Raw genomic sequence first — 51,908 nt, forward strand, 5'->3', positions numbered from 1 at the left:
GCGAGCGTGAACCACCTGATCCCATGCCGAACTCAGCAGTGAAACCGCTTAGCGCCGATGGTAGTGTGGGGTCTCCCCATGCGAGAGTAGGTCATCGTCAGGCACTTATACCGCAAAAAACCCAGCCAAACGGCTGGGTTTTTTGTTGCGCCGCAGAAAATTGCCGAAGAGATCATGAAATAAAAACCCAGCCATATGGCTGGATTTTTGCATTTAAGCACTCAGAGAGCTGGATAATCCATTAACCGGAGAGTGACTCTAGGGCTTCAATGAAGCTATCCATCTCATCGTCGGTGCCGATGGAAATACGCAGGAAGTTGTTGAGTAGATTGGTATTGAAGTGGCGTACCAAAATACCTCGCTCCCGAAGGCCCGCAAACAGCTGCGCACCGGCAAAGTCAGGGTGCTGAGCCAGCAGGAAGTTGGCTTTTGAGGGCAGTACCTCAAAGCCCAGCCCTTCCAGCCGTTGGCGGGTTCGCTCACGGGTAGTAATGACGTTGTCCCGGCAGGCGTTGAAGTGCTGGGTATCTTTCATTGCCTCAATACCGACCACACTGGCTAAGCTATCGACCGGATAGGAGTTAAACGAATCTTTTACCCGCTGTAAGCCTTCGATTAGCTCAGGGGAGCCAATCGCGTAGCCTAGACGTAAGCCCGCCAGACTGCGTGACTTGGAAAAGGTACCGGTGACCAGCAGGTTCGGATAACGCTCGACCAGTGCCACCGTGCTCTCTGCGCCAAAATCGACATAGGCTTCATCGATCAACACCACGCGATCCGCCACACGTTTCAGCAGTGCTTCGATGCTCTCAAGGGAGTGAGCGTGGCCAGTAGGCGCATTGGGGTTGGCAAAAATCACCCCGCTACGTTCGGAATCGTTGGCAAGCGCATCCAGGTCGACTTCCCATTGATTGTTAAGCGGATGCTTGCGCAGTTCCACGCCATACAGGTTGGCATACACCGGGTAGAAGCTGTAAGTAATTGACGGTACATCCAGCGGTGCCCCATGGCAGAAGAACGCCTGGAACGCGAACGCCAGCACTTCGTCAGAACCATTGCCAACAAAGGTTTCTGCTACGCTTACACCATACGTGTCTGCCAAGGTTTCACGCAGGGCCAAGGACGTCGGATCAGGATAGAGACGCAAATGATCAACTGCATAGTTGCGTAGTGCCTCGCTGACACCAGGGGCAGGTGGGTACGGGTTCTCGTTTGTATTGAGTTTGATAACGCGTTCACGGGGCTGCTCGCCTGGCACGTAAGGGGTAAGCTCCCTAACGGCTGGGCTCCAATATTGGCTCATAAGGGTAACCTGATTATCCTAGCGGTAATGGCACCATGGTCGCCTGATGGCCGCTAGAGCGCAAGCATTCCCATGCAGGCTAGGTGAGAACTTACTTCTACGTCAGAGGGGGTGGGCGTCGCACCTTGTAGCGGTTATGCTGTCATAAGCGCGCGAAAGAAATGTATGTCCAACACGATAAGGAGACACCCAATGCAATTCAGGAGTTTGCTAGCCGGTTCGGCTATGTTGGCACTGTTGGCGGGCTGCGCAGCTGGCCCAACGGATCAGCGCGAAGATGCAGGCATGACCGCATCACAGGCTAACTACCAAGGCACTCTGCCTTGCCGTAACTGTGACGGCATTGACCTGGATGTAACGTTGGTGGGAGAAGAGATGAGCGCCCCGGAAGAGCGGACGTTCACGCTGGATGCGACTTACCGTAATCACCCCCAGACACCGCCGGACGAGAACTATGCCGGTAACTGGGAAGTGTTGACCGGTACGCCCTCTGACCCCGATGCGACGGTCTACGAGCTGACGCCGAACGGCGACGGCCAAATCTACTACTTCCAGCGTATCGATGAGCGTACCTTGGAGCTGATCGACCCTGAGCGCCGCCGTTTCGAAAATGGCGAGATGCTGCAGCTACAGCGTCAGTAAGACCTTACGCGACGCTCGAAGGCGGCCACTGGCCGCCTTTTGCATTTCTGAGCACTCTTCTAGCCTTTAGTACGTGACGCAAGAGAAGGAGCAAACAGGCAGTGGCAAAAGCGAAAAGTGCCTTTGTCTGCACCGAATGCGGTGCAGAGTACCGTAAATGGCAGGGCCAGTGTACGAGCTGCCAAGAGTGGAACACGCTAACGGAGGTCAAGCTGGCAAGCGCTCGCCCCGGTAGCGGCACCACTACCGGGCGCGCCGGGTACGCAGGCGATCTATCACGAGATGTAGTCGACCTCAGTAATGTCGATTTAAGCGAGGTGCCAAGGCTGAGCTCCACCTTTGCAGAGTTTGACCGCGTGCTAGGCGGCGGCTTGGTGCCGGGCTCCGCCGTTTTGTTGGGTGGCAACCCAGGGGCTGGTAAATCGACGCTGCTGCTACAAACTGCCTGTAAGCTTGCCCAGCAGCGGCGTATTCTCTACGTCACGGGGGAGGAGTCGCTTTCCCAGGTGGCTATGCGCGCCCACCGCCTGCAGCTACCCACTAACGGGCTGAAGATGCTAGCGGAAACCAGCGTAGAGACCATTCTAGCGGTGGCCGAGCGGGAGAAGCCGGAAATATTGGTCATCGACTCCATTCAGACCATGCACTTGGAAGATATCAGTTCTGCCCCTGGCGGCGTTGCCCAGGTACGCGAATCCGCTGCCGCGCTTACCCGCTTTGCCAAGCAGACTAATACCGTGCTGCTGCTGGTGGGCCACGTCACCAAGGATGGCACCCTTGCGGGTCCCAAAGTGCTAGAGCATATGATTGACGCCTCGCTGCTGCTGGAAGGCGGTGCCGACTCCCGCTTTCGGACGCTGCGTGGGCAGAAGAACCGCTTTGGCGCGGTCAATGAGTTGGGCGTATTCGCCATGCTGGAGCAGGGGCTGAAAGAGGTGAAAAACCCCAGCGCGATATTTCTTTCGCGTCAAGAGGAGCAAGCGCCGGGCAGTCTCGTCATGGTGGTGTGGGAAGGTACGCGACCCATACTGGTAGAAGTACAGGCGTTAGTGGATGAGTCAGCGCTGGGCAATCCCCGCCGTGTGGCTGTGGGGGTCGATCAAAACCGCCTCGCCATGCTATTAGCCGTTCTTAACCGTCACGGCGGACTGTTTACCGGCGATCAGGATGTATTTCTTAACGTGGTGGGCGGTGTCAAAGTGCTGGAAACCAGCGCCGACCTCGCCGTGCTCTTGGCGGTCGTGTCGAGTCTGCAAAACCGCGCTTTACCGAAAGAGCTGGTCGTGTTTGGCGAAGTGGGTTTGTCCGGTGAGATACGCCCGGTACCCAGTGGGCAGGAGCGTATTGCAGAAGCGGCCAAACACGGTTTTCTTCGCGCTATCGTACCGCGTGCCAACGCCCCTAAGCAGGCACCCAAAGGCATGGAAGTGATCCCCGTGGATAAATTGAGCGATGCGCTAGAAGCGCTGTAACTTCGGCTATGCTTATCTAAAAAGGAGAGGGATGATGAGTTCGATTCGATTAACCCAATATAGCCACGGAGCGGGCTGCGGCTGCAAAATCGCCCCGGACGTACTCGATGGCATTCTCGCCAAGGCCGGACCGGCAGCCGGGCATCAGCGGCTGATCGTGGGCAACCAGGGGCGTGAAGACGCCGCCGTATACGATCTCGGCGACGGTCGCAGCATGATTGCCACCACCGACTTTTTCATGCCTATTGTCGATGACCCTTTTGATTTTGGCCGTATTGCCGCGACCAACGCCATTAGCGATGTGTACGCCATGGGTGGCACACCGGTCATGGCACTGGGCATTTTAGGCTGGCCGCTGGATAAACTTGGCCCAGAAATCGCCGGTGATGTGGTGGCGGGTGCCCAGGCCGTTTGCCGTGAACTGGGCATTGCCCTGGCCGGCGGTCACTCCATTGATGCCCCTGAGCCGATGTTTGGTTTAGCAGTGAACGGGCTGGTCGATCTTGAGCACTTAAAACTCAACAGCCAAGCTAAGCCCGGCGACCTGCTGTTTCTCACTAAACCGTTGGGCGTCGGGCTATTAACCACAGCGGAAAAGCGCGGCTTGCTAGAAGCCGGGCATCATGGCCTAGCCCGTGAAACCATGCTCAAACCCAACACCATTGGTATCACGCTCTCCAAAGTGAAGGGCGTCAACGCCATGACGGATGTTACCGGCTTTGGTTTGGCAGGGCATCTCACCGAAATGTGCAGTGCCAGCGGTGTGATGGCGCAGATTGATTTCCGCCGTCTGCCCCGGTTAGCTGAAGCGGAAGGCTATCGCCGCCAAGGTGCCGTGCCCGGCGGCACCGTACGCAATCGCGACGCCCTGGGTAGCGCGCTGCCCGTCATGGATGAAGCCCACTGGCAGTGGCTCTGCGACCCGCAAACTTCTGGCGGGCTGCTGATTAGCGTAGACCCCGCATGGGAAGATGACGTTGAGCGTATTGGTCGTGAGTACGGCCTAACGTTGGAGCCGTTCGGTACCCTAAAAGCACCCCAGGGAGACGCTAAAATCGAGGTTATTGGATGACCCTGCCGACCACGCCTGCGTCCCTTAAGGTGATTGCGTCAAACACGCCGCTGATTGATGTACGCGCCCCGGTAGAGTTTGCCCAAGGCAGCCTGCCGGGGGCGGTCAACCTACCGCTGATGGTGGATGAAGAGCGCCACCAGGTAGGCATTGCCTACAAGCAGCAGGGCCAGCAAGCCGCCATCGCGCTGGGTGAGCGGCTGGTCAGCGGTGAAATAAAGCAAGCGCGTGTCGCCGCTTGGCAGGCCTACTTAGCCCAGCACCCGGATGCGAGTATCTACTGCTTTCGCGGCGGTCTGCGCTCGCAAATTGCCCAGCAGTGGCTTGTCGATGCAGGGCTTCATCGCCCACGCATTGAAGGCGGCTGGAAAGCGCTACGCCAGCAGCTCTGCCAACGGATTGACGAAGCCGCGCAGCAGCCTATGCTGGTGGTGGCAGGGCTCACCGGCTGCGCTAAGACGAAGCTGATTAACCAACTGCCCAACGGCATTGATTTGGAAGCCTGCGCCAATCATAAAGGTTCTGCTTTTGGGCGGCAGCCCGACGAACCCACCACCCAAATCGATTTTGAGCACGCGCTGGGCCAGCGTTTGATTGGGCAGCCGGGTAAGCTTGTGTTGGAAGATGAGTCCCGACAGATTGGCAATGCCAATCTCCCGCTCGATTTTTGGCATGCCCTACAGCAAGCGCCGCGTATTCGTATCGAAATGCCGCTAGATTGGCGGCTAGATCAGCTACGCCGCGACTATATCGAAGCGCTAGAGCAGGGTTACGCCGCTCGCTTTGGCCCAGAGGAAGGGTGGCAGCGCATGCAGCGTCAACTGGCGAGCGCGTTAGAGCGGCTGGCAAAACGCCTGGGCAATGCCCGGCTACAGCGTTTGCAACGTATGCAGGCCATGGCTTTCCGTGCCCATGCCGCCGGGGATATCCAAGCCCATGAGGCGTGGCTTGCCCCGCTGCTGACCGAATATTACGACCCGCTCTACCGTTACCACTTGGAGAAACAGCAGGGAAACCGGCCCACAGAACTTCATATAGGCGATTGGGAGAGCTGTCTCGCCGCTGCCAAACAGTGGAGTGCTTAGCGGCGGCAGGTGGTGGGGGTTAAGCGCGTTTCAGCCACTGGGTCATGACGCGATCTAACAGCGGTGCCAAGCGCTGAAAGCGCGTGGGGTCTTCCAGTATCTGCTCATCGGTTTGCACAAAGTGCCCGCTGGAAGGGCTTTTCGCCGTGGGCCGCTCGTTGGCGTTCAGCAGCGGTGCTACGCTGGCCTGGGTCGTTTCAAAGTGGCATAGCAGGCCCGCCACGCGGCCTGCGTCCCAGCTAAACCCTTGCAGCGGGGAGGCGGCACTGCCGCCTAATGGTAGCGCGCCATCGGGTAGGCTAAACACCAGGCGGTGCCACATAAAGGCCTCAAACTGCTCGGGTAGGTCGAAGGTGCTTTCCGAGGCTAGAGTGACGGTATGCCAGCCGGTTTCGGGGTAGGTGCCAGGGGCGACGACCGCCTCAAGCGCTTCCGCGATCCATAGCGCCCCTAGACCAATGCCCAGAATAGGTTTTTGGCCGTCCAAGTAGCGATTGATCAGTTTGCGCTCCGCTTTATGCCAAGCGGGCGGTTCGCTCAACAGGGCTTCGGGGCCATCTAGCACGATGAGCGCATCGCACTCCCCAGGGCGAGGCGTGAGTTCGCCCGCGTAGAGGTGAAAAACGGTGTAACTATGGCCCATACTCTCAAGCCAGTCGGTCAGACGGGCGGGACCATGGTCAGGGCCGTGCTGTAGCAGATGAATATGCATGGTAATCTCCTCGCCGGCCGAGCACATCAAACGCCGCGGGGTCGCCCGCTGCGTGGGTGCGACGATAACGCATCGCGTTCATTTCACCAACTCAGTTTCATAGACTCAGTTTCACAAACCTAGTGACTCAGGAATTCAGCATGGTGGCTAAACCCCCAGGATTTTATCAGCGGCTTCAACTGCTGCCGCTGCCCGCCCAGCAAGCCTTTATGGCAGCACTGTGCGAGCGGCTGTTACCCAACTACGCCCTTTATGAGCAAACCAGCGGCCATGGCGATGGGCACACCCTGCGCACTGTGCTGAATCTTGTATGGGAGCGCCTTAGCGTACCCAACGCCAGCATCGACTTTGCCCGCCAAGCGGAAAAGCTGGCCGAATGCGAGCCGCCGGAGGGCGATGAGAGTTTTGGCGCACGTCGGGCGCTGGATGCGGTCGTGTCGATCTCTGCGTTACTCGATACGCTGCAAGGCGAATCCCCCGAAGCCGTGCTGGATGTCAGCCGCACCTCGCGGGCTGGTGTACGGGCGTTCATCGAACTCACCGAAGGGGAAGTGGACGCTCAAGCATTGGCGCTGATCATTCGCGACCATCCGCTGATGGAAGACGAAAACGACTTCCAAGATGCGGTTCTGGAAGCGGTCAGCGGGTCGATCAATAAAACAACACTCAAAGAGATTCGCACGCTTGGGCGCAATAACGGCATTAGTAATTTGGGGCTAACACTGGATGAGGAAGCCGGGGCAGAGTAACTGCCCCAGCCTAAAACGTCGCGCGGCTTATAAACGCATTTCGATGCCGCGTTCGGCCATATAGCGTTTTGCTTCTGGAATGGTGTACTCGCCAAAGTGGAAGATACTCGCGGCCAGTACCGCATCGGCACCGCCTTTCAGCACGCCATCCACCAAATGATCTAAATTGCCGACGCCGCCGGAAGCAATCACCGGCACACTCACCGCCTCAGAAATGGCATGGGTGACACCCAGATCAAAGCCAATCTTAGTGCCGTCACGGTCCATGCTGGTCAGCAGCAGCTCGCCTGCGCCAAACTCGACCATTTCCTTGGCCCACTCCACCGCATCCAGGCCGGTGGGGCGACGGCCGCCGTGGGTGAAAATCTCCCAGCGGTCAGGCTCGCCTTCCTTAGACACTTTTTTAGCGTCAATCGCCACCACAATGCACTGGCTGCCAAAACGCTCGGCGGCTTCACGCACAAATTCGGGGTTCGTCACCGCCGCGGTATTGATTGAGACCTTATCGGCCCCAGCGTTCAGCATGGTGCGGATATCGTCGCAGGTACGAATGCCGCCTCCCACGGTTAAGGGAATAAACACCTCACCCGCAATACGCTCGACCATATCCACCGTGGTGGCGCGGTCTTCGTGGCTCGCGGTGATATCAAGAAAGGTGATTTCATCGGCACCCTGCTGGTTATAGCGCTGAGCGATCTCCACCGGGTCGCCCGCGTCACGAATACCCACAAAGTTAACGCCTTTCACCACGCGCCCGGCATCCACATCCAGGCAGGGGATAATGCGTTTGGCTAAGCTCATTCGCTACCTCCACTCAACTGATCGCTTAAGCGCTGGGCTTCAGCGACATCCAGGCTGCCTTCGTAAATCGCCCGTCCGGTAATTGCGCCCAAAATGCCGCTATCGGCGACATCGCACAGGGCACGAATATCGTCCAGATTGGTTACGCCGCCGGAGGCGATCACCGGTAGGCCGCCTTCGCGGGCCAGTGCGGCGGTGGCTTCCACATTGACACCCTGCATCATGCCGTCGCGGGCAATATCGGTGTACACAATGCTGGAAACACCGTCGTTAGCGAAGCGCTTGGCAAGCTCGGTAGCTTTGACGGTGGAGACTTCTGCCCAGCCATCGGTGGCCACATAGCCATCTTTGGCATCCAGGCCAACAATAATGTGGCCAGGGAAGGCGCGGCACATTTCACCCACAAACTCAGGCTCTTTGACCGCTTTGGTACCGATGATCACGTAAGAAACACCGGCGCTGAGGTAGTGTTCAATCGTCTCTGCCGAGCGGATGCCACCGCCAATTTGAATCGGCAGGTTCGGGTAAGCGCGGGCAATGGCGGTGACCGCCTCACCGTTCACCGGCTTGCCTTCAAAGGCACCGTTCAAATCCACTAGGTGCAAACGGCGCGCGCCTGCTTCTACCCAGCGCGCGGCCATGGCCACCGGGTCGTCGCCGTAGGAGGTCGCATCGTCCATGCGGCCCTGCTTTAAGCGCACACACTGGCCGTCTTTGAGATCGATCGCGGGAATTACCAACATAGTGAAACCTCTCAGGGCGTCCAGGTGACAAAATTTTCCAGCAGGCGCAGGCCCGCACGGGAGCTTTTTTCCGGGTGGAACTGCACGGCAAAGGTGGCATCGCGGCCAATCGCCACGTGAGCGCTCACACTGCCGTACTGGGTGGTGCCGAATACCTGGGCATCGTCGGCGGCATTGACGTAATAGCTGTGCACGAAATAGAAGTGCTCATGATTATCGATGCCTGCCCAGAGCGGGTGGTCGTGGTGTTGATTCACCAGGTTCCAACCCATGTGCGGTACTTTCAAGCGCTGCTCTTGCGCGTCGCGCATATTGGCCGGGAAGCGGTCTACGCTGCCTTGGAAAAACCCCAAACAGTCCACGCCGCCATTCTCTTCGCTGCGCTCCATCAGCATCTGCTGGCCCACGCAAATGCCCAGCAGCGGTTTGGCTTGGCGGGTTAACACGTCATCCACTAGGCCGCGCAGTTCGGTGCGTTCGAGTTCGCCAACGCAGTCACGAATCGCCCCTTGGCCCGGCAGCACTAGACGGGTAGCGCCCAGAATACGCCGTGGGTCGCGGGTGATGATCACATTCTCATGGGTGACGTGCTCAAGCGCTTTAGCCACGGAGTGTAGGTTGCCCATTCCATAATCGATTACCGCAATGGTCATGAAGCGCTCCTTAAGGTCGTGGGCGATAGATTCGTAGGCGAGAGGCGTGCCGTTACGCCGCTAACCGCAACGATCGGCATTATAAGCTGCCTTTGGTAGAGGGCATTTGCCCAGCCATGCGCGGGTCTTCCGCAACGGCCATACGCAGTGCGCGGCCAAAGGCTTTGAAAATGGTTTCGGCCTGATGGTGAGCATTAAAGCCTTTTACGTTGTCGATATGCAGCGTCACTCGAGCATGGTTCACAAAGCCTTGGAAAAATTCCCAGAACAGCTGCGTATCCATACTGCCAATGGTATCGCGGGTGAACTCGACATTCATATAAAGGCCGGGGCGGCCGGAGAAATCAATCACTACCCGAGAGAGCGCCTCATCCAGCGGCACATAAGCGTGGCCGTAGCGGTAGATGCCGCGCTTATCGCCAATGGCCTCGTTGAATGCCTGGCCCAGGGTGATGCCCAAATCTTCAACGGTGTGGTGGTCGTCGATATGCAGGTCGCCTTTGGCATGAATATCGAGATCTACCATCCCATGCCGAGCCACTTGATCCAGCATGTGGTCTAGAAACGGAACGCCAGTTTCACAGTTCAAGCGGCCTTCGCCGTCAAGGTTGACGCTGACCGTAATCTGCGTTTCGTTGGTGTCACGGCTTACCGTGGCAATACGCGCTGACATGTTGCATCTCCTGCGCCGGGGCGCACTCTGAGGAATAATCGGCGGGCAGCAACTGCGGCCAAAACAACCATTATAGAGAATCGGCGCCCCCATCCGCTACAATGCGGGGAATGTCGCCGCTGTTTGCGGCGCTAACATAGCAGCCTAGCTGCGTTGGCAACGAGGATTTCACCATGCCGGTGACACTGCAATATGTCGACCAGGCCCGTTGGGAAGCAGAAGAGCAGGTGCGCATCGACTTAGTGCGCATATATGAAGACGCGCCCCAAGAGCGCATGCCCACTCCCACGGTTTTGCCATTTATCGAACAGCATTTAAAGGAACAGCAATTTTTTGCCTGTGCCCACTTCAATGACCGCCTGTTAGGCGCGGTGGCGGTGCAAGAAGCCGACGACCGCGCCTGGTGGCTGTCTGAGCTATGCGTGCGTAAAACTACGCGTCGTCGCGGTGTCGGCTCACGGCTGATGGCGCTAGTGGGCGAGCAAGCCAAGCAAGATGGCCGCGTACTGCGTATTGCTACCACCACTCTGCCGCTGGCAGACCGAGTACTGCTATCGAAATTAGGCTTTCGACCCGTTGCCGAGACCTCGTCTTCTGCCCCGGACCTGCCGGCGACCAGTGATTTTGTTGAGCTAGACCCACAAGGAAAAGGGTAATGAAACAGCTATTACGTATTTTGCTGGCCGCCATAGGCATTTTAGCCATTGTGGCAGTGGCCGCCGTGGTGTACGTCACCACCTTTTTAGACCCAGAAGACTTCAAACCACGCTTAACCGCTGTGGTAGAGGAGCAAACCGGCCTGAACTTAGCTCTGGAAGGCCCGATTACCTGGTCGTTTTACCCTCGTATTGGTGTCAGCGTTGAGCAGGCGCGCGCCTGGCTGCCTGATCAAGCACAAGATGAAACCGCCTTCGCCGCCATTAACCGTGCTGAAGTGAGCGTTGCCTTTGCTCCGCTGCTGCGCGGAGAGATTGCCGTGGATGGCCTGACGCTGGATGGCATGCGCCTCAATTTGGAGAAGAACGCTGAAGGCGAGGGCAACTGGCAGCCGCTGTTGGAGCGACTCTCTGAGCACAACAACGAATCCGCTGAAACCGTGCTAGCTCCGGCAAGTGCTGGCCCCAATGCCGATGCAGGCAGCCTCTCGGTGGTATTAAGCATCGCCAGCGTCGAAGTAAAAAATGCTGATATTCGTTACCGCGATGAGCAGAATCAAGCGCTCTGGCGGGTTCAGCCGCTGAATATTTCAGGCACCAATGTGAATCCGGTACGCTCCTTCCCGCTAAAAGCCATGTTCACGCTTACTAAGCATGACCGGCTGGATGCCGAAGAGCTTGAGCGCGCGCCAAACATGACCAGCGAGGTAAATCTTGAAACACGCCTGCGGCTTGGCCTAGAAGATGAACAGATCATCTTTGAAAACACCCAGCTAACCACGCATACCCGTCAGGGAGAAGCGAGCGAACCGCAGCAGCTCAGCTTAAAAGCGGCTGAAATTGTTGCCCGTTTAGCTGAGCAACAACTAAGCGTTACCGAAGGCGTGCTGGAAGCTGGGCTGCGCCACCCAGAAAACTGGCAAGGCAGTCTTGCCGTTGCCCTAGCATTTGGCCTGGAAACCGATTTTGCCGCCCAAACCGCGCAGCTTAAAGAGGTTCAGCTCACCGGGCCGGACGGCCTGCGTGTAAGCGGCCACTTGAATGTCGAGCAACTGCTGGACGCGCCGCAGTACAGCGGGCAACTGACCGCCGCGCCGTTTACGCTGCGGCCTTGGATTTCCCGCACGGGTGTGAAGCTCAATACTGCCAGCGAAGCCGCACTTAGCGATGTCGCGCTCACCAGCCCCATCGAAGGCAGCTTGAAGCGTATCTCCCTGCCGCGCCTCTCGCTGGTGGTAGATGACAGCACCTTTACCGGCGATATTGCCGCCGCGCTGGATGGTACCCAGCTCTCCTTCAACCTAGAAGGCGATACGCTCAATCTGGATCACTACCTGCCTGGCCCCGAAACCGCGCAGCAAGCCAGCCGTGGCCTGCTGCGTAAAGCCTTTGCTCAAACCAGCGGAACGCTGCTGCCCCAGGCATGGTTAAGTACGCTCACCCTTCAGGGCGATTTGAGCGTCGACCAACTGCTACTGGCTGGGCTGACTTTTGACGATACTCAGCTGGCGCTGCGCGGTGAAAACGGCAACCACCGCCTCACTGCCTTTGAGTCCCGTTTCTACGAAGGGGAATTGAGCGCCACCGGCCAGCTGGATGCCACTGGTGATGTACTGGAGTGGCAGCTCTCGCCCAGCATTAGCAATGTGCAGGTAGCACCGTTAATCGAAACCTTCAGCGAAGAAGAGGCCCCGCTGCGCGGACGCTTCAACCTAGACGGCGCGCTGACTACCCAAGGCAACCGCCGCGATGTGCTCACCAGCAACCTCAACGGCGAATTAACCGCGCGGCTCAACGATGGCGCGATTCTACGCACCAACATCTCCCGAGAGATGTGCGAGCTGGTCGCCCAGCTGGAAGGCCAGCAGGTAGAGCGCGAATGGCACCCAGACACTCGCTTTGAACGCTTTGACGCCACCTTCCAAGTGCGCAATGGCATTGTAGAGAGTGACGACCTGCTGATTACTCTGCCGGGCATCGACGTGCAAGGGGAGGGTGACTTCAACCTCAACAGCCTCAACTTCACGACACAGGTGAACGCACGGCTAGTGGATACCGCTGACGCCGCCTGCCAAGTCAACCCACGGCTTCAGCAGCTATCGCTGCCGGTACGCTGTGAAGGCCATGTAGGCGATGACAAAACCCAGTGGTGCCGTTTCGACCGCACCGCCTTCGAAGCATCGGTTGTTGATCTGCTGCGTAACGAAGCTGGGAGCCGAGTAGAAAAAGAGCTAGAAGAGCGGATTGGTGAATCCATTGACCGCATTGATGAGCGCTTAGGCGAAGGCGCAGGCCAAGAGCTGCGTGACGGTATTCGTCGCCTGTTTAACTAACCAAAGACGGCTTAACGCCTAACCGCGTTAACGCAACACGCACCGCACGCGCCGGCCTTACCGCCGGCGCTGTCGTTCATAGCGAGTGTTTAAGGAATAACAATGGCCGATATGCCCACGCCGTGCCTACCGGCGGAAGAGTTTCAACACCGGCTGCTCACTTGGTTTGACAAGCATGGCCGCCACGACCTGCCTTGGCAGTCGCCCCGCAGCGCCTACCGGGTGTGGGTGTCTGAAATTATGCTGCAGCAAACCCAAGTGGCTACAGTAATTCCCTACTTTGAGCGCTTTATGTCCCGCTTCCCCACGCTGGAAGCCCTGGCCACCGCTCCGCAAGATGACGTATTGCACCACTGGACGGGCCTGGGCTATTACGCCCGTGCCCGCAACCTGCACAAAGCGGCCCAGGTCGCCATGGAAGAGCACGGTGGCGAGCTACCCACCGAGAGCGTAGAAACGCTGATGGCGCTACCTGGTATTGGCCGCTCTACCGCTGGCGCGATTATCTCCCAAAGCACCGGCCGGCAGGCCGCTATTCTGGATGGCAATGTAAAGCGCTCGCTCACCCGTCTACACGCGGTAGCGGGCTGGCCGGGCAAGCCAGCAGTAGAACGCTCGCTGTGGGCGCTGGCCGAATACTTTACGCCCACCACACGGCTGGCGGATTACACCCAAGCCGTGATGGATTTTGGCGCGACACTGTGTAAGCGCAGCAAACCCGACTGTTTGATTTGTCCATTTAATGACGTATGCCGCGCCTACGCCCAAGGCGAGCCGCAGCGCTACCCAGAATCTAAGCCCAAAAAAGCCACCCCCACCCGCGAAACCATTATGTTGATGCTACGCGACCCACAAGGGCGCGTATGGCTAGAGCAGCGGCCACCTAGCGGCCTATGGGGCGGTTTATGGAGCCTGCCGCAGTTTGAGCGCCACAGCGAACTCAACGACTGGCTGGAAGACAACACCAAAGCCCCCGAGCGCCACGCTGCGCTGCCCAGCTTCACCCACACCTTCAGCCATTTTAAGCTGATGATTACGCCGCAGCCTGTTACCTGCAAACGAATCAGCGGCGTTCGCGAAAGCGGCGTATGGTATGACGTTAATCATCCGCCTGCGTTAGGCTTAGCGGCACCGGTTAAATCGCTGTTAAGCCAGTTGGCACCATTTACCCTAGACCCAACCCCAGGGCCTTCTTACTAACATCACAGGCTGACAGCCACCTACACACAACGTACTCAATAGGAGCACGCCATGAGCAACACGGTATTCTGCCGCAAGTATCAACAAGAGCTACCCGCGCTGCCGTTCCCGCCACTGCCGGGTAAGCAGGGCCAAGAGATTCAGGCCACGGTATCTAAAAAAGCGTGGGAAGAGTGGCAGGCGCTGCAAACCCGCCTGATCAATGAGAAGCACCTCAACATGCTGGAGCCAGAAGCACGCACCTATCTAATGGATCAGATGCAGCGCTTTCTAGATAACGAAACCACCGACCAAGCAGAAGGGTACGTGCCGCCCAGCCAGGCATAAACCTAGAAACGCAGCGCAAAGCCACGAATGGCGTGGCCTTTGCCACTTTTGGTTCAACGCCTGATGTGCCCTAAGCACGTGACTAGAAAGAAAGTTTCACAAAGGTGTTGACGAAAAGAGGAGCTTTTGGTTTAATACGCACCGTTGGCAAGGGCCAGATAGCTCAGTTGGTAGAGCAGGGGATTGAAAATCCCCGTGTCGGCGGTTCGATTCCGTCTCTGGCCACCACAACGTTGGGGTATCGCCAAGTGGTAAGGCACCGGTTTTTGGTATCGGCATTCCCAGGTTCGAATCCTGGTACCCCAGCCATTGCCAACAAGATTTCTTGTTGATTGGCTAGTCTAACGGCAACCCAATCAAGTTCTCAAGAAAATGCGAAGCGCCGACATAGCTCAGTTGGTAGAGCAACTGACTTGTAATCAGTAGGTCCCGGGTTCGACTCCTGGTGTCGGCACCACTTAAGTGGTTGAAAAGCAAAGCATTAGAGAATACAAAAGGCCACCCAAGCGGGTGGCCTTTTTTGTTGGGTCTATGGTGGGTATAGAAATACTGCAAGGTACTAGGCCTTCGATAAAAGTAAGGAAGACCTAGCCATTTCACAGCTGCACGAATTCCGGGACTCTGCGACCCCGTGTAGCGCTCAGGCCTGCTGGAAGAGCCTAGAGATTTTTTCTTGCCTGGGTGCTGCGGCTGGGATGGTCGTTGCCACCAAAGAAAAACGGTCTGCTTTCTGCTGGCTACGCACACCTGATCGCCACCCCCTATATACCTATTACCCTTCGAGAGCTTCAACGCGCCTGTAACATGGTGGTTGAAGCGTCGTTCTGGGGCGCAGGTCGGCGCTATAACTCGCCAGCGGTGCCACGACCTAGCATCGTGTCGATCGTCTAGACGATAAAGAGCCATGATCCAATCACTCGCTTATCCGGTCGTCGCGTTCACGCATGAGCCAATAGGTCAGACCTAAGGCCAGTATCATCCCCGCCAGGGCGGCCAGTTTGGCAGGATCAATGTCGGGGTCAAGGATGATGAACTTGCGGGCCAGTGCCAGGATCGCGATCAGAATGACGGTCTTGACCTGGATGATGCTTTCCTTACGCAGCGCCACTTTGACGATCGAATGCTTGAATTCCATCGCGATCAGGAGCGTCATGGTGGCACCGAATACCATCTGAAAAGCCTTATGATCCGTTGGATTCAGTGCATCCATGACGAGCAGCGTGAAGACGAGCCGAATCAACTGAATCAGCGACACCACGATGATGACGGCAATGACCGCCGACAGAACGAGAGCGACGACCTGCTCGAAGCGCTCGTAAACCGTCATCAACCGCCACTGGGAGCGCATTTCGTCAAGGGTCGTGTGGCCAGGTTCTTTATGCATAAGCGTTGCTCTCTCTTTCAATGAAACGTTAATGGAACGGGGAGTCCGAGCTGCCGTCCGGACGAAGACGGTATTGGTAAAGCATACCGGGAACGTGGCTGGCCAACTCTTCTCGCTGTCGGCGCATAGAGTTCAGCGCCTGCTCGACCCTCTTGAGATCGGTGATGTCCTCTACCGTCCCGTCTGCCGCTCTGGGCCGACCAGAGGCGTCGCCCTTGAATGTTGCCCGCAGGTGTATCCAGCGAACCTGCCCTCCGCTGACGATACGATACTGCAGATCAAGGGACTTTCCGCACATGGCAGCATCCCATGCCCTATCGAAGAGGGGGCGGTCTTCAGGGTGAATGCACTGCAGGAATCGCTCGAAGGCTATTGGCGCACCAACATCCAGGCCGAGCACGCGGCAGGCTTCATCGGAGCAAGTGAGGAGTTGCGAGCCAAGATCGAGATGCCAACTGCCAGAATGGGCATTCTGGTTAATCTGGTCGCCGTGTCGGGCTGAGATTTGAGGCGTCTCGTTCAAAGGTGACGCTCCTTAGGGGTGAAACAGAGGTTCCAAAGTTTCTGCAACTCGGAGCGCATTTCGTCAAAGATTGTGTGGCTGGGGTCGCTATGCATCGACTGGCCGGTGGCGCGTCCCACCAGGTGGGCCAGACCGGCAAGCGGTGGGATAGCGACCGCCAGCGACACGAGGGTGGCTGCCCATGTCAGCCCGTTGGGGTCGAACACGACAGCCACCCATCGCTCAAGATTCGCCGTCCGCCGGCTTCTTCTTGCGCGTAGCCTTGCTCTCGTCGCTAGGCGGTGCCTCGGCCACGTTCGCGGCATCGGGCTTTTCAGGCTCGGCCGGCTGCGCGGGTGGCTCCTGGCGCTCGAAGACCACCCGTTCGGCCTTGTCGTCCCAGCGGGCGTTGGCGTGATCGCCCTTGCCGATACCGCCACCCAGCATCTCGCGCGCCAGCGCGGTTTCCAGCTCGCTGCGGATCAGCCGCTTGAGTTCACGCGCGCCGAACTCGGGCTTGTAGCCTTCCTCCGCGAAGTGGTCGATCAAGGTCTGATCGAAGGTCAGCGTCACGCCCTGGCTGGAGGCGTTGCGGGCCACACGATCGAGCTGCAGGCCGACGATATGGCGGATCTCCTCCTTGCCCAGCGCATGGAAGACGATGATCTCGTCGATGCGGTTGATGAACTCGGGGCGGAAGTGTCCGCGCAGCACGTCCATCACCTCGGACTTGGCCTTCTCGTATTCCTCGCCGCCGGCACCGCCGGCCTTCAGCCGACGCTGGATGATGTCCGAGCCCAAGTTCGAGGTGGCGATGATGATGGTATTGGTGAAATCCACCACCCGGCCCTTGCCGTCGGTGAGCCGCCCGTCGTCGAATACCTGCAGCAGGATGTTGTAGACGTCGGGGTGCGCTTTTTCGATCTCATCGAGCAACAACACGCTGTAGGGTTTGCGCCGCACCTTCTCGGTGAGCTGGCCACCCTCGTCGTAGCCGACGTAACCCGGAGGCGCCCCCACCAGGCGTGCCACGGCATGGCGTTCCCCGTACTCGGACATGTCGATGCGCAGCAGCGCACCTTCATCGCCATAGATCGACTCGGCCAGCGCCTTGGCGAGTTCGGTCTTGCCCACGCCGGTCGGTCCGAGGAACAGGAAAGTCGCCACCGGCTTGCTGCCTTCGCGCAGGCCCGCCCGCGACAACCGCACGGCATCGGCCACCGCGCGCACCGCTTCGTCCTGGCCCACGAGGCGCTCGTGCAGCCGCTGCTCCAGATGCAGCAGCTTCTCGCGTTCTTCCACCGTCAGCTCGTTGACCGGAATGCCGGTCAGGCGCGAGACGATCTGCGCGACATGCTCGGCCTTGACTTCGGCGTTGCCCGAGGCGCGCTCGCGTTCCCATTCCTCGACGAGCTTCTTGAGTTCAGTCTCCTTGGCCTCGATGCGCTTGCCCAGCTCGGCGGCCTTGTCGTACTGCTTGCGCGAGGCCACATAGTCCTGCTCACGCCGCAGCTGGTGCAGTTCGGACTCCAGCTCTTGCACCGCCACCGGGCGGGCCGTGGCCGACAGCTTCACGCGTGCGGCCGCCTGGTCGAGCAGGTCGATGGCCTTGTCAGGCAAAAAGCGCGCGGTGATGTAGCGGTCCGACAACTCGGCGGCGGCGATGATCGCATCCTCGGTCATGCTGACCTTGTGGTGCGCCTCGAAGGTGTCGCGCAGGCCACGCAGGATCATCATGGTCTGCGCTACCGTCGGCTCGGGCACCATCACCGGCTGGAAGCGACGCTCCAGCGCGGCGTCCTTCTCGATGTACTTCTGATACTCGTTGAGCGTGGTGGCGCCGATCAGGTTCAGTTCGCCGCGCGCCATCATCGGCTTGAACACGTTGGCCACGTCCAGCCCGCCTTCGCCGCCACCCTGGCCGGCACCGACGATGGTGTGCACCTCGTCGATGAAGAGAATCAGCTCGCCCTGGTGCTCGGTCACTTCCTTGAGCACCTTCTGCACGCGCTCCTCGAATTCGCCGCGGTACTTGGCGCCTGCCACCATGGCGTTGATGTTGAGTTCCACCAAGCGCTTGTCGCGCAGCGTCTCGGGTACTTCGCCGGCGACCATCCGCTGCGCCAGTCCTTCGACAATGGCGGTCTTGCCGACGCCGGGCTCACCGATCAACACCGGGTTGTTTTTCTTGCGCCGGGCCAGCACCTCGATGGTGGTCTCGATCTCCTGCGCACGGCCGATGACCGGATCGAGCTTGCCGTCACGCGCCATTTTGGTGAGGTCGCGCGAGTACTTGTCGAGCTCAGGTGTGTTGGTCGGCGCCTCAGCGCGACCGTCCTCGGCCCCCTTACCGACCACCTTGCTCACCTGTTGACGCAGCGCCTGCGGTGTGAGGCCGTAACGGCGCAGCAGGTTGGCGGCCAAGCCTTCGCCTTCCTCGGCCAGCCCGATCAGGAAATGCTCCGGGCCGACATAGGAGTGGCTGAGTTCGTTGGATGCCACGAAAGCGCGGCTGAGTGCGTCCTTGACGCGGGGCGACACGCCGATTTCGCCCTCGAACGGCTTCTCGCCACGCTTGGCTTCGGATTCGATTTGCCGCTTGAGGTCATCGACCTTGATCTTGAATTGCCCCAGGATGGTCTTCACCACGTCGCTGTCGGCGAGCGCCAACAGCAGGTGTTCGGTATCGACTTCAGGGCGGCCAAATTCGGCGGCATGTTTGGCGGCCTCCTACAACAAAGCCTCGGACTGTTCGCTGATACGGCTGGCCAGCCCACTGCCGCGCCTGCGCGTTGTACCCGTAGCAGCCGGGGCGGGTTCGCCAAACGAGGCATCGACGACCTCGTCGGTATCGGTTGCCATGGACGGTGCGTCGTCACCGATGCGGAAGAAGTCGCTGCCAAGGAAGTCTTCGAACAGCCCGCTGCGCGAGCCGAACAAGGCTTCCAGCGGTGAGACGGTGCGCTTTTGCTGGCGCACCAGTTGGCGATAGTGATCGTCACACAACTGCATAGTGCTGTGGCGACCATTGAGATTGGTTTCCACCCGCACCGTGGCGGGTTGGCCGCAGACTCGGCATTGTTTTCTGGCCATGCTGATGCTCCTTAAGAGGACTGATTTGACGAGACGCCGAAGGTAACGGCGCCTCGATCTTCACCTGGTTTTTTCGGAGGACGAGCCGATCGGCGTCAGCCGTTGATCGGGATCGAGCGGCCCTGCTTAGGCGCACTGGCCTCGCGCTTGTCCATCGTGATCGTGAGCACGCCGTTCTTGAATGCGGCCTTGATCGATTCCTGGTTGGCGTTGTCAGGCAGGTTCAGGACACGCTGGAAACTGCCGTAGGAGCGTTCGACGCGATGGAAGCCACCCTCCTTCTTTTCCTGCTCCTGGCGCTTCTCGCCCCGTACCATCAGCACGTCGTTGTCGAGCGTGATCTGGATATCCTTTTCCTCGACGCCGGGAACCTCCAAGGAAATCTTGTATTGCTTGTCGGTTTCCTGAATGTCAAGTACCGGCTTCAGCATGCCCGGCAAGTCCGACGGCCATCGCGGCATGGCCTGCGCTGGAAAACCGAAGCCTCGAAACGCATCGTCAAAGAGGCGGTCGATCTCGCGATGCAATTGCAGGATGGGACTGACGGGACCGCCTGCTACCGGCAGGTCATTGCGCTGCACGGGCAGCGAGGCAGCGCTCTGTTGTTCTTCCTGTTCTTTCTTGAACCAGTTCCAGGGAGCCAATTTCTTGAAATCAATGTCCATGTCACACCTCCAGAAGAAAAGTTGAAGAATCTCGCTCACTCCGTTTGCCTGCGGCTATGGATAGCGCTCACAGGCAACACGGGATGTTTCGCTGCCTTCGGCTGCTCATCTGTACGTATCACCTCCTTCTTTCTGCCTGCTTGGGTCTGATCATTGATCCATCGATCGATTTCACTTTGATGAAACCGCCATGCCCCCCACAATTTCCGCCTTCGTGCAGCCTCAATCGAGGGTTTTCTTCAAGACTTTGCAAAATATTGTGGCTAACATGCAGGAAGTCAAGAGTCAACACCTCGCGATCTGCTGGGCGATTGATGTGAGTCAATCGTAAGCAACCAGGAAACAAATCGGCGTTGCAGTCGCGCAGGCTGGTGACCACGTAGCGGGTGTTGAAGCCACGCTCGATGGCGCTGCTCTTTCAGGCGGTCTACCTGACGCTGCACGAGGTGCGCGAGGAGATTCCTAATCGGCCGCTCTATCGCCTGGGCTTCCTCAACCAGGAGGTGGAGATGAAGAGTCTCAACGAGGCACTGCTGCCGGTGCTGGGGCTGCCGGGTCTGCTCAGGGAGAGGGGCGGGCCCTCGCGCAGCTAAAAGCCAAAGGTTACGCCGACAAGTACCGCGACCGGGGCATGCCGATCTACCTGCTGGGCGTGGAGTTCTCGAAGGAGCAGAGCCAGGTCGTGGCCTTCGAGGTGGAGGAGGCGCGGCAACGATGGGCGTGGGGGATCGTGGTAGCATTATGTTCCCTGTAACATCGACCTCAAGGAGCCAATATGTCGGAGCGTTATCCTGAAGACCCTGCCCTGGATCTGTACTTGGCTCTGATGGAAGTGGATTGGCCGACCGTCTTCGATGCCGCCACCCTATCGCGTGGGTTGGGCTATGCCCACAAGGGGCGTGTGCATGATGGGCTCGACCTGCAGGTCGGCAGTGACATGCTGGGAATCTTCGGGCGCGTTGCCGGTAGCCGCAAGCAGGCCTACATGACCCGGGTTTACCTTGACCCAAGGGGGCTCGAGAAAGGGCTCTTTACCCTCTGCAATTGCCCGGTCGGTGTTCGCTGCAAGCATGCCGTGGCGCTGATCGAGACCTTCATGAATCAGATGGGCGAGGAGGGCTTCGCCTCGCCGGAGGAAAGCCTCGAGCCGTCTCCCGGTTCGCCCCCTGCGCCACCGCTTGCCAAGCGCTCGTCGTCGGCCGAACTGGCGTCGGCCAAGCGCGAGCGCCTGAAGCGCGACTGGGAAGCGTGGCTGAAGCGGGCGGATCGGCCTGCCTTGCAGGAGGAACCAGAAGGGCGGCGCGTCGGCGATGAGTATCGCCTCGCCCTGTTTCTGAGCGCGCCCGGTGCCTATCGTGAGCCGGTGCTGCGGGTGGTGCCGGTGTGGGTGCGTCCGTCGCGCCAGAGCCATCGCCACTCGGGGTGGGTGGCGCCACGGATCATCGAGGCGGCCTCCGACCTGGTGCCAGTGCCCGAGGGTGGTTGGCCTGCGGCCCAGGAGGAGGCCCTGACACTGCTTTTGCACGGCCCTCAGGAGTCCACTTTGATATCAGGTCAGATGCGCCGTGCGGCGGTCATCGACCAGCCACTGCAGGGGCGGGCGCTGTGGAATCTGCTTGAAGGCGATGAGCTCCCACTGCTGTTCCATGAAAAGCAGACGGGCCCCGTTCTTGAACTGGGCCCTGCCGGGCAGCTGGCGCCTCGCTGGCAGGCGGATGAAGAGGGGGTACAGCATCTGGCGCTGGATACGCAGCCAGAAGGATTGCTCTCGCAAACGGCGCTTGTGCTGCGTAGTGGGCGCGAGTTGTGCTACCTGGACGTTGAGCAGGGCTTGTTCGGCCGCCTGGCCGGTAGTCCCGAGTGGCTTAAAAGGGTGGCGCAGGCGCCGCCGCTACCCCCCGAGATGAGTGGCTGGTTGAGTGAGCGCCTGGGTGAGGCGCCGGCACTGGCCGAGACATTGCCGGCGCCGCATCAGGTCGAGGAGCGCCAGCTGGATGATGTGGTGCCGCGGCTCAAGGTCACCATGCAGGTAGCCGCAGGTCAGCTGGGCTTTCGTGACGGTGCACCTCTGCCGCGCTGGGTGGAAGTCGGTGCGGCGGTGGTGGGGCTTGACTATGCTGGTATCGAGGTGGTCCCGGAGCCCGGCGACTGGGTGCAGGGGTACCGTGATGGCCAGCGACTCAAGATCAAGCGCGATGCCGAGGCGGAGTTGGCGCTGGTGCGCGGGCTGCCATCGGGCATGATCACCCTGGAGTGGCTGCGCGAGGCCGAGCTGGTGCCGGCCTATCTGAAGCTGCCTGACTGGTCGCTGCTGCTGCCGAATGCCGAGGGTCCTCCGGCCACGATCCTCGAATGGTCGACCCACCTGGCCGGCCCCGATGAGTGGTGGGAGATGATCGCCCGGCTGCGCCAGGCGGGTTGCCTGGTTCACTTCAGCGACGACTTTCCCGAAGAACCCACCTATGTGGAGCCGGACGATTGGTACGGCGAGCTGGAGCCGGCCGGCAACGGCTGGTTCGACCTGGCGCTGGATATCGAGGTGGAGGGCGAACGCCTCAACCTGCTGCCGATCCTGCGCCGCCTGTTTCGGGATCCCGGCTTTCCGCTGGAGCCGGCCGCTGATGAACCAGAGGACGCCAGCTGGACGCTGGCCCTGCCGGAGAATCGCCGCCTGGTGATGCCGCTCTCGCGCCTGCGCTCGCTGATGGCGCCCATCCTCGACTGGTTGAATGATGAGAGCGACCCCGAGGCGGCGGTGCGCCTGCCGGTGACCGCCGCCGAGAAGGTAGCGCCCCTGGCCGAGCACGAGTGCTGGGCGGGACGAGACGACGTGACCAAACTGGCCCGGCGCCTGCGCGAGCTGCCCGCCAGCCTGCCGGCACCGCCGGGCTTAGTTGGCGAGCTGCGTGACTACCAGGCCCGAGGCATCGCCTGGATGCGCTTTCTCTCCGAGCTGGGCACCGGCGGCATCCTGGCCGACGATATGGGCCTGGGCAAGACCGTCCAGGTATTGGCTCATGTGCTCGATGAGCGCGCCCGCGGGGCGCTGACCGGCCCGACCCTGGTGGTGGCGCCCACCAGCCTGGTGGGCAACTGGTGCGCCGAGGCTGAACGCTTCGCCCCCGAGCTCAACGTCGTCGCCCTGCAGGGGGGGAAGGCTCAGCGCGAGCGCCAGTTCGAGGAGGCGCTTCCCGGTGCCGACCTCGCGGTGACCACCTATGCGTTGCTGATCCGCGATCTCGAACGCCTGCGCGAGCACGACTTCGGCCTGCTGGTGCTTGACGAGGCCCAGGCGATCAAGAATGCCGCCAGCCAGACCGCGCGGGCGGTGCGCGAGCTCAATGTGGCCCGCGCCATCGCCATGACCGGTACGCCACTGGAAAACCACCTGGGTGAGCTGTGGGCGCAGCTCGATGCCGTGGCCCCGGGCGCCCTGGGCAGCCAGCAGTGGTTCGGTCAGCGCTTTCGCACCCCCATCGAGAAAGAGGGCGACGTCGAGCTGCGCCAGCGGCTCTCCCGGCGCATCGCTCCGCTGATGCTGCGCCGGACCAAGCAACAGGTGCTCGCCGAGCTGCCGGAGAAGACCGAGACCCGTCGCGAGGTCACCCTGAGCGGCGCCCAGCGCGAGCTCTACGAGAGCCTGCGCCTGGCCCAGCACCAGCGGGTGCAGCAGGCGGTGGCCGAGCGCGGCCTGGCCGCTTCCGGCATCGTGATGCTCGATGCGCTGCTCAAGCTGCGCCAGGTGTGCTGCGACCCGCGGTTGGTCAAACTGGAGAGTGTGCGCAAGACCAAGCGCTCGGCCAAGCTGGAGCAACTGCGCGAACTGGTGGGGCCCTTGGTGGAGGAGGGGAGGCGCATCCTGATCTTCTCCCAGTTCACTGAGATGCTCACGCTGATCGGTGAGGCGCTGGAGAAGGACGGCATCCCCTTCACCACCCTGACCGGCGACACGCCGGGCAAGACCCGCACGCAGCGGGTGGCGCTGTTTCAGCAGGGCGAGATCCCGGTATTTCTGATCAGCCTCAAGGCCGGCGGTACGGGCCTGAACCTCACCGCCGCGGACACCGTGATCCACTACGATCCCTGGTGGAATCCGGCGGTGGAGGCCCAGGCCACCGGCCGCGCCCACCGCATGGGCCAGCAGAACCCGGTGTTCGTCTATAAGCTGGTATGCGCCGGCACCGTGGAGGAGCGCATCCTCGACCTGCAGGCGCGCAAGGCCGATCTCGCCGCCTCGATCCTTGAGGGTGGCGCCGAGCACAAGAGCGACGGCCCGCTATTCGACGAGGAGGATCTGGCGCTGCTCTTTGCGCCGGTAGTGTAGTGAGATGGGTTAAGAAAAAATCCCCCTCTGGTTGTTGGCTGAAGATTTTCCTGCTGAAGTGAACGAAATACCTCGCTTCCTGAGCATGAAGATGAAAAACGTTGGTGATGTGCACCTTCATGGGCACCTGGCGCTGGGCGTCCTGCCGCCGGAGCGAGCGCCTGCCGATGACGATCTCCTCTCGCATCTGTTGTTTGCTCTGAAGCATGAGGGCGTGGGCCTGGCCATTCTTTCCGAGACGCTCCCTTATCTCTCGGTCGAATCGCTAGTTGCGGCACTGGAGGCCTTGACTGGTTTGGTGGCGGTATTGGTCTGGGGAAGAGGTATACGAAGAGGTATACGGAGCACAGCCCCGTTATAGCTATTGCTCGCGGCGGTTCTCGTGCAGCTGCTGAGCTGGTCAATGATGGCGGGGCAGCACACGCCATACCCTGATGTTCTGGGGCCTCGCACTTCTGGGGCTGATGCTGGTGGTCTCGGTGGGTGAGTATGGCATTGCTCACTGGCGTCAGGCTTTCGATAACCCGCGATTTCGGCCCGACTTTGGTGTAATGAATGCCCCGCATCCTGCGATGTTCTTCGGAGCAACAATGTTGGCGGGCGTGAGCTTCGCTGCGCGTTGCTGGCGTTCGGGGAGGTGGGCGTGGACTCGGCACTTGGGCTGGCTGAGTGTCAATGGCTTCCTGACCGAACACGCCAGTATGGCCACCTACACAATACTACACTAGAGGTTCTGGTTGCCTATGGCGTGTTGGGTCTTAGTGTGATGATCGTGCTTGGGGCTTAGGTTGGTCTAGTACTACAGTCGTAACTGAATAAGCTACAATGCATGTGGTTGATATGGAAGCGATTACAGGGTGAAGGATGCAAGAACTGGATCTTTCTGTCTCAGCATTGTTGGATGACCTGGCAGAGCGGTTAGGCCCGCTCTTTCCGCGTTCGGAAACGCGCGCTCGAGCTCTACGTTACATCCAGGGGCTGCTCAGCCAGTGTGAACGTAAGAATAGCTGGCATCTTGCCGAATGGCTCGGCGATGCCACCCCAGATGGGGTACAGTACCTGTTGGATCGTGCCCGCTGGGATGCGGACGTAGCACGCGATATTCTCCGCCAATGGGTCATCGATACGCTGGGCTCGCCTAAGGGTGTCCTAGTCCTGGACGAGACCGGCTTTACCAAGAAAGGCCAGCACTCGGCCGGCGTGCAACGCCAGTACAGTGGCACCGCTGGCCGTATCGAAAATAGTCAGATCGGGGTCTTTCTTCTCTACGCTAGCCCGGCGGGACATGCCTTCCTGGATCGCGCCCTGTACTTGCCCAAATCCTGGACACTGGACCGCGAGCGTTGTCGGCGTGCGGGCATCCCTGATGACGTCGAATTTGCCAGCAAACCCGAGCTCGCTCGCCGGATGCTGGAGTGCGCGATGGATCAGGACATACCGGCCGCCTGGGTGACGGGGGATAGCGTCTATGACGGTAACCGCAGCCTGCGTCTGTGGCTGGAGGAGCGCTCACAACCCTTTGTTTTAGAAGTGGCTTGTAACGAATCCTTGTGGTGGCAGAGCTTCCACTACACGCGAGCGGACGAGATCGCAGCGGCATTGCCGGATGACGCATGGCAGACCCTATCCGCTGGCTCAGGCAGCAAGGGCGAACGCTGGTTTTGCGATAGTCAGAGATGAGGAGGTGAATGTCATAACCCACGTTATGAAAGGAGCCATCCTAGGTTGCAAGCGCAGAAAGGTTCGCTACCCTATCTACTGCGCTGTGTTTCTAAATGAGACACGTTTTAACTGAAGTTTAATCATACAAGGAGTGGATTAGATGACAGTCAGCAATACACCGCTTAACCATGTGACCGCCCACAAACAGTATAGCGAGATGGCCGACGTGCCCACGGCGGGCAATGCCAGGGTGGTAGACGCTTATCCCACACGCTTGGCCCAAGCCCCTGCATCACTCACACAGCCCCGCCAGGATGGCGTCGTAAAAGGGCGTGCGCTACCGGGACCGCTGAGTGAGGCTCAGCTCGATGAGTTCGAACGCAAGGGATATTTGTTCATTCCCAATTTGATCGATGGCGAAGAGCTGGAGGCGCTTCGCAAAGAGATGAATGCCCTGCTGAGCAACGACGCCTATCGCGATAAGGCGTTCAGCATCACCGAGCCAGAAAGCCATGAGATTCGCTCACTATTTGCCGTGCATCGCCTTTCTGAGCGATTAGGGGCGCTTGCCAGCGACGAGCGCGTGGCTGGTGCGGCTCGTCAGATCATCGGTGACGACCCCTACGTGCATCAGTCGCGTATCAACTACAAGCCGGGCTTTGCCGGTAAAGGCTTCAATTGGCACTCGGACTTCGAGACCTGGCACGCTGAAGATGGTATGCCCAACATGCACGCGGTCAGCGCCTCGCTGATTTTGACCGACAACCACGAGTTCAATGGCCCGCTGATGTTGATTCCGGGCTCGCATATGGAATTCGTGCCTTGCCAGGGAGAAACGCCGGAAGACAACCACAAGCGCTCGTTGAAAGCGCAGGAAGTGGGCGTGCCGAGCCCAGAGGCGTTGACACACTTGGTCGATAAATACGGCATCGATGCCCCCAAAGGGAAAGCTGGCGGGCTGCTGTTGTTCGATTGCAACACGCTGCATGCGTCCAACGCCAACCTCTCGCCGGATCCGCGCAGCAACGTGTTCTTCGTGTTCAATCGGCCCGATAACCGCTGCGTTGCCCCGTTTGCCGCGCCTAAACAGCGTCCTTCGTTCTTGGCGCATGGGCCTGAGGAGAGCGGGTATCCCGAGGCATAAGCGATCCAGATACTCCTGCAATTCGGAAATACGCGGTCGATACTGTGGAACATGGGCATGGCTGGGGTAGACTAATGCGCCTGTCGTTGCGAATACGGCACGCATAACGAGAAGGAGAAGACCCGCCATGCGTTTTGTTCCACAGTTTACCGATGGTCAGGAGTTTCCCCACGCGCTGGGCAAGGTCATCTGTGTCGGCCGCAACTATGCCGAACATGCCAAAGAGCTGGATAACCCGGTTCCCAGTGAGCCGCTGCTGTTCATCAAGCCCGCCACTAGCGTGGTGGACTTAACCAAGCCTCTCGACCCGCCATTTTCGCGAGGCGATGTTCATTATGAAGTCGAGCTGGCGCTACTGGTAGGGGAGACCCTCACCCACGCCACGCAAGATGAAGCCGAGCGTGCCATTGCAGGCATTGGCCTTGCGATGGATTTAACCCTGCGCGATGTGCAAACCAAGTTAAAAGAGAAAGGCCACCCTTGGGAAATCGCCAAGGCCTTTGATGGCGCCTGCCCGCTGTCGCCTTTCTTGCCGCTGAGCCGCGTGCCTAACTGGAACGCGCTGACCTTCACCCTAGAAATCGACGGTGAAGAGCGCCAGCACGGCGAAGGCGCGGATATGATTTTTGCTATTCCCACGCTGGTGGCAGAAATGAGCCGTCACTTCACCCTGGAGCCAGGCGATGTGATTTTGACCGGCACGCCTGCCGGAGTCGGCGAGCTACCCCGCGGCGCGGCGCTACGCTTAACGCTGACTGGCGGCCTGGAGATTTCGACCAGCGTCGTTGAGTAACGACCTGCTCACGGGTTCAGCACGCAAAACAAAGGCCACCGATACGCTCGGTGGCCTTTTTTGTGAAACGCGTTAAGCCGGTGAAGGGTTACTCCAGGTAGGTGTAGCCCTCTAGGCCTTCGGTCAGGCTAGCGGCAAAGTGCGCCTGCTCTTCCGGAGAGAAACCGCTTGTGACCAGCTGCTCGGTGAGCTTCTGTTTCAGTACGCAGGCATCGAAATTCACGTAGGCCAATACGTTGGCCACCGAATCCCCCGCCTGCGGGTTAGAGAGCACCCACTCGCCATCTTCACCTAGCGCTGCATCCACCGAATCGGTATCGCCGAACAGGTTGTGCAGGTCGCCAAGAATCTCCTGGTAGGCGCCCACCAGGAAGAAGCCTAACCAGCGCTCGTCGTCATTGGCCCACTCAGGCAGCGGCAGGGTGGTTTCTACCCCTTGGCCATCCACATAGCTATCGATACGGCCATCAGAGTCGCAGGTGATGTCCTGGATCACCGCACGGCGGGTGGGCGCTTTGTCCAGCCCACTGAGTGGTAGCACGGGGAAAATCTGCTCGATGCCCCACACGTCTGGCACTGACTGGAACAGCGAGAAATTGACGAACAGCTTGTCGGCCAATTTTTCGGCCAGCTCGTCCATGATTTCCCGGTGCGCGCGGTTGCGGGTATCCAGCTTTCCACGCAGGCGCGTGCAGGCGGCCATGTAGAGGCGCTCGCCTTCGGCGCGGGCGTTGATGCTGCTCAGACCCAGAACGAAACGGTCGTGTAGCTCGCTAACTGCCTGCAACAGGTCGTGCCACGCCTCGACCAGCACCCGCGGTTCTTGGGTCTCGGCCAACTGGTCGAACACCCGCCACAGCTCTTCTACCTGTGGATCTTCTTCCTGGGTTGTGCGCTCTGGCGGCGTGTCGTTGACGCGCTCTTCACCAATGACATTGGTGATCAGCACTGCATGGTGGGCGGTGAGCGAACGGCCGGACTCACTGATCAGGTGCGGTTGGGGCAGGTCAGCCTCCTGGCAGAGCTGGGAGAACGCGTTGACCACGTTGCGGGCGTACTCCTGCATGGAGTAGTTCGCCGAGCAGTAGCTGCGCGAGCGGGTGCCTTCGTAGTCGATCCCTAAGCCGCCGCCCACATCGACGGTGTCGATGGGCGCGCCCAGGCTCATCAGGTTTTGATAGAAGCGCGCGCACTCCCGCAGGCCGCGCTGAATATCGCGAATGTTGGCGATCTGCGAGCCTAGATGGAAGTGCACGAGCTGCAGGCTCGCCAGAGCATCCTGGGCGCGTAGGGTTTCGACCACTTCCAGAATCTGGCTGGCGGTGAGACCGAACTTCGACTTCTCACCGCCAGTATTCTGCCACTTGCCTTTACCCACCGAGGCTAGTCGCGCGCGCAGGCCAATGCGCGGGGTTACGTCCAGCTCGCGGGCCTCTTCTAAAATCAGCTCCAGTTCGGAGAGCTTCTCCACCACCAGATACACTTTGTGGCCGAGCTTCTCGCCCAGCAGCGCCAGGCGCACGTACTCGCGGTCTTTATAGCCATTGCAGACGATCAGTGACGAACCGCCGTCGGAGAGCGCCAGCACCGCCAGCAGTTCAGGCTTGCTGCCCGCTTCCAAGCCCACACGGCCATTACCCCGCTCAGAGGTAGCGAGAATCTCTTCTACCACCCGACGCTGCTGGTTCACCTTAATCGGGTAAACCGCGGTATAGCCGCCCTGGTAGTCCACGTCCTGCATGGCGGCGTCAAAGGCACCGCAAAGCTGTTCGACGCGATCGTGAAGAATATCGCTAAAGCGCACCAGCACCGGTAAGCGTAACCCCGCCGCCTGTAACTGACGGACTAACGCACTGATAGGCAGCGCCGGGCCTTCCGCATCGCTGCCCAGCGGGCGTACCAGGGCTTGGCCGTGGTCGTCGACATCAAAGTAACCGCTGCCCCACTGGTCCATGTTCCAAGTGCGGCGGGCACGCACGGCGGGGCTGCTGGTCGTTGCCATTTCACTCATGAAGATGCCTCTGGAATCGGGAGTGCGCCAAACGCGATGCGTGCTTTAAGAATCACGCGGAAGCGCTCGGGGTCGTGGGGAGTTAAGTCATGGGCCGGTGGGTCGACATACACCACCAGCAGCCGTGACAGCCAATAACGCAGTGCGGTCATACGCAGCATCGTCGGCCAAAGCGTGCGTTCGGATTCGGTCAGCGGGCGTCGCGCTTGATAGGCGCTTAAAATGGCGTTGTAACGCTCGGCGTTCAGCGAACCGTCCTCATTGGAGGCCCAGTCGTTGATCACGATGGCGAGATCAAACAGCAAGTCACCGGTGCAGCCGTTATAAAAATCGATAATACCGCCCAGGGCGTCGCCCTCGAACAGCGTGTTATCGCGGAACAAATCGCCATGCACTGCTCCTTGGGGAAGCTCGCCATGCTGGCTAAATTCGCTCTCGAAATCATCCACTGCGTTCTTCATCAGTGTTTGATCGTCAGGGCTGATGTAGGTGAGCACCTTATGGTGTACCGCCCGCAGCCAGTGCAGGTCACGGGGGTTGGGGCGATGCCCGGGAAAGTGCTGCGATACTTTATGCATCTGCCCAAGCGTGCTGCCCAGCGCTTGGCACTGGGCAAGGTTGGGGGCGCTGGGGTGCTTGCCCGGCAGGCGCGGGAACAGCAGCGCAGGCTTGCCCGCCAGGCTGTGCAGCGCCACGCCTTCGCGGTCATGAATAGTGCCGGGCACCGGTAAGCGGTGCTCGTCTAAGTAATCGAGCAACTCAACAAAAAACGGCAGCTCTTCGTGTTCGCCTTGCTCAAACAGGGTGAGCACCAGCTCGCGGCGGTCGGTGGTCACGAAAAACGTCGAGTTCTCCGTGCCGCCTGCCACGCCTTGAAGCGCAACAAAGCTGCCAACATCAAATTTTTCCAAAAACGCGGCGACCTGTGCGTCGCTAAGCGGGGTGAATACTGCCATGAGAATCTCGCCCAGGTTGCTAAGCCGATTATTGTAGCGGCTTGCCGCACGAGTTGGCAGCGTTGTGTGGTGAAGAGTAGCGAGTTTTAGGGCTCTTTTCTGCAGGCCCGGCGTTGAACGCGTATCATAGAGAGCAGACATCCTTACCGTTTTGCTGACTATGGAATTTGGTTATGGCCCGTGCCCCAATCGTGCTCGTCGATGGCTCTTCGTACCTCTACCGCGCGTTTCATGCGCTGCCGCCGCTAACGACCTCTAACGGTCAGCCGACCGGAGCCGTGAAGGGCGTGCTGAACATGCTCAAACGGCTGATGAAAGACTACCCCGATAGCCCCATGGCGGTGGTGTTCGACGCGCCGGGTAAAACCTTCCGCGATGAGCTGTACAGCGATTACAAGGCCCACCGCCCACCCATGCCGGATGACCTACGCAGCCAGATCGAACCGCTGCACGCCTGTGTCAAAGCACTCGGCCTGCCGCTGCTGTGCATCGAAGGGGTCGAGGCGGATGACGTGATTGGCACGTTGGCGCACCAAGCCACTCAGGCTGGCCGCGACGCGGTCATCTCCACCGGCGATAAGGACATGGCCCAACTGGTGAACGGCCACATCACGCTGGTCAACACCATGAAAGAGGAAACCCTCGATGAAGCGGGCGTGGAGGAGAAGTTTGGCCTGCCGCCGGCGCTGATTATCGACTTCCTCGCACTGATGGGCGACAAGGTGGACAACATCCCCGGCGTGCCTGGGGTGGGCGAGAAAACCGCCATTGGCCTGCTGCAAGGTATGGGCGGCGGTTTAGACACGATTTATGGCGATTTAGAGCGCGTGACCACCCTCGGTTTCCGCGGCGCGAAAACGTTACCCAAAAAACTGGAAGAGCACCGCGAGCAAGCGTTTCTCTCCTATCAGTTAGCGACGATCAAAACCGACTGCGACTTGCCGGTGGGGTTGGATGATTTGGACATTGCCCACCCGGACCGCGAAGCGCTGGTCGAGCTCTACAAACAGATGGAGTTCAAACAGTGGCTCGCCGAGCTGCTGGAAGGCAACGACGAAGGCGTGGACGATGTGGCAGGCGGTGAGCCCGTCTCGGAAACAACCGACAGCACGACGGAAACGGCGCCGACCGAGCGCCACGACCATGTGATTACCGAGCAGGCCGAGCTGGAGGCGTGGCTCGAACGGCTCAACGAGGCCGAACGTTTCTGCTTCGACTTGGAAACCACCAGCCTCAACTACATGGATGCAGAAATTGTGGGTATCGGCGTGTCGCTGGAAGCCGGGGAAGCTGCCTATATTCCGGTGGCCCATGATTACTTGGATGCTCCCCAGCAGCTTGATCGCAAAGCGGTGCTGGCAGCGTTAAAGCCACTGCTGGAAGACCCGGCCAAAACCAAAATTGGACAAAACCTCAAATACGATATTTCCGTACTGGCGAACTACGACATTTCTGTCGTTGGCCCGTTTGCCGACACCATGCTAGCGTCGTATGTGCTCAACTCCACCGCCACGCGCCACGATATGGATTCGCTGGCGCTGAAGTACCTGGGCGAGAAAACCATTTCGTTTGAAGAGATCGCGGGCAAAGGCGCCAAGCAGCTGACGTTTAATCAGATTGCCCTAGAGCAAGCGGCTCCCTACGCCTGCGAGGATGTAGATATCACCCTGCGCCTACAGGACACGCTGCGTCCCCAAGTGGAGCGGGAAGGGCGCTTGGCCGAGGTGCTCGACCACCTTGAGCTACCACTAATCAGCGTGCTGTCGCGCATCGAGCGTAACGGCGTGGCCGTGGATGCCGAGCGCCTGTACGAGCAGAGCCAGCAGCTCGAACAGCGCATCCGCGAGTTAGAGAGTGAAGCTTTTGAGCTGGCGGGCCGCGAGTTCAACCTGGGGTCTCCCAAGCAGCTGGGCCAGATTCTGTTCGAAGAGCAGAAGATTCCGGTCATCAAGAAAACCCCCAAGGGCGCGCCTTCCACCGCCGAAGCCGTGCTGGAAGAGCTGGCGCTGGACTACCCCTTGCCCAAGGTGATCATGCAGCACCGTGGCCTGGCCAAGCTGAAGTCCACCTATACCGATAAGCTGCCGCGCCTGCTCAATAAAACCACCGGGCGGGTACACACCAGCTATCATCAGGCGGTTACGGCCACCGGGCGGCTGTCGTCGTCGGACCCGAACCTGCAGAATATTCCCATCCGTACCGAGGAGGGGCGCAAAATCCGCCAGGCGTTCGTGGCGCGCCCTGGCTACCGCATTGTGGCGGCGGACTACTCGCAGATCGAGCTGCGTATTATGGCGCACCTTTCGGAAGATAAAGGGCTGCTGGAAGCGTTTGCTGAAGGGCGCGATATCCACACCGCTACCGCGGCGGAAGTTTTTGGCACCTCGCTTGAAAAGGTGTCTGGCGACCAGCGGCGCAGCGCTAAGGCGATTAACTTTGGCTTGATTTACGGCATGAGCGCTTGGGGGCTGGCTCGTCAGCTGCGTATTGACCGTAGCCAGGCCCAAACCTACATCGACCGCTACTTTGACCGCTACCCAGGCGTCGCCCGCTATATGGACCGCATTCGTACCCAGGCGGCGGAAGATGGCTTTGTCGAAACCGTGATGGGGCGGCGTTTATACCTGCCAGAGATTCACTCGCAAAACCGCAACCGCCGCCAAGGGGCCGAGCGCACGGCAATCAACGCGCCGATGCAGGGCACGGCGGCGGATATTATCAAACAGGCGATGATTGATGTGGATGCGTGGCTAGCGGAAGGGGAGTTCGATGCGCTGATGGTCATGCAGGTACACGATGAATTGGTGTTCGAGGTGGCCGAGGCGCAGGTAGAGCGCTTTATTGAGCAAGTGCAGACACGCATGCAGGCCGCAGCATCGCTCAGCGTACCGCTGATTGTGGAAGCGCAAAGCGGCGCGAATTGGGATGAAGCCCACTAACGAACGAGAGAGCACTCGCCAATAACACACAACCCCCACAGCGGTCGCTGCGGGGGTTGTGTTTAGTGCGTTACTTAGGCACCGGCTTCAAAAGCGTGTGCCCAAGTCGCGCTTAACGCCAGCCGACGCGGTCGAAGATACGTACCGCTTCCGGGTTGTTCTCACCCAGGATGCTGATGTTGATGTCGTCTTTAGCGAAATCGCCCCAAGACTCCAGCACTGGGTTTTTCTTCACGCCTTCTACCACCGGGAACTCGTAGTTACGCTCGGCCAGCACTTCCTGCGCTTGGTCAGAGGCCAGGAACTCCAGGAAGCGAATGCCGTTTTCCGGGTTTTGCGCGTTGGCGACCAGGCCTGCACCGCCGACGTTCACGTGGGTACCGCGGTCATCCTGATTGGGGAAGATCACGCCCACTTTGCGCGCGGCTTCACGCTCGGCGGCATCGTCAGAGTGCAGCAGACGCACGTAGTAGTAGTGGTTACCAACCGCTAGGTTGCACTCGCCGCTGGCAACGCCAAGAATCTGATCGGTATCACCGCCTTCGGGGTCGCGGGCCATGTTGTTCACAACGCCCTGGGCCCACTCCTGCGCGCCCTCTGCGCCGTGGTGCTCAATCAGCGATGCCAGCAGTGACTGGTTGTAGATGTTGTTGGAAGAACGGATACACACTTGGCCTTCAAACTGCGGGTCGGCAAGATCTTCGTAGGTAGCAATCTGGCTCGGGTCGAAGTTTTCGCGGTTGTAGTAGATCACGCGGGCGCGCTGGCTAAAGCCAAACCACATGCCTTCTGGGTGACGCATGGATTCCGGCAGGCGCTCGTTGAGAACATCAGAGTCTACGCTTTGAAAAATACCGTCTTGCTCGGCGCGCCACAGGTTGCCTGCATCCACGGTCAGCATAACGTCGGCGGGGCTAGCCACGCCTTCACGCTGCATACGCTCCATTAGTTGGTTAGCGTCGCCTTCCAGTACATTCACTTCAATGCCAGTCTCATCGGTGAACGCTTGGTAGAGCATTTCGTCAGAGTCATAGTGGCGAGCGGAGTAGATGTTGACTTCATTAGCGAGTGCGCTGCTGGCAAACGCAGAGCCGGCCATGATGGCAGCTACGGAGGCCGAAAGACGTGCTTGTTTCATAACAAATACCCTGAATGTTTATGATAATAAGTTGCATTAACGGCGTGTGCTATTGAAACGCCTTGTTCGAAGGACGTCAAGCGAAATGCTAATGACTCGCATCACTTTTTGTGCCTAGACGTGCATCTCACGCCAATAGAAAATAGAATGCAAATAACTTTCAACCGTGTTCGCAATGGCTGAGCGGTCAGCGCTCTCCCGGCGAACAAACCATGGGTGAACGAATGACGGCAACTGTGTCCCTTTCTGAGGTGGCGGAGCCTGCATCGGCGCTGTCGCTACGCGATGTTCAGCATACGTTTGCGGCTAACAAAGTTGTTAAAGGTATTGATCTCGACATTGCTCAGGGCGAAGTGGTCTGCCTGCTTGGCCCTTCCGGCTGCGGTAAAACCACGCTACTGCGCATTGCGGCAGGGCTGGAAGTGGTCCAAGAAGGCACCGTCAGCCTAGAAGGGCAGGCCATTGCCGCCCCCGGCAAACGCCATGTGCCGCCGGAAAAGCGCAACGTCGGGCTGGCGTTTCAGGATTCAGCGCTTTTCCCCCACCTTAGCGTGTTGGAAAATGTCACTTTCGGCTTAAAGCATCTGCCCTCCAGCCAGCGCCGTGAACGTGCGCTGGAGCTATTAACCCAGCTTGGCATGGCTGACTACGCCGATACCTACCCGCATATGCTCTCCGGCGGTCAGCAGCAGCGCGTGGCGCTGGCCCGAGCTCTGGCACCTACGCCCAAGCTAATGCTGTTGGATGAACCCTTCTCCAGCCTGGACGCTCGGCTGCGTGATCGGATTCGCGACGATACGCTGCACGTGTTGAAAAAGCTGGGCTCTGCCACGCTACTGGTGACTCACGATCCGGAAGAAGCGATGTTTATGGCCGACCGCATCGCCTTGATGCGCGATGGCAAAATCGTCCAAACGGGTACCCCGCGGGAGCTTTACTGCGCTCCCGTCGACCCATTTGTGGTGACCTTCTTTGGGGAAGTGAACGAGCTTGAAGGGGTGGTGGAAGGAGGCGTGGTACAAACGCCGGTAGGCGACATAGATGCCAGCTGGCTGCCAGAGGGTAGCCAGGCCCAGGTGATGATCCGCCCGGAGGCGCTGCGTATCAAAGAGCGCGACCTGCCTGCGGAAACCCACAGCCACAGCCACGTGGTGATGGCGAAACTACTGGGCCGCACTAGCTTGATTCACCTATGTGCCCACGGTGCTGATGGCCAAGAAGCGCACCTGCACGCACGGGTACCAGGGGTCTTCCTGCCCCAGGAGGGGCAGCCGATCGATATCGACCTCGACCACACCCAGGTATTTGTCTTTCCGCGTTAGTTTTTCCGCGTTAGTTGCGTGTTTTAATTACTCGGCTTGGCTGCCTGGGCGCGCCCGGCGCATCGCCAAGCTGAGTAGAATTACCGGTAGAATCCCCACCACCACAATGGTGAGCGATGCAGTAGACGCCTCCGCCAAGCGCTCATCGGACGCCAAACTGTGAGCGCGCACTGCCAGCGTGTCGAAGTTAAACGGCCGCAAAATAATCGTGGCGGGCAGCTCCTTCATCACATCCACAAACACCAGAATGCCCGCGGCCAATAGGCTGCTGCGCATCAGTGGCGTATGAATGCGGCGCAGCGTGCCCCCGGCTGTTTGCCCGAGGGTGCGCGAGGCGGCGTCCATGCTTGGCGTCACTTTGCCCAGGCTCGCCTCTACTGCGTTAAACGACACCGCCAAAAAGCGCACCACATAGGCGTAAATCAAGATGAATGCCGTGCCGCTAAACACCAGCCCGATGATCTTATCGTAATGGGTGTGAAGCCAAGTGTTGAGCGCGTTATCCAGCCAGGCAAACGGAATCAAAATACCCACGGCCACCACCGAGCCAGGAATGGCGTAACCCATCGCCGCAATGCGGGTAAACAGTCGCGCACTGGGGGAGTTATGCAGCCGCACGCCGTAGCTCAGCAGCACCGCCAGCCCCACCGCAATCAGCGCTGCCACCGTAGCGAGGCTCAGGCTGTTCATGGCAAAGCCGATGAAGCGCGTGCCAAATAGGCTGTCGCCGGTGGTGATCGCCATTTCCAACAGAATGCCGCTGGGCAGCAAGAAGCCAACGGTGATTGGTAACAGGCAGGCCAGCGTCGCCCCGACGGCGTGCCAGCCGTGCAACCTGTACTCAGGCAACTGTTGATAGCGGTTGGTGGTGTGGAAGTAGCGACGCTTACCCCGCGACCAGCGCTCCAGCAGCACAAAAGCAATCACAAAAGTGAGTAGGCAAGCGGCTAGCTGGGCCGCGGCAATCGGCTCGCCTAGGCCAAACCAAGTGCGGTAAATACCCGTGGTAAAGGTATCCACCCCAAAAAACTGCACCGCGCCAAACTCATTGAGCGTTTCCATCAGCACCAGTGAGACGCCGCCCACCAGCGCCGGGCGTGCCAGCGGCAGCGCAACGCTGGCAAATAAACGCCAGGGGCCGCGCCCTAACGTGCGACCAACATCCAAGACGCACACCGACTGCTCTAAGAAGGAAGCGCGGGCCAGCAGGTATACATAGGGGTAAAGCACGAAGGTGATCAGCGTGGCAGCGCCCCCTAACGAGCGTACATTGGGGAAGTAGTAGTCGCCGACCTGCCAGTGAAACCACTCCCGCAGCAGGCTTTGTAGCGGCCCCGCCACCTGTAGAAAATCGGTGTAGGCATAAGCAATCACATAGGTCGGCACCGCCAGCGGCAGCAGTAGCGCCCACTCAAATAGGCGCTTGCCGGGGAAGCGACACATCACCACCAGCCAAGCGGTCCCTGTGCCAATTACCAGTGTGCCTAACCCCACCCACAGTACCAGCCAGAAGGTGTTGGATAAGTAGCGAGGCAGAACCGTGCTGGCCAAGTGCTGCCAAACGCCTTCGGTGGGCATCACGATATGGCCAAGCACGACCAAAATAGGCAGTGCCACAATCAGGGCAATCAGAAAAAGTGCAATTGACCAAGGGTTAAGCGACAGCGTAAAGCGTGATGCGAAACCTGAAAGCAGAGCCGATGGTGACCGGCGAGCAGGTGTAGACACGTCGTTGGCTCCTTGGACGAGGGGCAGTATGGCTCGTCAATGCGAAAAAATAGCGGTTGCAAATAGTATCACTTGCGTCAGTGGGGTGCAGCCAGCATTCGGGCAGGCAAAAAAATCCCCCCGCAAAGCGGAGGGATTTAGCGCTGGCCTAACCGCTGATGTGTTAGTAGCCCACCATCATGCTAGGTAGCCCGGTAATCAAGCTGGGGAAGATAGACATCAGGATGCAGGCCAGAATGATGATCGCTACAAACGGTACCACCGCTTTGTACAGATCAACGATCTCCACCCCTGGAGGGGCGACCCCTTTAAGATAGAACAGGGCATAGCCAAATGGCGGTGTGAGGAAGGAGGTCTGCAGCACCACAGCGACCATGACCACGAACCACAATACGTCCACGCCCATCTGAGCAATGATCGGCAGCATAATCGGGAAGCTCAGCAGCACAATGCCGGTCCAGTCCAGGAACATACCCAGGATAAAGACCAGGAACAGCATCAGCAGCAGCGCGCCAAAGGTGCCGCCCGGCATGGCGAGTACAAAATCACTGATCACAGTCATGCCGCCACCAATGGAGAACACGCCGGTAAATGCCGTTGCCCCTACCAGTACCAGCATCACCATGGTGGTGGTTTTACCCGCTTCGATGAGCGTGTTGTAGCAGGTCGAGAGCTTGCGGTCACCGAAGATCAGGAACAGCAGGAAAGCGATGAACACACCAATCGCCGAGGCCTCGGTCGCGGTGGCGATCCCGGTAAATAGAGCACCGAGCACGCCCAGGATCAGCGACATCGGCGGCACCACGTACTTGCCCAGCATAATAAGCAGCTCTTTGGTACTGACCTCGGCGCGCTCCTCTTTCGGCACCTTGGGGCCGTAGCTGGGTTTCAGCCAGCAGATCAGCACCACGTACAGCGCGTACATCACGCCCAGCAGCAGGCCTGGAATCAGCGCCCCGGCAAACAGCGCACCCACCGACACCGGCGAGTAGCTGGCCATTAGAATCAGCATGATGCTGGGCGGAATCAAAATGCCCAGGCAGCCGCTCGCCATGATCACGCCCGCGCTGAGCTCTTTGTTGTAGCCATACTTCAGCATCGGCACCAGCGCGATCATCCCCATGACGGCGATGGACGCCCCGACGATGCCGGTCGTGGCTGCCAGCAGTACCGAAACAACAACGACGGTTAAGGCGAGGCCGCCGCGCACATTCGCCAGCAGCAGGCGCATGGCGTCGAACATCTTCTCCGTCACGCCGGAGTCGTTGAGAAAGCGCGCCATCAAAATAAACAGCGGAATGGCGACCAGCACATAGTTGTCCATGGCGTTGCCATAAACGTTATTAATAATAATGCCGAGGGTATTAATGCCGGGGCCTAGATACGCGCCGATTACCGCCATGCCGCCCAGCACAAAGGCTAGCGGATGGCCCATAAACAGCCCGACCAGCAGCCCGCCGAACATCACCAGCGTCAGTAGCTCTGCACTCATGCGGATGTCTCCTCACGCAACTGCATAATGGCGCGCAGCACGATGGCGACCGCCTGTAGCAAAATCAGTGCGGCGGCCAAGACGATCACGCCTTTCACCGGATAAACGGGAATCGAGACCATGCCATAGGTGGTTTCGCCACGGCTAAAGGAGCGCTCGAAGAAGCGCCAGCCGTAGGTCAGCAGCAGCCAAATAAACGGCACGAAGAAAACTAGGTAGCCAATGAGATCCAGCACGGCCTGCTTCTTACGAGATAGCAAACGCTTCACCACATCCACCTCAACGTGGGCGTGATGACGCAACCCGTAAGCCGCCATGAGCATAAAGTGAGCGCCGAACAGCATCTTCGTAATATCGAACGCCCAGTCGCTTGGGCGGCCGAAAAAAAAGCGCGACACAATGTCGTAAAGCACTATGAGAGTAATGATGGCAATTAACGGCGCGATAATGCGGCCAAACAGCTCGTTAATCGCATCGATCGCCTTGGCAATCGCATTCATGGAAGATCTCCGCAACTGAGCTAAGGCCGCCCCGGCAGGTGCTGGGGCGGCCATGTTACGCTTTTATAGTGAATGCCTTATAGGCAGGCTTCGATCTCTTCCAGTGAGGGCAGGTTATCCATGGTACGGCTCATGTTGAAGGGGGCCGTCACATCACGCCATGCGGCGTACTCTTGCAGGTAGGTGATCATGGAGTGGTAGACCTTAGCATGGTCTGGATTCTCACAGGCGCCGCGTACGATGACCTCGTTGGTGATCTCCTGGATACGCGCCAGATCCTCTTCAGAGAACTGGTTGATGGTCACGCCCGCGTCGATAAACTTCTGGGTCGCTTCGGTGGATTCGCGCTCAGACCAGGAGAGTGACCACGCCATGGTGGCTTCGGCAGCGATACGCAGCTTGGCTTGCGTCTCTTCAGAAAGCGCATCCCAAGAATCTTTGTTGATCATAACGCCGAACACGCTCGCTGACTGGTGCCAGCCGGGGGTCGCCCAGTAGTCGGCCACTTCGGCAAAGCCTGCATTGAAGTCAACGCCAGGGGTGGAGAACTCACCTGCGTCAATCACGCCACGCTCAATGGCTTGGTACACTTCGCCACCAGCCAGTGTGACCTGTGAGCCGCCCAACTCTTCAAGCACACGGCCCTGGTCACGGCCAGAAAGACGCAGGCGCTTGCCTTCTAGGTCGGCGATGCTCTCGATGGGCGTGCGGCCCATAAAGCCGGATTCATTGTTGGTAATACCGTAGGGCAGGTAAACCATGTTGTACTGGCCATAGATCTCTTGGTAGAGCTCAAAACCGCCCCACTGTTGGATCCAGTTCAGATAATCGACACCGTTGAACAAACTGGTGGTGGTGGCCAGCGGCGAGAACGCTGGGTTTAAGCCTGCCCAGTAGCCGGGCCAGTCACCTGCGGCTTGGATAGCGCCGGTTTCAGTGGCGTCGAAGACTTCGGTGCCGGGCATCAAGGTGCCGCCTGCGCGGAAGTTAATTTGAACTTCGTCGCCCGCTAGTTGGTTAACCAACTCTGCCCAGTGCTGGTCGATCTTGATCAGATCCAGGTTCTCCGGCCAGGTGGAGGTCATGGTCCACTGCTCTTGTGCCTGGGCGGTGGAGGTGAGAGCGGCGAAAGCGACGCCAGCGGCAAGGCTGGTCAATGCGAATTTTGTAGTCTTTTTCATTGTATGTTTCCTGGTACTTTGGCGGTTAGCGTTATTAGTGTTAATGACCTGAAAGCAGGAAAGTACAGCGGGCAGGCTAACGTTTACGTAAAGTAAAACATCCTGCGCTGCATCGCTAAGCTAGCACATACCCCCCGCTGCAGCGCAATATCAGTAATACAAGGAAGCTAACGCGGGCTTTGTTGCCGTTTTATTTGAAAAATAGCAGTCAAAACATCGCTTTAAAATGCTATTAGGTGCACTTCCACAGGGGGGATATGGTGATAAAACGTTGAAAAGCGCCTATTTGTTAAACCAAAGTTGTAAGAGAATTTTTATTTTAAGGAGTTGCCATGGGCAGGCCGCACCACGCTGAGCCTACCTCACCGGCTGGCACTGCCGTTGCACAACAAGCTGCTGTGTTAGCCAGCTATGCCCGCCGTTTAAAGCGGCGCGGCTGGCGGGGGTTAGTGTGGCTTAACGGTGCTCCAGAGCAGGCGCGCCAGCAGGCGTTGGCGCTATGGCAAGCACTCGACTGGAGTGCGCCACTGTGGATAGGGGATGGCCAGCAAGCGCCGGTAGCACCGAGCTTGCCAAGCCGCAAAGCGCGCACCCGGCTGGGAGCAGAGCATCAGCTGGTGATCCTGGATGCCAGCGGCCACCAAGGGTTAGATCCAGATGCCCTAGGCGCACTAGCGGGCACCGTCAGCGCTGGCGGTCTGCTGGTGCTGGTCACCCCAGCGACGTGGGGCAGCCAACCCGATCCCGACTACGCCCGCTTTGCCGATTACCCTTGGCAGTGGGAAGCGCTCAGCGCGCACTATTTAGCGCGGTTGGCCTGTCAGTTGGGCGAGTCTAATGCCGTGATCCACTGGCCCGTTGGTGGTGCGCTATGGCTACCCGCGTTGAGCAAACGGCAAGCAGCCGCCGCGCAATGGGACGATGCTGACTGCCTCACCCTAGACCAGGCCAGCGCAGTGAGCGCGCTGGTCAAGCTCAAACGCCGCCGCCCGCTGGTAGTGACTGCCGACCGGGGACGAGGCAAAAGTGCCGCTTTGGGCATAGCCTGCGCGCGCTTACTGCAGCAAAGCGGTGACGTAGAACTCCTGCTTACGGCCCCTCGGCTTAGCGCAGTGGAGAGCGTCTTTAGCCGAGTGGCGGCGCTGTGCCCTGAAGCACAGCACCACGGCCCCGCCGAGGTGTCGCTTCCCAACGGCAGTCGGCTGCGCTTTTTGCCGCCGGATGTTCTGACAGAACAGATAGAACAGGGCACGCTAGGAGGCAGCGGCAGTATGCTGCTGGTGGATGAAGCCGCCGCCATTCCGGCGTCGTTGCTGGCCCGCTGGCTGGCGGCTTTTCCGCGCATTGCGTTTGCCACGACGGTGCATGGCTACGAAGGCTCGGGGCGCGGCTTTGCGCTGCGTTTTCGCGATATATTGGACCGCCAAGCGCCCCAGTGGCGTGAATTGACGCTGCAAGCGCCAATACGCTGGTCAGCCGGTGACCCGCTGGAAGCCGTCATTCAGCACCTGCTTTTACTCGATGCGCCGCTGCCCAAAGGAGAGCCACACCAGGGCGAGCGGCTTCCCAGCATGGTGATTAGCCAAGCGCAGCTAGCGGAGCGGGGGGCTTTGCTGGAAAAGCTGTTTGGCCTGCTGGTGCAGTCCCACTACCGCACCACGCCGAGTGATTTACGCCAACTGCTGGATGGCCCCGGCACGTCGCTGCGCATGGTGCTAGGCAGCGATGGGGCTGGCCCCCAAGCGGTACTGGTCACGCGAGAGGAGGGTGGCTTTGATGCCGCGCTTGCCGAGCAGGTAGCGCGAGGCGAGCGCAGACCTCAGGGGCATTTGTTGGCGCAGTCGCTGGCGGCCCATTGCGGCAGCCGTGAGGCGCTAACCGCCCGCTGGCGGCGGGTGGCGCGCATTGCTGCCCACCCACAGCGCCGTCGCGAAGGGCTGGGGCGGCAGCTGTTGGAAGAGGATATGGCCAGCGCTGCTCAGCAAGGTATTGTGCTGTATGGGGCTACTTTTGGTGCTGAGGCAGGGTTGCTCCAATTTTGGCTGGCGCTGGGGTTTGTGCCGGTGCGTTTAGGCATTACCCGAGAAGCCGCCACTGGCGAATACGCCGTGATGGTCGCCAAACCGCTCAACCAAGAGGGTCAGTCGGTGCTCGGTGAATTAACCGCAGGCTTTGCCGCTTCGCTACCCGGCCTGTTGGCGTTTGAGTTGGCAACACTGCCCGCTCCGGTGGTGGCGCTGTTGCTCACCTCGCTCTCCGGCCAGCCGCTTAGCGCAGCCGAGCATCAGGCTGTTCACGACGTAGCCTATGCCCGCCGCGACCCCGCCCTGGCTCGCCCGGCGCTGCAGGCGCTGGCGCGTGAAGCCAGCCGCCAACCGTTAGGTGAGGCCCAGCAGGCGCATCAGCAGCTCGCTGCTTGGGCCTACCAAAATCAGCCGTTCGCTAAGGCTCAAAAAGAGGCCGTACAACGCTTACGTCAGGCTGTACAGCAGGTGATCGAAGCATGCGCGCTTTTCCCCAGTGAGCCAGAGCGGTTAAAGTAAGCCCGTTATCGATAATGAAGAGTTTCCATGAACGCACATCTAGCAGCGCTCGAACCACGCCTTGTATGGCAGCACTTTCGCACCCTGTGTAACACGCCACGCCCCTCCGGCCATGAAGCCGCTTTGGTGGCGACGTTAGAAGCCTGGGCCGATGCTCAGGGGCTCACCCACGACCGGGATGCCTTTGGCAACCTGCGCATTCGCAAGCCCGCAACGCCCGGCTGTGAAGACGCTCCCGGTATCGTGCTGCAGGGGCACCTGGATATGGTGGCCCAGGCCAACTCGGGGCATGAGCACGACTTTACCCGTGACCCCATTCGCACCGTGGTCAAAGAGGGGTGGCTTTACGCTGAAGGCACCACTCTAGGGGCGGATAATGGCATGGGCGTGGCGGCCATTTTGGCCGTACTGGAAGACCCCGAGCTGACCCATGGCCCGCTGGAAGCGCTGTTCACCCTGGAAGAAGAGACCTCCATGGGCGGTGCGCTGAATCTTGCTGAAAATTGGTTGGAAGGCTCGCTGCTGCTCAACTTGGATAGCGAAGACCGTGGCGAGGTGTATATCGGCTGTGCGGGCGGCGCGGATGTGGTGGTTGACGCTCAACTGCCCAGCGCTGCCCTGCAGGAGGGCGAGCAACTCCTTTCTCTCTCGCTCACCGGCCTGAAAGGCGGCCACTCGGGCATGGATATCCATAAGCCTTTGGGAAACGCTAACCGCCTGCTGGTGCGCGTGCTGTGGGCACTGGAGGCCTTCGGTGCCCGCCTGGTGAGCTACCAGGGCGGCACGCTGCGCAACGCCATTCCCCGTGAAGCCTTTGCCCAGGTAGCACTGCCCGCCGATGATATGGACGCCGCCCTGGCCACCGTCGAGAGGCTGGCCGCCACCCTCAAGGCCGAGCTGGGCAGTGGCGATAGCGGCCTGGTATTGACCGCCACCCGTGCCGAACAGGCCGACGCTGAGCCGCTGACCCTGGACGCTAGCGCCATGCTGCTGGCCGCGCTACATGCCGCCCCCTGCGGCGTCGAGCGCATGAGCGCCGACGTGCCAGGCGTAGTCGAAACCTCCAACAACCTGGGCGTGTTAAGCGTCGAGCAGGGGCGTTTCCACCTCTGCGCCCTGGTGCGTTCGTTGCACGATAGCGCTGCCCAAGCGATGGCCGAGCGCTTTCAGGCGCTGTTTGGGCTAATGGGCGCACGGGTGAAAGTCGAAAACGGCTACCCCGGCTGGGCACCCAACCCGGATAGCCCGCTACTGGCCACCTTCAAGGCGCGCCACGCGGCGCTGATGGGCCACGAGCCCGAGGTGAAAGTGATCCATGCAGGGCTAGAGTGCGGTATTTTGGGCAGCAAATACCCGCACTTGGACATGATTTCCTTTGGCCCGCTGATTCGCGGCGCGCACTCGCCGGATGAGCGGGTGGAGATCGAATCCGTGGCGGAGTTCTGGGCCATGCTGCGCGATCTGGTAGCGGCGCTGGCGAAGTAACGCCATGCTAAAGTAGCAAAAGAGCAATAAAAACGGCACCGCGAAGGTGCCGTTTTTATTAGGGAGGAATATCCGCAGCGTTATTAATCGCGGCTGTTCACCGAACTTACTTGCCTAAATAGGCGTTGAGCATCCACACGGTTTTTTCCTGCTCGCGGATGTAGTCGCCCGCCTGGGCGGCGGTGCCCTCGTCATCGGCGTCGGACGCTAGTGCCAACAGTTCGCGCTGCAGTTCGATCAGCGTTTGATAGCCTGCCAGAACGCCTTGCACGCAGGTCTTGCCATCGTGGACATCTTTGTCTTCTTGGATGTGCGACAGCTTCACGTAATCGCTGTAGGCGTGTACCGGCTTATGCCCCAGGGTGAGAATACGCTCGGCCACTTCATCTACTTTGGTCAGCAGGTCAGTGTAGAACTCTTCAAACTTGGCATGCAGCTCAAAGAAGTCGTTGCCCTTCACGTTCCAGTGGTAGCCACGCACATTCATGTAAAAAATCTGATAGTTGGCCAGCAGGTGATTGAGTTTCTCGGCTAACTGGCTGGCGCTGCCTTCGTGTAGGCCAATGCTGTTCATATCATCCATTATCTGCTCCTCCATGGTTGGAGCCGCGCTGAAAAAGTACGGCCATCAAATCGTTTGATCTAGCTTAAGGCGCTGTGCTTGTGATGCAAAACAGGTTTTTTGCATCGCAGCTATAGCGCCCTACCATTAGAGCGGTGAGCTGGCGACGGCTGACTCATCGCTGATGAATAAAGAAATGTAGGCGCAGGCGCGTCATTTCAAGGGGCTTATCTTCAAGGCTCGCTCCACGACCCGCTCAAAGTCGCGCTCAGCGGCTTGCAAGCCACAGGCGTGCGATGCTTTCGCAACGGTCTGCCAGAAGCTCTGCCGTACGGGGTAGCGCCTGTTCTAATGTCATTAGGCCATCGGCTAGCGCAAAGGCGGCGGTAACGCCTTCTTCCGTGCAGGCTTGCCAGCCATCGCCTAGGCTACCCGCGAGCACAATCACCGGCTTGCCCTGGCGCTTAGCGGCGCGGGAGACACCAATCGGCGTTTTGCCCGCTAAGCTCTGGCCATCTAGGCGGCCCTCGCCGGTAATCACTAAATCTGCATCGTTCAGTAATTGGGCAAAATTCGCCTGCTGCATGATCATTTCAATGCCTGGCGTTAGCGTCGCGTTCAAAAAGCAGTGGGCGGCAAACCCCATGCCGCCTGCCGCTCCCGCTCCTGGCAGCTCTCGGTCGTCTCGGCCCAGCGCCTTGGCGGTGAGGTCGGCAAAGTGGCCGAGCGCGCGGTCTAGCGTTGCCACATCGGCGTCTGTCGCGCCCTTTTGTGGGCCGAAGACGGCACTGGCACCGCGTTCGCCTAGCAGTGGGTTATCCACATCCACGGCGGCCTCTACGCGTAATTCGGCCAAGCGCGGGTCTAACGTCGAAAGATCCAGGGTCGCAAGCTGCTGGAGTGCGCCGCCGCCTGGGGGCAGCGGCTGGCCCTGGGCATCCAGTAGCGTGGCGCCCAGCGCCTGGAGCATTCCTGCGCCCGCATCGTTGGTGGCGCTGCCACCAAGTAGCAGTAAGGCATGGGTGGCGCCTGCTTCTAGGGCAGCGAGAAACAGCTCGCCCACGCCAAAGGTAGTGGTGTGCAGGGCGTTGCGCTCTGCGTGGGTCAGGTGCTGCAGGCCGCTGGCTTCTGCCAGCTCGATAAACGCGGTACGCTGCTCGCTTAGCCAGCCCCAGGCGGCTTGGCGTGGCCGCCCAAGGGCGTCTTGCACCGTGAGCGTACGGCGCTCGGCATGGGTGGCGGCAATTAAGGCATCAAGGCTGCCTTCGCCGCCATCCGCCAGGGGGCAGAGCTGTGTGATGGCGTTGGGCGCTGCCCGTTGAATACCTTGTACCATGGCCTTGGCGGCCTCTTCGGCGCCCAAGGCGTCCTTAAAACTGTCAGGGCAAAGCAGTACATTCATCGCACAACCTCCTTAAAACGTTGTCTCAGCGTGTTGTCGTTCTTTTTAATGTCTGTTGGCGAGCTTAGCGCGCTGCTTGGTGACACACCAGCCACGCAGGTAGCGAGAGGATTTATCATGAAGGCCATACCCCTTAGCATTACCTGCCTGTTGGCACTGGCGGGTTGTCAGACGGTTCCTGACCGGCTGCCCCAAGCGGAGCCTGCGCCAGCGGCGGCTTGTTACTTTCCTACCGACCCTCCCACCGACCCTCCCACCGACCAGTCTGCACCGGATGAAACGCTGAGCGTTTTGACGGCAAGCATCGATGTGCTGGAAGCCTGGGGGTTTTCGTTGGAGACCACTGATACGGAGCTTGGGCTAGTGAGTGCCTCCCGGGAGCGCGAGCTGATCGGCTACTATGACCGCTATGACTACGACTATGGCTACGGCAGCGGCTTCCGCCTGTTTGGCGGGTTTGGTATTGGTCGCGGCGTAGGGATTGGCGTGGGTGGCTCTTTCGGCCCAGGGTTTGGCCAGCAGCCCGTTGAGGTAGAGCGGGTATCGCTGCTTGCCCGCGATGGCCATCTGCGCATTTCAAGGGACATTCGACGCTTTGACCACCTGGGCGACCTGCGAGAGTCCTATAGCGCCAGTAACGATGATTTCTGTGGCCGTTTCCAGGACGCTTTTTCGTCATCCGTCACACCGCAGGGGGCATCATGACACCATTCCGCCATACCTCATGGGTAGCGCTCACGCTATGCGCCACGCTGTGGCTGGCAGGCTGTGCCACCACGCAACCCCTTGAACCGCGCGAGCTGCGCTATAGCGCGCCAATGGAGCAAACCTTCCGCGAGGCGGTGGCACTGATGATGGAGCAGGGCTATGTGATACGCCACGCTGATTTGACCTTAGGGCGCGCCGAGGCAAGCCTGGCACGCTGGCCGGAGTATCGCATCCAACTACAAGTAAGCGATGCACAAGGAGGCAGCTTAGTGAGCGTGTCAGCACTGCGCGGTAGCCAGCCGATACCGCCTTATGTGCTAGATCCCTGGCTCGTGGAGTTACAGCGCAAATTAGGAGAATTACCGTGATAAGAGCATGGCCACGGGTATCGGTTCGGCGCACCTGTCAGGCGTTGGTGGCAGGCAGCCTGTTGGCTAGCCATTTAGCCATGGCGCACCCCCATGGCTGGATCGATATGAGCGTGCGGGTCATTACCAACGACGACGGTGCAGTCACCGGGCTTCATCAAACGTGGCGAATGGACCCCTTTTATAGCTTGGTCGTCATGGAGGAGTTGCAGCAGGTACCAGGCACGAGCCTGGAGCAGGGGCTGGATCAGTTGGGCAGTGAGATTCGCAATAACTTGACTCCTCAGCACTACTTTACCGAGGTGCGGATCGGCGACAAGCCGCAGACGTTTGGCGAGGTCACCGAGTACACCGCACTGGAGCGGGACGGCCGTTTAACGTTTATGTTTATTTTACCGCTGACCTCACCCCAGCCTTTGAGCGGTCAGGTGCTGGAGTATCAAGTCTTTGACCCCACGTACTACATCGAGATGGTACATGAGGAAGAGGGCGACGAGCCCTCTCCTCAGGCGCTGATTCTCAACGGCGAACCCGATTGCACGCTAAGCGTGCTACCCGCCGACCCCGATCCGGAGAAGGTGTTGCAGGCGTCACTACTAGACGTGGACGAGGAAGGCGAACCGGGATTAGGCCGCCACTTTGCGGAAACAGGGCGGGTGGATTGCCGCTAGCGGCCTGCCTGGCTGGTCATGTATAAAGTGTTACTTTATATCTTTTGTGCGGAGGGGGAATGCCGTTAACGGGACGACAGTTGGCCACTGGTGCCCTGGTGCTATTAGGCGTGGCGCTGCTGGTGTGGGCGGTACAGGCGAACTTACAGGGTGCCAGCCTGCAGCTACTTACGTGGCAGCGAGAACTACACCGCAGCCTGACCCTGGCGATTACCGAGTTGTCACGAACGCCTTCCACCGGCACGTGGCTAACGCTGCTTGGCGTGAGCTTCGCCTACGGCGTGTTTCATGCCGCAGGGCCTGGGCATGGTAAAGCAGTATTGGCCACCTATTTGGCGTCTCATGGCGGTGCGACTCGCCGGGCGCTAGGGCTCTCGTTTGCTGCCTCGCTACTGCAGGGCGTGACGGCCATTGCGATGGTGGCGATATTGGTACACGGGCTGGGCTGGGTGACGCGTCAAGCCATGGGCAGCGTGGTATGGGTCGAGCAGGCCAGTTTTCTACTAGTATCGCTGCTAGGGGCTTGGCTCTGCTGGCGGGCGGTGAAGCAGCTACGCCACGCCTACGCGGCTAGCAATAAGCCTGTGATAGAGCACACGCATGCTCATGACCACAGCCACAGCCACAGCCACGACCACAGCCACGACCACAGCCACTGCTGTGGCGGTGCCCATCACCTTGAACCCGAGCAGGCGTTGGATTGGCGTACGGCCTTGATGACCGTCGGGGCGATTGGTATGCGCCCCTGCAGCGGAGCGATCTTGATGCTAGGTGCCGCAAGCCTTTTAGGCCAATTTTACGTGGGGGTCGCGTCGGTGGTGGCGATGTCGCTGGGCACGGGCATTACCGTATCGATACTGGCCCTGGCGAGTATTGTAGCCCGAGGGTGGGCCACCAAGCGGCTACACAAGCAGAGCCAGCAACGGGTCGAGAAAGCGGCGGGCTGGGCGGCACTCACCGGTGGGGCCGTGATTATTGCGCTGGGAATTTCCTTAGCGCTGGCCGGTGCGGCGCAGCCTGCCAGCGGCCCGTTACTCAACGAGCCGCCCGCGCGTGGCTCAATGCTGGGCGGTTGAGCTTAAAGCGACAGCCCCTCAATTTGCGCTAGCAGCTGTTCCCGTCGCTCCCCCTGCTGGGCGAGCTCATAAGGCTTGGGAGTGCCGTTGCCCCACACCGGCGCGGGCCAGCTGGCGTCATCGGTATAGCGCACCACTAAATGGATATGTAGCTGGCTGACCACGTTGCCCAGCGTGGCGATATTGAGCTTGTCGCCCTGGAAGGCCTCTTTCATGGCCGCTCCCAGTTGAGTGGCCTCCTGCCAGAGCTGCGCCTGCTCCTCTTGACTGAGTTCAAACACTTCGCTGACCGATGCTACTCTGGGCACTAGCACCACCCAAGGGTAGCGAGCATCGTTCATCAGCAGAGCGCGGCAAAGCGGTAGGTCGGCGAGGGGAAAGGTATCGGCCTCTAAGCGTGGATCGATTTCAAAGGTTGCCAAACGGAGTGCTCCTAAGCCAAACGGTTAGACTAGCATCATAGCAGGCAACAGTTATGTCAGGGAAAACAGGCGAAATGATTAAAACCTGTTACGCTGAAAACACTCCCAGGCGGTAAGGCTGCCGCCGGAGCTTCCCGATGTTGAATGACTTGTTAAGGAGAACACCATGAAAAAACTACTGGCGACTAGCTTTATCGAACATCGCGAAAAACCTCGTACTTCTAGTGCGAGGATGGATAGCGAGGGGCGCGAGAGCGCCCCTGGTCCGGCCTCGATTGTTGCTCAATATACTGCTTGACCATGCTCAGGGGGGCGCCTCCGACACTTCCCGCAAAGTAGCTTGGACTCCACAGCGAGTTCTTCCGGTAGGCGGGCTGCACCAGTTCAGGGTGTAGTAACTTCATCCGCCGGCTGGATACCCCCTTCAAACTATTCACCAGCCTGGATACCGCCACTTTGGGTGGAAAGTTGACAAGCAAATGGACGTGATCGGTTTCACCGTTGAACTCCTGTAGCTCCGCCTCGAAGTCCCGACACACTCGGTCGAAAAGTAATTCGAGGGAGTTGAGATGCGCGCCGGTAAACACCTTGCCCCGATACTTGGTGACGAAGACCAAATGGACGTGGAGTTTAAAAACGCAGTGCCTTCCTGTTCTGATAGCTTGTTTGGTTTCCATAGACCAAGTATATTCGAAGCCATGAAGCAGACCAAGACCCTCAAGGTTCGAGTGAAGGACAAACACGCCGCCGAGCTTAACCGCATGGCCCGCAGCGTGAATTTTGTTTGGAACTACCTCAACGAACTGTCTTCCCGAGCCATTCGGGAGAAAGGTCTGTTTCTGTCTGCCTACGACATGCACCCCTATACCAAGGGTGCTGGCAAGGACCTCGGCCTGCACAGCCAAACGCTGCAATGCATTGCTGCTGAATACGTTGCCCGCCGCAAGCAGTTCAAAAAGCCCCGCCTGAATTGGCGCAAGTCCGGCGGTGTGCGCCGCTCACTTGGCTGGATTCCGGTCAATACCGGCGCGGCCAAGTGGAAGAACGGGCAGGTATTTCACAACGGCACCTACTTCAAGGTGTGGGATAGCTACGGCCTGTCGACATACAAGTTCCGTGCCGGCAGTTTCAACGAAGATAGCCGGGGCCGGTGGTATTTCAATGTTGCGGTCGAGGTGGACGTTCAACCGACGCTTGGGCAGGGTGCCGTTGGCATCGACCTTGGGCTCAAGGATGTGGCCACCTGTAGCGATGGAGGAAGGCTGGAAAACAGCCGCTTCTACCGCCGTATGGAAGACCAGTTGGCGACAGCCCAACGTGCCCGCAACAAGCGGCGGGTAAAAGCTATTCACGCCAAGATCAAGAACCGTCGCCAGGACGCGCAGCACAAGTTTTCCCGGAAACTCGTCAACCAGT

45 protein-coding genes, 3 tRNA genes, 1 rRNA gene and 1 pseudogene are annotated in these 51,908 nt (G+C 59.4%); 27 read left to right on the plus strand and 23 right to left on the minus strand.

The window, feature by feature from the left end:
• A 5S ribosomal RNA gene (gene rrf / locus L1249_RS12455) occupies positions 1 to 103 on the plus strand; the annotation flags it as partial.
• A gap of 138 nt (positions 104 to 241) precedes the next feature.
• Here rrf and hisC read toward each other — a convergent pair.
• The gene (hisC, locus tag L1249_RS12460; RefSeq protein WP_172416520.1) at positions 242 to 1,303 is read right to left on the minus strand and encodes a histidinol-phosphate transaminase; all 1,062 of its coding nucleotides are present in this window, start codon (positions 1,301 to 1,303) and stop codon (positions 242 to 244) included.
• Positions 1,304 to 1,495: 192 nt separating this feature from the next.
• On the opposite strand from hisC, the gene L1249_RS12465 reads away from it, so the two are divergent.
• From L1249_RS12465 to mnmH, 4 genes are all read left to right on the plus strand, one after another.
• Entirely contained in the window at positions 1,496 to 1,945 is a 450-nt protein-coding gene (locus L1249_RS12465) for a copper resistance protein NlpE N-terminal domain-containing protein (protein WP_044630451.1), read from the plus strand.
• Positions 1,946 to 2,046: 101 nt separating this feature from the next.
• Entirely contained in the window at positions 2,047 to 3,417 is a 1,371-nt protein-coding gene (radA, locus tag L1249_RS12470) for a DNA repair protein RadA (RefSeq protein ID WP_044630452.1), read from the plus strand.
• Between the two features lie 31 nt (positions 3,418 to 3,448).
• A complete protein-coding gene (gene selD, locus L1249_RS12475; RefSeq protein ID WP_390623236.1) occupies positions 3,449 to 4,489 on the plus strand; it encodes a selenide, water dikinase SelD in 1,041 nt (346 codons plus the stop codon).
• A complete protein-coding gene (gene mnmH, locus L1249_RS12480; protein ID WP_044630454.1) occupies positions 4,486 to 5,574 on the plus strand; it encodes a tRNA 2-selenouridine(34) synthase MnmH in 1,089 nt (362 codons plus the stop codon). Before selD ends, mnmH begins: the two co-directional genes overlap by 4 nt.
• A gap of 19 nt (positions 5,575 to 5,593) precedes the next feature.
• Here the strand turns inward: mnmH and L1249_RS12485 are convergent, their stop codons facing one another.
• Positions 5,594 to 6,286: a type 1 glutamine amidotransferase gene (locus L1249_RS12485; RefSeq protein WP_044630455.1), complete on the minus strand. Its 693-nt coding sequence runs from the start codon at positions 6,284 to 6,286 to the stop codon at positions 5,594 to 5,596.
• Between the two features lie 140 nt (positions 6,287 to 6,426).
• On the opposite strand from L1249_RS12485, the gene L1249_RS12490 reads away from it, so the two are divergent.
• The gene (locus L1249_RS12490) at positions 6,427 to 7,035 is read left to right on the plus strand and encodes a YjaG family protein (protein ID WP_054645224.1); all 609 of its coding nucleotides are present in this window, start codon (positions 6,427 to 6,429) and stop codon (positions 7,033 to 7,035) included.
• A 27-nt stretch (positions 7,036 to 7,062) separates the two neighbouring features.
• Here the strand turns inward: L1249_RS12490 and hisF are convergent, their stop codons facing one another.
• From hisF to hisB, 4 genes are all read right to left on the minus strand, one after another.
• Entirely contained in the window at positions 7,063 to 7,836 is a 774-nt protein-coding gene (gene hisF / locus L1249_RS12495) for an imidazole glycerol phosphate synthase subunit HisF (protein ID WP_044630457.1), read from the minus strand.
• On the minus strand, positions 7,833 to 8,579 hold the full coding sequence (gene hisA / locus L1249_RS12500) for a 1-(5-phosphoribosyl)-5-[(5-phosphoribosylamino)methylideneamino]imidazole-4-carboxamide isomerase (protein ID WP_044630458.1): 747 nt from the start codon (positions 8,577 to 8,579) through the stop codon (positions 7,833 to 7,835). The genes hisF and hisA overlap by 4 nt, the downstream gene beginning before the upstream one ends.
• Before the next feature lie 11 nt (positions 8,580 to 8,590).
• Positions 8,591 to 9,232, minus strand: coding sequence for an imidazole glycerol phosphate synthase subunit HisH (gene hisH / locus L1249_RS12505; RefSeq protein WP_044630459.1), 642 nt, complete (start codon positions 9,230 to 9,232; stop codon positions 8,591 to 8,593).
• A gap of 79 nt (positions 9,233 to 9,311) precedes the next feature.
• Complete coding sequence (gene hisB / locus L1249_RS12510) at positions 9,312 to 9,905, minus strand: imidazoleglycerol-phosphate dehydratase HisB (RefSeq protein WP_044630460.1); 594 nt, start codon at positions 9,903 to 9,905, stop codon at positions 9,312 to 9,314.
• 173 nt (positions 9,906 to 10,078) lie between these two features.
• Between hisB and L1249_RS12515 the strand changes: the two genes are divergently transcribed.
• The 7 genes from L1249_RS12515 to L1249_RS12545 all read left to right on the plus strand — a co-directional run bounded on the left by L1249_RS12515 (position 10,079) and on the right by L1249_RS12545 (position 14,878).
• Positions 10,079 to 10,561, plus strand: coding sequence for a GNAT family N-acetyltransferase (locus L1249_RS12515; protein WP_044630461.1), 483 nt, complete (start codon positions 10,079 to 10,081; stop codon positions 10,559 to 10,561).
• Positions 10,561 to 12,894, plus strand: coding sequence for an AsmA family protein (locus tag L1249_RS12520; RefSeq protein ID WP_228168366.1), 2,334 nt, complete (start codon positions 10,561 to 10,563; stop codon positions 12,892 to 12,894). Before L1249_RS12515 ends, L1249_RS12520 begins: the two co-directional genes overlap by 1 nt.
• 102 nt (positions 12,895 to 12,996) lie before the next feature.
• Positions 12,997 to 14,094, plus strand: coding sequence for an A/G-specific adenine glycosylase (gene mutY, locus L1249_RS12525; RefSeq protein WP_228168365.1), 1,098 nt, complete (start codon positions 12,997 to 12,999; stop codon positions 14,092 to 14,094).
• Positions 14,095 to 14,145: 51 nt separating this feature from the next.
• On the plus strand, positions 14,146 to 14,421 hold the full coding sequence (locus L1249_RS12530) for an oxidative damage protection protein (protein ID WP_044630464.1): 276 nt from the start codon (positions 14,146 to 14,148) through the stop codon (positions 14,419 to 14,421).
• Between the two features lie 152 nt (positions 14,422 to 14,573).
• A tRNA-Phe gene (locus L1249_RS12535) sits at positions 14,574 to 14,649 on the plus strand.
• Positions 14,650 to 14,655: 6 nt separating this feature from the next.
• Positions 14,656 to 14,730: transfer RNA gene (locus tag L1249_RS12540), tRNA-Gln, on the plus strand.
• A gap of 72 nt (positions 14,731 to 14,802) precedes the next feature.
• Positions 14,803 to 14,878: transfer RNA gene (locus L1249_RS12545), tRNA-Thr, on the plus strand.
• A 456-nt stretch (positions 14,879 to 15,334) separates the two neighbouring features.
• On the opposite strand, the gene L1249_RS12550 is transcribed toward L1249_RS12545, so the two are convergent.
• The 6 genes and pseudogenes from L1249_RS12550 to L1249_RS12565 all read right to left on the minus strand — a co-directional run bounded on the left by L1249_RS12550 (position 15,335) and on the right by L1249_RS12565 (position 20,065).
• Positions 15,335 to 15,805 carry a phosphate-starvation-inducible PsiE family protein gene (locus L1249_RS12550; RefSeq protein WP_228168364.1) on the minus strand — a complete coding sequence of 157 codons (471 nt, stop codon included), beginning with the start codon at positions 15,803 to 15,805 and terminating at the stop codon, positions 15,335 to 15,337.
• 28 nt (positions 15,806 to 15,833) lie between these two features.
• Positions 15,834 to 16,328: a PAS domain-containing protein gene (locus L1249_RS17690; RefSeq protein WP_197746130.1), complete on the minus strand. Its 495-nt coding sequence runs from the start codon at positions 16,326 to 16,328 to the stop codon at positions 15,834 to 15,836.
• A gap of 222 nt (positions 16,329 to 16,550) precedes the next feature.
• The gene (locus L1249_RS12560; RefSeq protein WP_442908437.1) at positions 16,551 to 18,578 is read right to left on the minus strand and encodes an ATP-dependent Clp protease ATP-binding subunit; all 2,028 of its coding nucleotides are present in this window, start codon (positions 18,576 to 18,578) and stop codon (positions 16,551 to 16,553) included.
• A 90-nt stretch (positions 18,579 to 18,668) separates the two neighbouring features.
• Positions 18,669 to 19,022: pseudogene (locus tag L1249_RS17695) on the minus strand (Clp protease N-terminal domain-containing protein); the annotation flags it as partial.
• A 15-nt stretch (positions 19,023 to 19,037) separates the two neighbouring features.
• Positions 19,038 to 19,400, minus strand: a complete 363-nt coding sequence (locus tag L1249_RS17700) for a hypothetical protein (protein ID WP_442908436.1) — start codon at positions 19,398 to 19,400, stop codon at positions 19,038 to 19,040.
• Positions 19,401 to 19,495: 95 nt separating this feature from the next.
• A complete protein-coding gene (locus tag L1249_RS12565) occupies positions 19,496 to 20,065 on the minus strand; it encodes an Hsp20/alpha crystallin family protein (RefSeq protein ID WP_011786806.1) in 570 nt (189 codons plus the stop codon).
• 404 nt (positions 20,066 to 20,469) lie between these two features.
• Between L1249_RS12565 and L1249_RS12575 the strand changes: the two genes are divergently transcribed.
• From L1249_RS12575 to L1249_RS12595, 5 genes are all read left to right on the plus strand, one after another.
• A complete protein-coding gene (locus tag L1249_RS12575; RefSeq protein WP_044630468.1) occupies positions 20,470 to 20,658 on the plus strand; it encodes a hypothetical protein in 189 nt (62 codons plus the stop codon).
• Between the two features lie 182 nt (positions 20,659 to 20,840).
• Positions 20,841 to 24,389 carry a DEAD/DEAH box helicase gene (locus L1249_RS12580; RefSeq protein ID WP_058577852.1) on the plus strand — a complete coding sequence of 1,183 codons (3,549 nt, stop codon included), beginning with the start codon at positions 20,841 to 20,843 and terminating at the stop codon, positions 24,387 to 24,389.
• Between the two features lie 864 nt (positions 24,390 to 25,253).
• Positions 25,254 to 26,069: an IS701 family transposase gene (locus L1249_RS12585; protein ID WP_052509971.1), complete on the plus strand. Its 816-nt coding sequence runs from the start codon at positions 25,254 to 25,256 to the stop codon at positions 26,067 to 26,069.
• A 142-nt stretch (positions 26,070 to 26,211) separates the two neighbouring features.
• Positions 26,212 to 27,195, plus strand: a complete 984-nt coding sequence (gene thpD / locus L1249_RS12590; RefSeq protein ID WP_054645159.1) for an ectoine hydroxylase — start codon at positions 26,212 to 26,214, stop codon at positions 27,193 to 27,195.
• Between the two features lie 127 nt (positions 27,196 to 27,322).
• Complete coding sequence (locus tag L1249_RS12595) at positions 27,323 to 27,988, plus strand: fumarylacetoacetate hydrolase family protein (protein WP_044630473.1); 666 nt, start codon at positions 27,323 to 27,325, stop codon at positions 27,986 to 27,988.
• 88 nt (positions 27,989 to 28,076) lie between these two features.
• On the opposite strand, the gene speA is transcribed toward L1249_RS12595, so the two are convergent.
• On the minus strand, positions 28,077 to 29,999 hold the full coding sequence (gene speA, locus L1249_RS12600) for a biosynthetic arginine decarboxylase (protein WP_044630135.1): 1,923 nt from the start codon (positions 29,997 to 29,999) through the stop codon (positions 28,077 to 28,079).
• Complete coding sequence (locus L1249_RS12605; RefSeq protein ID WP_044630136.1) at positions 29,996 to 30,955, minus strand: homoserine kinase; 960 nt, start codon at positions 30,953 to 30,955, stop codon at positions 29,996 to 29,998. The genes speA and L1249_RS12605 overlap by 4 nt, the downstream gene beginning before the upstream one ends.
• Before the next feature lie 173 nt (positions 30,956 to 31,128).
• Between L1249_RS12605 and polA the strand changes: the two genes are divergently transcribed.
• The gene (gene polA, locus L1249_RS12610) at positions 31,129 to 33,894 is read left to right on the plus strand and encodes a DNA polymerase I (RefSeq protein ID WP_172416510.1); all 2,766 of its coding nucleotides are present in this window, start codon (positions 31,129 to 31,131) and stop codon (positions 33,892 to 33,894) included.
• A gap of 112 nt (positions 33,895 to 34,006) precedes the next feature.
• Here the strand turns inward: polA and L1249_RS12615 are convergent, their stop codons facing one another.
• On the minus strand, positions 34,007 to 35,032 hold the full coding sequence (locus L1249_RS12615; RefSeq protein ID WP_172416509.1) for a Fe(3+) ABC transporter substrate-binding protein: 1,026 nt from the start codon (positions 35,030 to 35,032) through the stop codon (positions 34,007 to 34,009).
• 224 nt (positions 35,033 to 35,256) lie between these two features.
• Between L1249_RS12615 and L1249_RS12620 the strand changes: the two genes are divergently transcribed.
• Positions 35,257 to 36,354, plus strand: a complete 1,098-nt coding sequence (locus L1249_RS12620) for an ABC transporter ATP-binding protein (RefSeq protein ID WP_044630139.1) — start codon at positions 35,257 to 35,259, stop codon at positions 36,352 to 36,354.
• Positions 36,355 to 36,381: 27 nt separating this feature from the next.
• On the opposite strand, the gene L1249_RS12625 is transcribed toward L1249_RS12620, so the two are convergent.
• The 4 genes from L1249_RS12625 to dctP form a co-directional block, all read right to left on the minus strand.
• Entirely contained in the window at positions 36,382 to 38,082 is a 1,701-nt protein-coding gene (locus L1249_RS12625) for an ABC transporter permease (RefSeq protein ID WP_044630140.1), read from the minus strand.
• A gap of 163 nt (positions 38,083 to 38,245) precedes the next feature.
• Positions 38,246 to 39,574 (minus strand): TRAP transporter large permease, encoded by a 1,329-nt coding sequence (locus L1249_RS12630; RefSeq protein WP_197931357.1) that lies wholly within the window; start codon positions 39,572 to 39,574, stop codon positions 38,246 to 38,248.
• On the minus strand, positions 39,571 to 40,074 hold the full coding sequence (locus tag L1249_RS12635) for a TRAP transporter small permease subunit (RefSeq protein ID WP_044630142.1): 504 nt from the start codon (positions 40,072 to 40,074) through the stop codon (positions 39,571 to 39,573). The genes L1249_RS12630 and L1249_RS12635 overlap by 4 nt, the downstream gene beginning before the upstream one ends.
• 77 nt (positions 40,075 to 40,151) lie before the next feature.
• On the minus strand, positions 40,152 to 41,255 hold the full coding sequence (gene dctP, locus L1249_RS12640; RefSeq protein WP_044630143.1) for a TRAP transporter substrate-binding protein DctP: 1,104 nt from the start codon (positions 41,253 to 41,255) through the stop codon (positions 40,152 to 40,154).
• Positions 41,256 to 41,587: 332 nt separating this feature from the next.
• On the opposite strand from dctP, the gene L1249_RS12645 reads away from it, so the two are divergent.
• Positions 41,588 to 43,798 carry a tRNA(Met) cytidine acetyltransferase TmcA gene (locus L1249_RS12645; protein ID WP_052509961.1) on the plus strand — a complete coding sequence of 737 codons (2,211 nt, stop codon included), beginning with the start codon at positions 41,588 to 41,590 and terminating at the stop codon, positions 43,796 to 43,798.
• Between the two features lie 27 nt (positions 43,799 to 43,825).
• Entirely contained in the window at positions 43,826 to 45,283 is a 1,458-nt protein-coding gene (locus L1249_RS12650; protein ID WP_044630144.1) for an aminoacyl-histidine dipeptidase, read from the plus strand.
• A gap of 106 nt (positions 45,284 to 45,389) precedes the next feature.
• On the opposite strand, the gene L1249_RS12655 is transcribed toward L1249_RS12650, so the two are convergent.
• The gene (locus L1249_RS12655; protein ID WP_213262188.1) at positions 45,390 to 45,866 is read right to left on the minus strand and encodes a Dps family protein; all 477 of its coding nucleotides are present in this window, start codon (positions 45,864 to 45,866) and stop codon (positions 45,390 to 45,392) included.
• A 247-nt stretch (positions 45,867 to 46,113) separates the two neighbouring features.
• Complete coding sequence (locus tag L1249_RS12660; RefSeq protein ID WP_228168362.1) at positions 46,114 to 47,247, minus strand: glycerate kinase; 1,134 nt, start codon at positions 47,245 to 47,247, stop codon at positions 46,114 to 46,116.
• Between the two features lie 117 nt (positions 47,248 to 47,364).
• Between L1249_RS12660 and L1249_RS12665 the strand changes: the two genes are divergently transcribed.
• From L1249_RS12665 to L1249_RS12680, 4 genes are read left to right on the plus strand one after another with little or no spacing between them, the layout of a single operon-like run.
• Positions 47,365 to 47,952, plus strand: a complete 588-nt coding sequence (locus L1249_RS12665) for a hypothetical protein (protein WP_228168361.1) — start codon at positions 47,365 to 47,367, stop codon at positions 47,950 to 47,952.
• Positions 47,949 to 48,323 carry a hypothetical protein gene (locus L1249_RS12670; protein WP_044630148.1) on the plus strand — a complete coding sequence of 125 codons (375 nt, stop codon included), beginning with the start codon at positions 47,949 to 47,951 and terminating at the stop codon, positions 48,321 to 48,323. The genes L1249_RS12665 and L1249_RS12670 overlap by 4 nt, the downstream gene beginning before the upstream one ends.
• A 44-nt stretch (positions 48,324 to 48,367) precedes the next feature.
• Complete coding sequence (locus tag L1249_RS12675) at positions 48,368 to 48,994, plus strand: DUF1007 family protein (protein WP_058577865.1); 627 nt, start codon at positions 48,368 to 48,370, stop codon at positions 48,992 to 48,994.
• A gap of 59 nt (positions 48,995 to 49,053) precedes the next feature.
• A complete protein-coding gene (locus L1249_RS12680; RefSeq protein WP_172416505.1) occupies positions 49,054 to 50,070 on the plus strand; it encodes a nickel/cobalt transporter in 1,017 nt (338 codons plus the stop codon).
• Between the two features lie 2 nt (positions 50,071 to 50,072).
• Here the strand turns inward: L1249_RS12680 and L1249_RS12685 are convergent, their stop codons facing one another.
• Complete coding sequence (locus L1249_RS12685; RefSeq protein ID WP_044630150.1) at positions 50,073 to 50,492, minus strand: HIT family protein; 420 nt, start codon at positions 50,490 to 50,492, stop codon at positions 50,073 to 50,075.
• 221 nt (positions 50,493 to 50,713) lie between these two features.
• The gene (gene tnpA, locus L1249_RS12690) at positions 50,714 to 51,169 is read right to left on the minus strand and encodes an IS200/IS605 family transposase (protein ID WP_228168359.1); all 456 of its coding nucleotides are present in this window, start codon (positions 51,167 to 51,169) and stop codon (positions 50,714 to 50,716) included.
• On the opposite strand from tnpA, the gene L1249_RS12695 reads away from it, so the two are divergent.
• The coding region (locus L1249_RS12695; RefSeq protein ID WP_235253624.1) for an RNA-guided endonuclease InsQ/TnpB family protein at positions 51,062 to 51,908 on the plus strand (847 nt) is incomplete at its 3' end. The two genes, tnpA and L1249_RS12695, sit on opposite strands and share 108 nt — an antisense overlap.

This window comes from Halomonas sp. Cn5-12, assembly GCF_021532545.1.
GTDB lineage: Bacteria > Pseudomonadota > Gammaproteobacteria > Pseudomonadales > Halomonadaceae > Vreelandella > Vreelandella aquamarina.

What these genes read in the sequence shown, in the direction of transcription:
- L1249_RS12650 (WP_044630144.1), top strand. Translation starts at nt 43,826, where the DNA reads ATGAACGCACATCTAGCAGCGCTCGAACCACGCCTTGTATGGCAGCAC.
- L1249_RS12635 (WP_044630142.1), bottom strand. Translation starts at nt 40,074, where the DNA reads ATGAATGCGATTGCCAAGGCGATCGATGCGATTAACGAGCTGTTTGGC.
- hisB (WP_044630460.1), bottom strand. Translation starts at nt 9,905, where the DNA reads ATGTCAGCGCGTATTGCCACGGTAAGCCGTGACACCAACGAAACGCAG.
- L1249_RS12520 (WP_228168366.1), top strand. Translation starts at nt 10,561, where the DNA reads ATGAAACAGCTATTACGTATTTTGCTGGCCGCCATAGGCATTTTAGCC.
- mnmH (WP_044630454.1), top strand. Translation starts at nt 4,486, where the DNA reads ATGACCCTGCCGACCACGCCTGCGTCCCTTAAGGTGATTGCGTCAAAC.
- thpD (WP_054645159.1), top strand. Translation starts at nt 26,212, where the DNA reads ATGACAGTCAGCAATACACCGCTTAACCATGTGACCGCCCACAAACAG.
- L1249_RS12490 (WP_054645224.1), top strand. Translation starts at nt 6,427, where the DNA reads ATGGTGGCTAAACCCCCAGGATTTTATCAGCGGCTTCAACTGCTGCCG.
- polA (WP_172416510.1), top strand. Translation starts at nt 31,129, where the DNA reads ATGGCCCGTGCCCCAATCGTGCTCGTCGATGGCTCTTCGTACCTCTAC.
- L1249_RS12680 (WP_172416505.1), top strand. Translation starts at nt 49,054, where the DNA reads ATGCCGTTAACGGGACGACAGTTGGCCACTGGTGCCCTGGTGCTATTA.
- hisH (WP_044630459.1), bottom strand. Translation starts at nt 9,232, where the DNA reads ATGACCATTGCGGTAATCGATTATGGAATGGGCAACCTACACTCCGTG.
- mutY (WP_228168365.1), top strand. Translation starts at nt 12,997, where the DNA reads ATGGCCGATATGCCCACGCCGTGCCTACCGGCGGAAGAGTTTCAACAC.
- L1249_RS12560 (WP_442908437.1), bottom strand. Translation starts at nt 18,578, where the DNA reads ATGGCGCGTGACGGCAAGCTCGATCCGGTCATCGGCCGTGCGCAGGAG.
- L1249_RS12660 (WP_228168362.1), bottom strand. Translation starts at nt 47,247, where the DNA reads ATGAATGTACTGCTTTGCCCTGACAGTTTTAAGGACGCCTTGGGCGCC.
- L1249_RS12665 (WP_228168361.1), top strand. Translation starts at nt 47,365, where the DNA reads ATGAAGGCCATACCCCTTAGCATTACCTGCCTGTTGGCACTGGCGGGT.
- L1249_RS12655 (WP_213262188.1), bottom strand. Translation starts at nt 45,866, where the DNA reads ATGGATGATATGAACAGCATTGGCCTACACGAAGGCAGCGCCAGCCAG.
- hisA (WP_044630458.1), bottom strand. Translation starts at nt 8,579, where the DNA reads ATGTTGGTAATTCCCGCGATCGATCTCAAAGACGGCCAGTGTGTGCGC.
- L1249_RS12550 (WP_228168364.1), bottom strand. Translation starts at nt 15,805, where the DNA reads ATGCATAAAGAACCTGGCCACACGACCCTTGACGAAATGCGCTCCCAG.
- L1249_RS12630 (WP_197931357.1), bottom strand. Translation starts at nt 39,574, where the DNA reads ATGAGTGCAGAGCTACTGACGCTGGTGATGTTCGGCGGGCTGCTGGTC.
- L1249_RS12575 (WP_044630468.1), top strand. Translation starts at nt 20,470, where the DNA reads ATGGCGCTGCTCTTTCAGGCGGTCTACCTGACGCTGCACGAGGTGCGC.
- L1249_RS12670 (WP_044630148.1), top strand. Translation starts at nt 47,949, where the DNA reads ATGACACCATTCCGCCATACCTCATGGGTAGCGCTCACGCTATGCGCC.
- L1249_RS12620 (WP_044630139.1), top strand. Translation starts at nt 35,257, where the DNA reads ATGACGGCAACTGTGTCCCTTTCTGAGGTGGCGGAGCCTGCATCGGCG.
- L1249_RS12485 (WP_044630455.1), bottom strand. Translation starts at nt 6,286, where the DNA reads ATGCATATTCATCTGCTACAGCACGGCCCTGACCATGGTCCCGCCCGT.
- L1249_RS12595 (WP_044630473.1), top strand. Translation starts at nt 27,323, where the DNA reads ATGCGTTTTGTTCCACAGTTTACCGATGGTCAGGAGTTTCCCCACGCG.
- L1249_RS12645 (WP_052509961.1), top strand. Translation starts at nt 41,588, where the DNA reads ATGGGCAGGCCGCACCACGCTGAGCCTACCTCACCGGCTGGCACTGCC.
- L1249_RS12465 (WP_044630451.1), top strand. Translation starts at nt 1,496, where the DNA reads ATGCAATTCAGGAGTTTGCTAGCCGGTTCGGCTATGTTGGCACTGTTG.
- L1249_RS12615 (WP_172416509.1), bottom strand. Translation starts at nt 35,032, where the DNA reads ATGAAACAAGCACGTCTTTCGGCCTCCGTAGCTGCCATCATGGCCGGC.
- tnpA (WP_228168359.1), bottom strand. Translation starts at nt 51,169, where the DNA reads ATGGAAACCAAACAAGCTATCAGAACAGGAAGGCACTGCGTTTTTAAA.
- selD (WP_390623236.1), top strand. Translation starts at nt 3,449, where the DNA reads ATGATGAGTTCGATTCGATTAACCCAATATAGCCACGGAGCGGGCTGC.
- L1249_RS12585 (WP_052509971.1), top strand. Translation starts at nt 25,254, where the DNA reads ATGCAAGAACTGGATCTTTCTGTCTCAGCATTGTTGGATGACCTGGCA.
- dctP (WP_044630143.1), bottom strand. Translation starts at nt 41,255, where the DNA reads ATGAAAAAGACTACAAAATTCGCATTGACCAGCCTTGCCGCTGGCGTC.
- hisC (WP_172416520.1), bottom strand. Translation starts at nt 1,303, where the DNA reads ATGAGCCAATATTGGAGCCCAGCCGTTAGGGAGCTTACCCCTTACGTG.
- L1249_RS12565 (WP_011786806.1), bottom strand. Translation starts at nt 20,065, where the DNA reads ATGGACATTGATTTCAAGAAATTGGCTCCCTGGAACTGGTTCAAGAAA.
- L1249_RS17700 (WP_442908436.1), bottom strand. Translation starts at nt 19,400, where the DNA reads ATGGCCAGAAAACAATGCCGAGTCTGCGGCCAACCCGCCACGGTGCGG.
- L1249_RS12580 (WP_058577852.1), top strand. Translation starts at nt 20,841, where the DNA reads ATGTCGGAGCGTTATCCTGAAGACCCTGCCCTGGATCTGTACTTGGCT.
- L1249_RS12605 (WP_044630136.1), bottom strand. Translation starts at nt 30,955, where the DNA reads ATGGCAGTATTCACCCCGCTTAGCGACGCACAGGTCGCCGCGTTTTTG.
- L1249_RS12515 (WP_044630461.1), top strand. Translation starts at nt 10,079, where the DNA reads ATGCCGGTGACACTGCAATATGTCGACCAGGCCCGTTGGGAAGCAGAA.
- L1249_RS12530 (WP_044630464.1), top strand. Translation starts at nt 14,146, where the DNA reads ATGAGCAACACGGTATTCTGCCGCAAGTATCAACAAGAGCTACCCGCG.
- hisF (WP_044630457.1), bottom strand. Translation starts at nt 7,836, where the DNA reads ATGAGCTTAGCCAAACGCATTATCCCCTGCCTGGATGTGGATGCCGGG.
- speA (WP_044630135.1), bottom strand. Translation starts at nt 29,999, where the DNA reads ATGAGTGAAATGGCAACGACCAGCAGCCCCGCCGTGCGTGCCCGCCGC.